This window comes from Paeniglutamicibacter sulfureus, assembly GCF_030512175.1.
In the GTDB taxonomy this organism is placed as follows: Bacteria; Actinomycetota; Actinomycetes; order Actinomycetales; family Micrococcaceae; genus Paeniglutamicibacter; species Paeniglutamicibacter sulfureus.
Map to the genome: position 1 here is coordinate 1032000 of NZ_JAULBL010000001.1, position 57058 is coordinate 1089057.

The window sequence follows — 57058 nt, forward strand, 5'->3', positions numbered from 1 at the left end:
GTTAAAGACATGCCAGATTCCCGCTTTTCACCCACGCAACTGCCCCGCCTGACCCACCCGGACGGTACCGCCATCCGGGTACTTGTTATCGACGACGAGCCCTCGCTGGCCGAGCTGGTCTCCATGGGCACCCGGATGCTGGGTTGGGAAGCCACCGTGGCCCACGACGGGCCCTCCGCGGTGGAGGCAGCCCGCAAATCGGTCCCGGATGTCCTGGTGCTGGACTGGATGCTGCCCGGATTCGAGGGCCCGGAGGTGCTGCGCAAGGTCCGTACCTTCCTGCCCGAGGTCCCTGTCCTCTTCCTGACCGCCAAGGACGCGGTCGAGGACAGGATCGAGGGCCTGGGCATTGGTGCCGACGACTATGTGGCCAAGCCCTTCAGCCTCGAAGAGGTGTTGCTGCGCCTGCACAAGCTTGTCGAGCGTTCGGGTGCCACCGCGGCTGACGGCGCGGAACTGGTCGTGGGAGACCTGGTGCTGAACTCCGACTCCCACGACGTCACGCGTGCCGGGGTCCCCATCAGCCTCACCGCGACCGAGTTCGACCTGCTCTCCTACCTGATGGTCAACGCCCGCAGGGTCGTCTCGAAGTCCCAGATCCTCGACAATGTCTGGCACTACGACTTCGGTGGCCAAGCCAACATTGTCGAACTCTACGTTTCCTACCTGCGCAAAAAGATCGAAGCCGATGGTCCGGCCATGATTCACACGGTGCGTGGAGCCGGATACATGCTCAAGCCGGCATCATGACCCAACCTGCACGGCCCTCCCCACCCTCCGGCTCACCGGAACCCCGGCCCACCGAGGCGCTCTCGATGCAGGCCGCGAACAACGATGGCAAGGAAGCCACCTTTCCCGGCGAGAACCCTCCCGAAAAGGACCCGCTGCATCTCGGGCTGCGACACCGCCTTGGCCACCTCCCCCTGCAGCGCAAATTGCTGCTCGCCCTAATTGGCTCCCTGGCATTGATCTGCACCGTCATTGGCCTGTTGCTCAATGCCGGAATGCGCCAGTCCCTTACGGCTCAACTGCACGAACAATTGGAGTTCGCCGCCGACCGCGCCGCCAGCTATTCAGCGCAAAATGGTCGCAAGCCATCCACCGAATCGCCCTTTGCCCCGGGGCAGGCATCCGGAACCCTCAATGCCAAGATCGTCTCCGGCTACTTGTTTTCCGGTGCCGTGCTCGATTCGAAGACCGGCGAGCGCAAGGACATCACCGACACCGATGTGCAGCCCCTGACCTCTGTTGAGATCGATGCACCCCCGGTCGTCCACCACCTGAGCATCGGCGACTACATGCTCTCGGCCCAGCACGATCCCGGTTCCGGCGGAGTCCTGATCACCGGCCTGCCCATGGCGCCCACCGAGCGGACCCTGGCTTCCCTGGGCATCCTGACCGTGACGATCTCCTTGGCCGGGCTGATTGCCATCGGGCTTATCGGCTCGATGATCATTCGCCGTTCCCTGGCTCCGCTGCAGCGAGTCTCGGCCGTGGCGTCATCCGTGGCCAACGCCGAACTCGAATCGGGCACCGCCGCCCTGGAGGCACGGGTGGCCCCGGAGGACTCCATTCCGGGCACCGAATCCGGGGAGGTTGGCAGGGCCCTCAATGCCCTGCTCGACAACGTGGGCGCCGCCTTCGCCGTGCGTGAGGCCTCGGAAGCACAGATGCGCCAGTTCGTGGCCGATGCCTCCCACGAGCTGCGCACCCCGCTGTCGGCCATCCGCGGGTACACCGAGTTGATCAGCGCCACCGAGCATTTCTCCGACGATGGGCAACGCTCGCTGAAGCGGGTGCTGGAACAGAGCACCCGGATGAGTTCCCTGGTGGAAAACCTGCTGTTGCTGGCCCGGCTCGATGAGAAGCACCAGGTCAAGAAGGCCCCGGTCGATCTGGGCAAGCTGGCCGCCGAAATCACCGAGGATTTTGCCATTACGGCTCCCGCCCATCATTGGACCCCCCGGATCCCCGCAACACCGCTGGTGGTTTCGGGCGATGCTTCGGCTCTGCGCCGGGTCATCACCAACCTGCTGGGCAACGCCCGAAAGCACACCTTGGAAGGCAACAACGTCACCGTCGAGGTCCGCCGCGACGCCGCCACGCACGAGGCGGTGCTGCGGGTCAGCGACACCGGAGAAGGCATTGCCCCGGATTTCCTGCCGCTGGTGTTCAAGCGCTTCACCCGCGCGGATGCCGCACGCTCCGGCGCGGACGGCACCACCGGGCTGGGCCTGCCCATCGCCAAGGCCATCGTGGAGTCCCACGACGGGACCATCACGGTCTCCTCCGTTCCCGGAAACACCGTCTTCGAGGTGCGCCTGCCGCTGCCGCCCGCTGTGCCGCCCAAGCCCTCCACCCCGCCGAAGGCGACCAAGGCCTGAGTCCGGGCACCGTCCCCACGGCATGAAAACGGCGTGGGGGGGGGGGGGGGGGGGCGGGGGGGGGCCCGCCCCCCCCCCCCGGGGGGGGGGGGGGGGGGGGGGGGGGGGGGGGGGGGGGGGGGGGGGGAGCCCCCCCCCCCCCCCCCCCCCCCCCCCCCACAAAAAAAAAAAAAAAAACAACAAAAAAAAAAGTGTGCCACGCCGTAGAGGCGGTCGCCGGCGTCGCCCAGGCCGGGAACGATGTAGGCGTTCTCATCGAGCTTCTCGTCCAGGGCGCCCAGCACCAGGTGGACCTTCTCGTTGTCGCCGTAGGCCTCCTCGAGGCGAGCCAGGCCCTCGGGGGCGGCGATCAGGCAGATGCAGGTGACGTCCGCGGCTCCGCGGTCAAAGAGGAACTTGATCGATTCGATCAGCGTGCCGCCGGTGGCCAGCATCGGATCGAGCACGAACACCTGGCGTCCGGTCAAATCGGAGGGAAGTCGCTCGGCGTAGGTGATGATGTCGAGGGTTTCCTCGTTGCGGGCCATGCCCAGGAAGCCGACCTCGGCGGTGGGAACCAAGCGGGTCATGCCCTCGAGCATGCCCAGGCCGGCGCGCAGGATCGGCACCACCAGCGGTGTCGGCTTGGCGAAGGCGATGCCGGTGGTCGTGGCCACCGGGGTCTGAACCTGGACCTCGACGGTCTTGACCTCGCGCGTTGCCTCGTAGGCCAGCAGGGTCACCAGCTCGTCGGTCAGCTGCCGGAAGACCGGCGACGGGGTGTTCTTGTCCCGAAGGACCGATACCTTGTGGGCCACCAATGGGTGGTCGATTACCTGTACGCGCATGCACCAAAATCTACCAGCCAAACGGGCACGTTCCCCGGCTTTCGCTTTCCGGCTTCGGGTGATTCCCGCCATTGACCGGCCTTTGGGCCGCGAGGAGAATGGGCCACAGACCGGGCCGGTCTCGACCTGGACACAACACGAAGCTGGCACCATGGACATCACCCACCCGCTTCCGGCATCCGCACTGCGGTCGCTGTCAGCGTCACTGCACGGGCTGCTCTTCACCGCCGCCGACCCCGAATACGGCGAGGTCCGCACCGTCTGGAACGCCATGATCGACAGGCACCCCATGCTGGTGGTCGGCGCCGCCGACGTCGCGGACGTGTCTCTCGCGCTGGCCTTCGCCCGTGAGCACGGGTTGCCGTTGGCGATTCGTTCCGGCGGGCACAACGTGGCGGGGTTCGCCACCGTCGAGCACGGCTTGGTGCTCGATATGCGTGCCCTGAACAGCGTGCACGTGGATGCCGCGGAGCAACGGGTGAGGGTCGGTGGAGGGGTACTGCTGGGTGAACTCGACCGCGCTACCAGCGCCCACGGGCTGGCGGTTCCCGTCGGGGTCGTCTCCAAGACCGGGGTCGCCGGGCTGTGTCTGGGCGGCGGCTTTGGCTGGCTCACCCGGCCCTTCGGACTGACCGTTGACAACCTTACGGCGGCGGACCTTGTCACCCCCGAGGGCGAGTTGGTCCACACCGACGACACCACCAATCCCGACCTGCTCTGGGGTCTCACCGGAGGCGGCGGAAACTTCGGGGTCGTCACCGAGTTCACGTTCAAGGCCCACCCGCTGCCGGAAACCCTCTATGCCGGGAACCTGATCTACCGTCCAAAACAGTGGAAGCAAGCCTTGCGCGCCCTGCGCGACTGGGCCGCCGGGCTCCCGGACCAGATGACGGTCATCGTCACTGCCATGGTGCCGCCGCCCGAGTGGGAGCTGGGCAACAGCAGCGTGCTCATCGTCGGATTCCTCTGGGCGGATCCGGATCATGCGGCCGGAGCCGCCTGCATCGAGGAATTCCTCGCGGCTGCGCCCACCGAGGAGCAGGATATCTCCCCCGTTTCATGGCCCGACTGGCAGTCCGTGGTGGACGAGATGTTCCCCAAAGGCGTGCGCGCCTACTGGAAGAACTCGGCACTGGATGACCTCTCGGACGAGGCCATCAACGTATTCACCGCCCGGGCGCGGCAACTCGACTGGCCGGGCATGGGCTTCGACATCCACGTCATGGGTGGCGCCATGGGACGGGTTCGCCCCGAAGCAACGGCATTCGAGGACCGGAGCTCCCCCTTCTGGCTCAACATCTACGGGTTCTGGAACGGGAAGGAACGCGACGACCACCATGTGGCTTTCATCCGCGGCTTCCACCATGAAATGCAACCCTTCACGCACGGCGGGGAGTACGTGAATTTTTCCAGCAGCGATGAGCACGTGCCAGGTGGCTTCGATGCCCTCGGCGTCTACGGGGCCGAAAAGCTCGCAAGGCTTACCGCGCTCAAACGCCGTTACGACCCGCACAACAGGCTTCGCCTCAACCACAACATCGTCCTGCCGAACGCTGGCTAGCCACGAGTTCGGGCAGCTGGTCGGCCGACTTCGGGCACAAGCAGGCAGCGGGGGTGCCTGCACCGGAACTAGACTTGGCCGGGTGAATCCTGAACAGCCCAGCCACCGCGACCTCATGGGCCTGGCCCTGGACGAGGCCCGTGCCGCCCTGGCCACCGGCGATGTTCCCATCGGCGCGGTGGTCATTGGCCCCGATTCAAAGGTGCTGGCCACCGGTCGCAACGAGCGCGAGGCGCATGGGGACCCCACGGCCCACGCAGAGCTCGTGGCCATCCGTGCCGCGGCCCAGGCGTTGCGCGACGCCGGGGCCGGGGATGGTTGGCGGCTGGAGGACTGCACCCTGGTGGTCACCCTCGAGCCCTGCGCCATGTGCGCCGGGGCCATAGTGCTCGCGCGCATCCCGAAGGTCGTCTTCGGTGCCTGGGACGAGAAGGCCGGCGCCGTCGGCTCGGTGTTCGACATCCTGCGCGAGCCGCGGCTGAACCACTGGGTCGAGGTCTACCCCGGGGTGCGGGAGGCCGAATGCGCAGCCCTGCTCACCGATTTCTTCCGCGCCCGGCGCCTGGACTAAGCCAGGGCCCGCTATTTCTTTCGCAACGCATCGAGCCTGGCGATGTTCTTCGCCCGCGACTTCGGCGAATCCAGGCTGAAGGACCTGAAGTCCCCCAGATCCTCGGTGATCCATGCCTCGACCTGCGAAATGCGCGAGCGCACGCCGGCGCTTGCGGGCTCGAACGTCCACCAGGCAATCCGGGTGCCTTCCGGGTCGTACTGCCACAATCCGATGATCCGGCCGCGGTCCACGATCGGGTGGTCCGAGAGATCGGCGGCCAGTGCCGACCCACTCATCCCCTGCACCGATTCGGTGCCTGCTTTGTCGAACAGGTCGGCCGCGTTCCGGCGCAGCAACACGAGCGAATCGGAGCCCGACAGCAGCTGGATGTCTTCGGCCGGCGGTACCTCGAATCCGGCGAGCCCGTCCACGTCTTCCGGCAGCATCCACAGCACGTCGCCGGCCGCGGTGGCGACTTCCACGGCCCCTGTTGCCTGCAGTGCCTTCTTGGCTTGGGCCACGGTGAAGGCGTTGAACCAGCGGATCTGTCCCAGCGTGGCCCCGCCCGTCCAACCCAGGAACCGCTCGAGCATCCGCGCCCTGACTGCTTCGTCGGATTCCCCGCTGGCAGGCAGTTCCCAAGCCACATAGGAGTAGCGCTGCTGGTCCAGCCGCCCGTTCACCGGCACGCGCCGGATCCGCCCGTCAGCCTGCAGGAGCCCGAGCGCTGCGGGCAGCGTGGTGCTGGCGCCCTTCTTCTTGCCTTCCTCGCCCATGCTTCGGACCTTGTCGCCCAGGATCTCCTTCAGCCCGCGGGGATCCAGTGCTTCCTCGGCGGTGCCCCGAGCCCGGAGCAGGACCCGCAGCACAGCTTCGGCCAGTTGCTCGATTTCTTCCCGCTCCACGCCCAGGCGCACCAACACCTTCACCGCGGCCTCCGCCGATGCATGCCCCATTTGCAGCCCCCAGGCATAGTCCTTGGCGGGCAGGACGTAGGTGCAGCCCCGTGCGGTGGGCAGTTCGTGGATGTCCTGCGCGGCGAGCGCGCCGTCGGCCTCGGGGCGGCGGATTCCTGCACGCGCGAAGAGCGTCAGGTAGGCGTTGGCGCCGCCGATCGACCGGGCCCAGCCCACGCGGTCCAGGACTGTTGCCGAATCACATCCCGCCAGCGAACCATCCAGTCCCTGGCGATGCCACGACCAGGCGCGCAGCACTTGCGGGGTCAACTTCTCCTGGGGAACTTGCGGCGTTTCGCTCTTCGTCGTCATGGCTACATTCTGCCCCGAAAGATGACTCGTTTTTGTTGTGGGCCATTTACCCGGTAGAGTGTTCTGGTCTGGTGACGTGTCCGAGCGGCCGAAGGTGCAACACTCGAAATGTTGTGTACGGTAACCCCGTACCGAGGGTTCAAATCCCTCCGTCACCGCCAGAAAAAGGCCCCGATTCCCCTCTAAACAAGGGATTCGGGGCCTTTTGCTTTGCCCGGAAATTGACCTCACAGCAACGCAACGCCAACAAAATTCTCGCAAGATTCCTCGTTTGGCGACGCCGGGCGGGCAACGCTCACTGGGGGCAACGCTCACAGTTCTTGTCGGCGGCGCCGACCCTTAAGGGCGAGGCCGCATGAGAGGCGGGTTGAGCACCGCCCGGACTGGTTCTCCCGCCGCGGAACGGGCCGCCGGCGCGAGCCGGAAAAGCGCCGCAGGGCGACCGGCTTCGCCCGCGGTCATTCGCTCGGTGTCCTCGAGGAAACCGGGGTTTCCCGTGGCCTTGCGGTGGAAGTTCCGAGGATCCAGGCGGGTGCCCCACACCGCCTCATACACGGCGCGGAGCTGCGCGATGGTGAATTCATCCCCGCAGAAAGCCGCCCCCAGCGGCGAGTACTCGAGCTTTGACCTGGCACGCTCCACGGCATCGGCCAGGATGCGCCCGTGGTCGAAGGCAAGTTCGGTTTCCCCCTCCAGAACGTGGCTGACCGGATACCAAGCGGCGTGCTCGGCGTCGCTTCCGGCGGACAATACGGGAAAGTTGGGCGCCAGCATCAGGTGGGCCACGGTGAGCACATCCCCGCGCGGGTCACGCCCCTTCGGCCCATAGCTCTGCAGCTGCTCCAGGTGCCCCGGGACCTGCTCGACCCCGGTCTCCTCCGCCAGCTCGCGGATCGCAGCCTCCCCGAGGCCCTCTCCGGCAAGCACGAACCCTCCCGGCAGCGCGAGTCTGCCGCGGAACGGCTCGATCAGGCGGGTGATCAGCAGGACGTTCAGGGCATCGTCGCGGACGGTGAGGGCGACGATGTCCACCGTCACCGGGAAGCGCGTGGGCTCCGGATGGGATTGAGGCATGCACCCATCATAAATACTTATCGTCATGTTGACAATAATTCAGTAAGCACTCTATGCTCGTCTTATCGTCAAAGTGACGACAAGTAGTGAAGTTTGAGGAGAACCCCCGCCATGGCCACCATCAAGCGCTACCCCTGGATCAGCCACTTCCTGGGCAGCCCCACCGGTTACGTTGTCCACCTGCAAAAGGGCGCCGTCAGGCACCAAGGTGTGGGCCAGGCGTTTTGGTTCCGGCCGGCGTCATCCGTACTCAGCGAGGTTCCCGTCGACGACCAGGAACTACCCACGCTCTTCCACGCCATCACCCGCGACCACCAGGACGTCAGCGTCCAGGCCAACGTCACCTACCGCTTCGTGGACCCGGTGTCCGTGGCCAGCAGGCTCGACTTCGGCCTCCAGCCGGCGGGCCCGGCAACCTCCGGCGGCAAGGAGCAGGTGGCCACCATCATCGGCCAGCTCTGCCAGAGCCACGCGATCGACCACATCGCCACCACCACGCTCGCCCAGTCGCTGGAACACGGCGTCAGCGAGCTTCGCAACCTCCTCACCGAGGCCCTGAGCGCGGACACCCGGCTGGTGTCCACCGGCATCGAGATCCTCGGCGTACAGGTCCTCGCCGTCCGGCCGGAGTCCGAGGTCGAACGGGCGCTTCAGACACCGGTCCGCGAACAACTGCAGGCCGAGGCCGACCGTGCCGTGTACGAACGCCGGGCAGTTGCGGTCGAACGCGAACGGACCATCTCGGAGAACGAGATGGCCAGCCAGATCGAACTGGCCTCCCGGCGCGAACACCTCGTGGCCCAAGAGGGTGCCAACGCCAGGCGCGAAGCCGAGGAACAGGCCGCCGCCGGCCTGGTCCAGGCCAATGCGGAAGCCGAACGCCGGGGCATCGGCGCCACCGCCGAGGCCAACCGGATCCGTTTGGTGGGCGAGGCGGAAGCAGCACGGGAAGCCGCCGCCATGGAGGTCTACCGGGGCATGGACCAGGCCACCCTGCTGGCTCTGGCGGTCCGCGAAGCCGCCGGCTCGCTGCCGAACATCGGTAACCTGACCGTCACCCCGGACCTGCTCAGCGGGGCACTGGCCGGGTTGATCCGGGAGCCGGGCGCCGCGGCCGCTGGCGGAAAGTAGGCCCGGCCATGGCAACACCTCGCCTCGTCATCGTCCATCGGCGCACCGAGTTGGCGGAATTGTTGGACCGGCACGCCACGCTCGGCCAGGCAGAGTTCTTTCTCCGCACCCGGGGCCGAACCCTTGTCGCCGTCCAGGCGCGCCACGAGCTGCTCGGCGCGGCGTTGGCAACCATCCGCGCCGCGGCGCCGCCCGACTGGCGCCGCGCCGCGGTGGAACGCGCAGACCTGGGCAGGTTTCTGTTCACCGCCGAGGACGTCATCGCCGTCGTGGGCCAAGACGGACTCGTGGCCAATGTGGCCAAGTACCTCACCGGACAGCCCGTCATCGGGATCGACCCGGAACCGGGAATGAATCCGGGCGTTCTGGTCCGGCACACCACCGCGGATGCCGCACGGCTGCTGCAGAACGCCGCCCCGGACGGGGACAGGATTGCGCTGCGCTGCCGGGAACTTGCCATGGTGACGGCGCGGCTCGACGACGGTCAGGAACTGTCGGGGCTCAACGAGATTTTCATCGGGCACCCTTCCCACCAGTCTGCCCGTTACCAGCTCACGACACCGGACGGACGGACCGAAAGGCACTCTTCGTCCGGGCTCATCGTTTCCACCGGAACGGGCGCCACCGGATGGTGCGCCTCCATAGCCCTCGAACGCGGAGGTCGGCCACTGCCGGACCCGACGGACCCCCGACTGGCCTGGTTTGTCCGCGAAGCGTGGCCCTCCCCCATCACGGGGACGTCCCTGACGGAAGGCGTGCTTGAAGCAAACGAACCGCTGCGCCTCACCGTGGCGTCGGACCAACTAGTGGTGTTTGGCGACGGCATGGAGCAGGACCGCCTCACCGCCTCGTGGGGACAGGAAGTCAGCATCCAGCTCGGCGTTCGGCCACTCCGGCTCGCATAGGAGCGGAGTGATTGGAAGGGGCAACCTAGGCTCTGCGGCCGTTGGCCAGCCACTGCTCAAAGGTCGTTGGATCAGTACGGACGGCGTTGGCGGGGAGCAGCCCGCCGTTCAACGCCTTCATTCCCGGCACCGGGACGCCAATGACGCGGGGATGCGGCCCACGGTGGTTCGCGGCGGCGTTGCTCCTGGCAACAAGGCGCGCCAGCCGGGCCATGTTGCGGGGTTCGGGACCTGCAAGTTCAACTCCAGCCGGAGCGTCCGACCCCGCCTCGGCCATGGAAACAACCAATTGCGCCACCGCATCGGCCGCGACCGGCTGGCAATGCATATGCGGCACCACCGCCACAGGCCCGAATTTCATCTGGTCCAGCAAGGTCTCGGCCAGCTCGAACCACTGGGTGGAACGAACAATGGTGGTGGGGATCTTGGCGTTTTGGTAGCGGGCCTCCTGCGCGGCCTTGCCCCGGTAGTAGCCCATGCGCCGGTTGACCTCCGGATTGCGGGCATTGATGATCGAGATGCACACCAGGTGCTTGACGCCTTCCTGCTCCGCGGAGCGAATGATGTTCTTGGCCGTGGTTTCATGGAAATCGATGCAAGCTCGCGCGTTGACCGATGTCATGTTGAGGCAGTCCACCACGGTATCGGCACCGCGCAGCGCCACCGCCAAGCCAAATCCCGTGTAGGCGTCAACGCCGGATGAACGGCTCGCAACCACCACTTCGTGGCCGGCCTCCTGCAACAGGCCGACGACCCGCTTGCCCATGTTTCCGCTGCCGCCGAGAACACTCACCCTCATGCATGTCAGCCTACGCCCGTTGGCGGCGTTGGTTCGAGGGAAGAGCGTGCCCCAAAAACCATCGGGTGCCGCAGGGGCAAGTCACTGGAACCTAGAGCTGCAGCCACCTGACCGTGCGCCGGTTCCTGAGCAGCACGAAGTGATGCAGGAGGATGACGACGGCAGCCCATGCGCCGCCGATGAGCAATCCACCCAGGACATCGGTCAGCCAGTGGTGCCCCAGGTAGATCCGGCTCCATCCCACGCCAAGCACAAAGCACGCCAAGGTGCACAGGACCAGGACTCGCGCCCAGAGGGTGCGCAAAATGAGGATCGACAGGTATCCGACGACCCCCAGGATCGCCATGGAATTCAGTGCGTGGCCGCTGGGGAAGGCAAAGGACGCGGGGAGCGGGGCAAGAACGCTGTCCAGTGAAGGCCGCGCCCGGCCCAGGGTGGCCTTGAGCACGACCGTCAATGCCACGGAACCCGCGGCCGTCACGGCGATGAGCACTCCCGGCCACACGCCACGGGTGCGCCATGAGAACAGGACTGCAATGCACAACGCCAGAATGGTCATGGCAGGGGTGTCCCCCAGGATGGTGAAGAACCAGGCCGCGTCCGTCGTGGCCGCATTCCGGTTCGACACCATCCATTCCAGGACCGGGATGTCCCAGACACTGGGAACCCCGCCGGCGCGCGCCGAAACCCAGATGCGGCGTGCCACGGCAAAAAGCCCCAGCAAAATGGCGAGGGAAAAAACCAGGATCGACCCGGCATGGCTGCGGTTCTTCCCGGTCCGGCGCGGCGAATTCATGAAATCCAGCCTAACGTCCGTGCCTTGGCACGGCCCGAAGCGGCAGCCCTCCTCCCCGCGTGCCGGAGGCTTGGACCGGCATACGGGAAGATGGAAGCATGACAATTCGCGTGCTGGCCATCGGCAAGAAACATGAATCCTGGGTGACCGAGGGCATCGAACGCTACGAAAAACGCATGAAAAAGCCCTTCGACCTCAAGTGGCAGCTGCTCCCCCACTCGGCACGCGAGGGGGATTCGGCCCGCGCCGAGGAATCCGAGCGAATCCTGGCGAAGGTCGATTCCCGGGATTTCCTGGTGCTGCTGGATGAGCGGGGCAAGAACATCGATTCCCCGACCCTGGCCAAGACCCTTCAGCGACCCTTCGACACTTCGCGGAACATCACCGTGGTGATCGGCGGCGCCTACGGGGTCGACGAATCGGTCCATTCCCGCGCCGACTTCGTCTGGAGCCTGTCAAAACTGGTCTTCCCGCACCAGCTGGTGCGGCTGATCCTCACCGAGCAGCTCTACCGAGCCCAGGAAATCTCCGGTGGCGGCAAGTACCACCACGTCTAGCCGGGCCCCTGCGGTAATCCGGCCCCTAATTGACCCTGCGAGCGCTTAGGCTGGGGTCGATGGCTAAGAATGTTGAAGCGGCGCACGTCCTTGAGCGGTTCACCCCCGCGACGCGGGCCTGGTTCGAGGGAGCCTTCGCCGCGCCGACGCCCGCCCAGATCGGAGCGTGGGACGCCATCTCCACGGGCCGACATGCCTTGGTCGTTGCCCCCACGGGATCGGGCAAGACCCTGTCGGCGTTCCTGTGGGCCCTGGATTCCTTCGCCCGCACCGCCACGGAGATCACGGCCCCCGCACTTCCGGGACTGGAATCGGGGGCGTCCAAGGACAAAAAGGCCGAGACCACATCCGGCGGCACCAAGGTGCTCTACATTTCGCCGTTGAAGGCACTTGGCGTGGACGTGGAGCGCAACCTGCGCGCCCCGCTGGTGGGCATCAAGGCCACCGCCGCGCACCTGGGACTCGCGGTGCCCCAGGTGTCGGTCGGCGTGCGCTCAGGCGACACCCCGGCCAACGAACGCCGCAAGCTGGTGACCAACCCGCCCGACATCCTCATCACCACCCCCGAGTCGCTCTACCTGATGCTCACTTCCAGGGCCCGCGAATCCCTGGTTGGCGTGCACACCGTGATCATCGATGAGGTCCATGCGGTGGCCGGCACCAAGCGCGGGGCCCACCTTGCGTTGTCCCTGGAGCGCCTCGATGCCCTGCTCCCTGCCCCCGCCCAACGCATCGGGCTCTCCGCCACCGTCGAACCGCGCGACGAGGTGGCCCGCTTCCTGGGCGGCACCGCCCCGGTGAGCATCATCGCCCCGCCGATCACCAAGACCTGGGAACTGAGCGTGCGGGTACCTGTCGAGGACATGACCGACCTGCCCGCCGCCGCGGCCGCCCACGACCTGGGACCCGGTTCCGGGCTGGCCCCGCAGGCCAGCATCTGGCCGCACGTCGAGGAACAGATCGTCGATTTGATCGAGGCGAACCGCTCCACCATCGTCTTTGCCAATTCGCGCAGGCTGGCCGAGCGGCTGACCGGGCGGCTGAACGAGATCCACGAATCCCGGGCGGCGGGGACGGACGCCGTCCCCGAAGCGACCTTCGCCTCCAACGGCATCGGTTCCACCGGAGCCGAGACGGGTGCAGGCACGCCCGCGGCGCGGGTCCAGCCGGGCACCGGAATGCCGGCTGCCACGATGGCCCAGGCCGGAACGACCGCCACCAGTGTCCCGGCGGGCGAGCGAGGGGCGGTGGCACCGTTGGCCCGCGCGCACCATGGCTCGGTGTCCAAGGAAACCCGTGCGAACATCGAGGACGATCTAAAGACCGGGGTGCTGCGGGCCGTGGTGGCCACCAGTTCCCTGGAACTGGGCATCGATATGGGCCTGGTTGACCTGGTGATCCAGGTCGAGTCCCCGCCTTCGGTGGCCTCGGGCCTGCAGCGCGTGGGCCGCGCCGGGCACCAGGTTGGCGAGACTTCCACCGGCACCTTCTTCCCGAAGCACCGGTCGGATTTGTTGAGCACCGCACTGACCGTCTCGCGCATGCGCGAGGGCAAGATCGAAAAGCTGCACATTCCCGCCAACCCGCTGGACGTGCTGGCGCAACAGACGCTGGCGGCGTGCGCGCTGGAGGACGTGGGTGTGGAGGCCTGGTTCGAGACGGTCCGCCGTTCGGCACCCTATGCCTCGCTGCCGCGCGCCGCGTTCACCGCGACACTGGAAATGCTGGCGGGCAAGTATCCCTCGGACGAGTTCGCGCAACTGCGACCGCGCATCGTCTGGGACCGCGACGCCGGGGTGCTCACGGGCCGGCCGGGCGCGCAGCGACTGGCCGTCGTCAGCGGCGGCACGATCCCGGACCGCGGACTTTTCGGCGTGTATCTTGTCGGTTCAGAGGATTCCTCCAGCAAGGACGGTGCCAAGGGCGGGCGCCGGGTGGGCGAGCTCGACGAGGAAATGGTCTACGAGTCCCGCGTCACCGACGTGTTCGCGCTGGGGGCCACCAGCTGGCGGATCGAGGACATCACCCACGACCGGGTGCTGGTCTCCCCGGCCTTCGGACAGCCGGGAAAACTGCCGTTCTGGAAGGGCGACACCCAGGGCCGGCCGGTGGAACTCGGCGAGGCGCTGGGCAAGTTCACCTCCGAACTGGTCAACCTGCCCGCCGAAGCCTCGCGGGAGAAGCTGGCCGGCATCGGGCTCGATGCCTTTGCCGCCGGGAATCTCTTGAACTACCTGGGAGCCCAGGCGGAAGCCACCACGGTGGTCCCCAGCGACAAGACGCTGGTGGTCGAGCGGTTCGTGGACGAGCTCGGTGACTGGCGGGTCATCCTGCATTCGCCCTTCGGGCTGCCCGTGCATTCTCCCTGGGCGCTGGCCGTCGGGGCGCGGCTGCACGAACGCTACGGGCTGGACGGCTCCGCGATGGCAGCCGACGACGGGATCGTGCTGCGCGTCCCGGCGATGGACGACGAACCGCCGGGTGCCGAACTCTTCTTCTTTGAGTCCGACGAAATCGAGGACGTGGTCACCGCGCAGGTGGGCAACTCGGCGCTTTTCGCCTCCCGCTTCCGCGAATGCGCCTCCCGCGCCTTGCTGTTGCCGCGTACCAGCCCCGGCAAGCGCACCCCGCTGTGGCAGCAGCGCCAACGCAGCGCCCAGCTGCTGGACGTGGCGCGGAAGTACCCGGATTTCCCGATCATCCTGGAAACGGTTCGCGAATGCCTCAATGACGTCTACGACCTTCCCGCACTGAAGAACCTGCTTGCCGCGGTGGGTTCGCGCGGCATCGCGGTGCGCGAGGTGCAGACCCGCACACCCTCTCCCTTCGCCCAGTCGCTGCTCTTCGGCTACGTCGCCCAGTTCCTCTACGAGGGCGATTCGCCGCTGGCCGAGCGCCGCGCCGCAGCCCTGTCCCTTGACCCGGCGCTGCTGGGCGAGTTGCTGGGCCGCACCGAGTTGCGCGAGCTGCTCGATGCCAAGGTCATCGCCCGCACCCAGGACGAGCTCCAGCGCACGGCAGAAAACCGCAAGTTGGCCGGGCTCGAGGGAGCGGCGGACCTGTTGCGGTTGCTCGGCCCGCTGGACGCCCAGGCCGTGGCGGACCGGCTGCGGCACGAGGACGAAGCCGCTTCCGCTGCCGACGCGGTGGAAGCCGCCGCCGGATACCTGGAGCAATTGGTCCGCTCCAACCGCGCCCTCGCGGTGCGTCTGGGCGGCAGGGAAGTGTTCGCCGCGATAGAGGATGCCCCGCGGCTGCGCGACGGGCTCGGGGTGCCGCTGCCGCATGGCGTGCCGCTGGCGTTCATCGACCCGGTGGCCGACCCGGTGGGCGACCTGGTCTCCCGCTTTGCCCGCACCCACGGGCCCTTCACCGCCGGGGACGTCGCGGCCGCACTGGGCCTGGGCGTCGCGGTGGTGGTTTCCGTGCTGGAGCGGCTGGTGGCGGATTCCCGGGTCATGGTAGGGGCCTTCCGACCCGCCGAAATGCTCCTCGAGGCCCCGGCAACCGGCGGCAGCACCACTGAGTACTGCGATGCCGGTGTGCTGCGGATGATCCGCACCCGCTCGCTGGCCGCCCTGCGCGCGGAGGTCGAGCCCGTGGACCAGGAGACCTTCGCCAGGTTCCTGCCGGGCTGGCAGGGCATCGGCGCGGGACTGCGCGGCATCGACGGGGTGCTGGCGGTCATCGAACAGCTGGCCGGGGTGCCGGTTCCGGCCTCCGCCCTGGAATCACACGTGCTGCCCGCCCGCGTCCGTGACTACCGGCCCGCAATGCTTGACGAACTCATGAGCGCCGGAGAGGTGCTGGTTTCCGGCGCCGGCGCGCTGGCCGGAACCGACGGCTGGATCGCCCTGCACACCGCCGAGAACGCGCCGCTGAGCCTGCCGTTGCCCGACACCTCGGCTCTGGGCCCGCTAGCCACCGAGCTGTTCTCGGTGCTGGGTTCCTCCGGCGCCTACTTCGTGCCGCAGCTGGCCCGGTTGCTGGCCGTCGCACCCCCGGACGGTTCCGGCACGGCGTCGGGAAGCGAACCGTCCTCCGCGGAAGTGCTCGAGGCCCTGTGGGAACTTTTCTGGGCCTCGGCCGTCGCTCCCGACACCCTGGCGCCGATCCGCCAGCTGGTCTCCGGTGGCAAGGCCGCGCACCGCGTGCCGGCACTGGCCCCGCGGGCGCGAACAGCCCGGCTGGGGCGCATGGCGATGCTGCGATCTTCCCGCACTGTTGGAGCTGTCGATGTGACCGGCCGCCGCCAGCTCCCCGATTCGGCTTCCGGCCGCTGGGGCGCCCTGCCCGCCCCGGAAAAGGACACCACCATCCGCGCCCACGCAGCCGCCGAGTTCTTGCTCGAACGCTACGGGGTGGTGACCCGCGGCTCGGTCGCCGCCGAATCGGTGCCCGGCGGATTCGGACAGCTCTACCGGGTGCTGGGCCGGCTCGAGGAGGCCGGGCACACTCGCCGCGGCTACTTCGTGGAGCGGCTTGGCGCCGCCCAGTTCTCCACCTCCGCGACCATCGACAGGCTCCGTGCGCTGGTCCGCGAACCCGGACACGGGGCGCCTCCGGTGGCGCTGGCCCTGGCGGCCACCGACCCGGCCAACCCGTACGGGGCGGCATTGGGCTGGCCGGAGGCCGCCGGCGGGCACCGCCCCGGGCGCAAGGCCGGCGCGCTGGTGGTGCTGCTGGACGGCGCGCTGGCCCTGTACGTGGAACGCGGAGGCAAGACGGTGCTGGGCTTCGGCGCCCTGTCCGGGGACCAGGATTCCGCCGCCGCGGATCCCGCGGTGCTTGATGCCATAGCGACCGAGTTGGTGGCTGTGCTGCGACGTGCAGCCATCGCCAAGCTGGGAATCGAGAAAATCAACGGGAAACCTGTTCTCGAAACGCCCGTCGGGACGGCCCTGCTGCGTGCCGGGTTCTATTCGAGTCCTAGTGGACTGCGTTTTAGGTCCTAGGTAATTTCGCGGTTTCCACCCGTGATTCACCGACACCGGCTAGGCTGGGTGGTCTAGGTCACTTGATACTTGAGGGCAAGTGCATCCTTTACTAGCAGGATTGGTGGTTTTAGCGATGCCCGAAGGGGATACAGTTTTTCGCACGGCCCGTCGATTGGAGGCCGCTCTGGGGGGCAGGGCCTTGAGCGTGAGCGATTTTCGCGTACCCGCCCATGCAACCTTGTCGTTGGTGGATTGGATGGTGGAGTCGGTCGTTTCACGCGGCAAGCATCTGCTCATCCGCACCCGCCCGCCCGTGAAGGTATCCGCCCCTCCGCTGAGCATCCACTCGCACCTGCTCATGGAGGGTCACTGGGACGTCTATGCCACCGGGGAACGCTGGCGGTCCCCGGCGTTCAAGGCACGCGCGGTGCTGGGCAACAAGGCCTTCACCGCGGTGGGCTTCGAGCTCGGGTTCCTGCACGTGTTGCGGACCACCGACGAGGTTGAAGTCATTGGCCACCTGGGCCCGGACCCGCTGGGGCATTCCTGGGATCCGGACGAAGCACTGCGCAGACTGCTCATCGACCCGGAGCGACCCATTGGATTGGCGTTGCTCGACCAGCGTCTGATTTCCGGACTGGGCAATGTGTATCGTTCCGAGCTGCTCTTTATCACCCGGGTGCACCCACGCACCCCGGCGGGCGAGGTGGAGGACCTGGGCCATATGGTCGACATTGCCCACCGCCTGCTGCATGCCAACAAGGACCGCGCCCGGCGCGTGACCACGGGCTCCGACGGGATGAACCCGTACTGGGTCTATGGCCGTGCCGGCCAGGCGTGCCTTCGCTGTGGTGGCACCTTGCAAAAGGAATCGCTGGCCGAATCCACGCGCAGCGCCGAACGAGATGTGTTCTTCTGTGCCTCCTGCCAGGGCTCCTACGTGCCCAGCGGCGGCCGTACGCGCTGACAGAGCCCCCCCCTGTCGCACCGGGGCAGGCCGTGCACACGTGGAAGACTGGTGTGCATGGCCATGACTTCTCCCCTTCCCGTGCGCAACGGTGTCAATGCAACCCGTCTGCGCGTGCCTTCCGGAGGCCAGTGGGCAACGGTGTGCGAATACATGCTGCATCGATTCGGGCACGTCGACGCCCAAGGCATCGCACGTCGCTTCCAACAGGGCGAGGTCGTGGGCCTTGACGGGGAGTCCCTGGATGAGCACACGCCGCTGGGCGCGCACGAATTTATCTGGTACTACCGAAACCTGCCGGCCGAGGAACCCATACCCTTCACCGAGACGATCCTGCACCACGACGAAAACCTGCTGGTCATCGACAAGCCGCACTTCCTGCCCACCACCCCCGGCGGTCGCTTCATCCAGCAGTCAGCCCTCGTGCGGCTGCGCAACCGCGTGGGCAACCCGGAGCTGATCCCCATGCACCGGCTGGATCGGGCGACGGCAGGAATCCTGCTCTTCTCCACCAACCCGGAGACCCGCGGCGCCTACCAGACGCTGTTCGAACGCCGCGAGATCTCCAAGACCTACGAGGCGGTTTCGGCGCTTGAGCCGGTCGCGGGGCGCCCGGCCGGCGAGGTCCTGGGCACAGGCGGGCTCGGTGGAAGCGCCGAGGAACGCAGCGGCAACGCGGTCGACGGAACGGCCGGACCGGGAAACGACCTGCTCACGGCCGCCGCACTGCACGACCGCCTCGACGCGCTGGCGCACGAACCGCTGGTGTATCGCAACCGCATGAGCAAGATCAAGGGGCAGTTGCGCTCGTTGGTAGAGCAGGGGGAACCGAACGCAGAGTCCCTCATTGAGCTGATGGGCACCGGGACCTCGAACGGGCACTTTGCCGGGCTCCGGGTCGCCAAATTCAGGCTGAGCCCGCACTCGGGCAAGACCCACCAGCTGCGCGTGCACCTGGCGGCCCTGGGACTCGGAATCCTCAACGACCCGTTCTACCCGACGCTGCTGGACTTGGCCGCGGATGACTACAAGCGCCCGCTGCAGCTGCTGGCCCGCAGCATTTCGTTCATTGACCCTCTCTCCGGGACACAGGTGCGTTACACCTCGGAACTGGAACTCTCCGAATCTCCCACCTGAGCAGGACCGGAAGGGATGGTCGCCGAGGCTCTGCCAACGGCCATGGCGTAGCTCACCTTTGCCGGTCGAGCGGCCGGGCGTGGGAAGTGGACATCACCTGCGGGTTGTTGGGTACGCTGGAAGCCATCCGATGAGCAGATGCGCCAAATGCATCGCGGCGATGAAGGAGCTGAACATGAACAATTCCGATACCAAGACCTCCGCCGCGTCAAGCAAATCGCAGAACCCGGGCTCGACTTCCGACAAGGGACATCCGGCCAAGACCGGACCGACGGAGTCCGAACAAGCCAAGACCCCCGAAGCCGGCGAAGCAGATCCGGCCAAGACCGAGCCGATGAAGCCCACGAAGCCGCCCAAGGCTGCAGGTCCGTCAAACTCGGGCCAAACGCCGAAGCCAGGTGCCAAAAGCAACATCGCACCCACGCCGCCTGGCCCCACCGATCTGGTCCGTGAGGCCGGGGAGACCGCCCCGGTTAAACCCGCAGAAGCCAAGGAACAACTCTCGAAACGCATTTCCAGGCCCGTGCCGCATCGCTCCGTCCCCGAACCCGACACCGTGGATGAAGTCCTCAAGAAGCCCGCGGACCAGGTACTCGGCGAGTCTCCGTTGCGCCACCTGACGGACGGGCAATCGTCGAAGGACAAGGACGCAACCATTGTTCCCGCCAAGACGATCGCCGGCGGCTTCAGCGGACTGAACAATTGGCTGGATTCCGTGCCCGCGCCAAATCTTGAACGCCTGGGCGACAAGATCTACGCAGCCCCTGCCACTTTCAAGAGGCGGTGGCACCGGTTGCGCGTCGAACGGGCCAAGGCCGCAGAGAACAAGGAACAAGAACGGTTGGTGGAGGTCGCCCGGGCCGAGGCGAAGACGGAAGCCGCCAAGCGTGACGCCGCGCGCCTTGCCCACCAGGCCAAGCTCGATGCCGCCGCCCGGCAGGCCGACGAGGCACGACTGGCCGCCCAGACACAGTCCGAGGACCGCGCCAGGGGTGCCGAAGCGGCGAGGTTCCATGCCTCGGACCCCCTCCAGCCCGATGATGCGCAAGCCGTCGAGTCCCCGGTGCACGACGAGCCGGAATTGCATGCCGGAAACCTGGTTCCAGGTCCTGCCACAGACTGGTATCCAGCGGAGCACGCCGCTCCCGGTGAAGACATTGTGGTTTCCGACTCCGGGACCTCGGTGGCAGCCACTCCGGCCCCGCCAATGGATCCGGAGCATCTTGCGGCCCTGGTTGCCAGCGCCAAGGCCGCAATAGACCAGCAACAGGCCACGGCCGAACCGGTCTACGAGGCACCTTACGTCCTGCCGGAGACCGGCCCCAACCCCGTCGAGGAACCATCGGACATGCGCCGTCGAATCCTTGGCAGCGCTGCCACCGTGGCGGCGGCAGCTGTGTCCCTGGCCAGCCTGGAGACGTTGTCCTCCGGCACCGTCGAATCCCTGGGTTCCAATTACTCCTTGTTGTCGCTGGCTCCCAGTGCGCACCTGATCTGGCCAGTCGTCCTTCTCTGGGCGGTGGCGGGTGCAGCCTACTCGTGGGCGCCCTCGCAGCGCTCCGCGATGCGCCAACGCGCCGTCGGCAATTGGTTTGCGCTTGCCTGCGTGGGCAATGTGCTGTGGATGCTCAGCGCCGTGAACGACTGGCTTTTCCCCGCCTTCGGTTTTGCCGCGGCAAGCTGTTGGTTCCTGTACACCTCAGTGCGCGAGCTGAACCTGAACACCGCCCGTACCACGCGCGAACGGATGTTCACCGATGCACCCGTCAGCCTGATGACCGGTTTCAGCATGGTCGTGTTGGCGTCCGCCTTCATGAACATGCTGCAGTCCTGGGGTGCCGGCGGAGCGGGCATCTGGATCGCAACCCTGTTGGTGCCTGCCCTGGGCTACGGTGCCACAAGCCTGTCCATGACCGAGCGCGGTCGCATCATCATGGCCATCGGATTTGGCTGGGGCATGTTCTGGCTGCTCGTGCCACGGGTATTGGGAACCAACAACTCCATCTGGATCGCCATCCTCGCGGGAATGGCCGGTTTCGTGGTGCTGTTGGCAACCGAGAACCGGCGCTACCAGATCCACCATGCCGAGCACCGCGCCGCCCGCGGCAAGCCGACTGACTTTTCCTAGGACGCGAGATCCTGCCGCACGCCTAGCGCCGCAGCGTCATCCAGCGTCCACGGGTGCGGCGCAGCACCACGAGCTTTTCGCTCACCGCCACCCTTTCCACCGCCGCGCGCATGGCAGCGGCCGATGCAACGGCGCGCATATCAGGGTTCCCGTCTTCCTCCACGGTGTAGCGCACGGTGATCCGCGGTACCCCGGCGACCACGTCGAGCTGGTTCGCATCCACATGGTGGCCGTCGGCCAGCGATGCCACGGCGGTGTCCATGACGGCTTCGGGCGCGTGCCCGGGACGAAGCCCCGTGATGTTCAGCTGGGCGCGATAGGAAGGCATGGAAACAAGCCTAATGCTTGTGGATTCGGCATGGCCACATCGCGATCCCCCCTGAGGCGACGGAGCGACCGGGCGCTGAAGTGGCACACTGGGTTCCATGAGTGCACCCACGAATTTCACACTGTGGCGCCGCATGCGCGACGAAGGCCTGGCGGTCCCGTTCGGGTGGCTTTCACTGAGCAGCTACCAGTGGCTGCCCGAGGATCCCTGCCTATTGGACCTGGTTCCGGGAAGCTGGAGCGCCGATGCCACCGGGGCGACCGCGGACTTCGAGGTGTCGGACTCCGTGACCACCCCGGATGGCGACCCGGTTCACGGTACGTTGGCCAAGTCCCTGCACGAGGGCGAGTCCATGCATTTCATCCGCCACGGTGACACCCTGGTGGAACTGGGCGTGCGCGGGGGCAGGTACATGATCCGCACCCGCGAGCGCACCCATCCCCGGCTGAAGGCCTTCACCGGCGTCCCGGTCTTCGACCACGACCCGACCTTCATCGTCCCCGGGCGCTACTCCGCATTCCACGCCCCGAAGGTGGTGCCGATCGACAGTTTCCGTTCCGACACCAGGCTCAGGGCAGAACTGGTCGGCGAGGTCGGATTCGAGCTGGCCGGACACCGCGCGTCCCTGGCTGCTTCCCGGAACGCCAATGGTTCGCTGACCCTGTCATTCCGGGACCAGACGAACGGGGTGCAGACGGCTTCCTGGCGCTTTGTCACGGTCAAGGACCCCGGCACGAACGGGGAAGTCGCCATTGATTTCAACCGCTCCTTGAACTACCCCATGGCATTCTCACCCCATGCGGTGTGCCCGGCACCGGTGCCGGGGAACCGGCTCGAAGTTCCGGTGCGCGCCGGGGAGCTCATGCCCCGCTGAGGGTTTTGCTCCGCGGTCCGGCTACTTCGGTCCCATGCGGATGGCCCCGTCCAGGCGGATGGTTTCACCGTTGAGCATCTGGTTGGCCACGATGTGCTCCACCAGGGCCGCGTATTCGGCGGGCTTGCCCAGACGTGCCGGGTGCGGCACCTGGGCACCGAGCGATGCCTGCGCTTCGTCGGAGAGCGAGGACATCATCGGGGTCTCGAAGATGCCCGGGGCAATGGTCATGACCCGGATGTAGTGACGGGCCAGTTCGCGGGCCAGCGGCAGCGTCATCGCGGCGACGGCGCCCTTGGAGGCGGAGTAGGCGGGCTGGCCGATCTGCCCGTCGAAGGCGGCGACAGAGGCGGTGTTGACGATGACCCCGCGCTCGGGGGTTCCGGTGGCCGGGTCGATGACCGGGTCGGTTGCAGCCATGGCCTCTGCCGCCAGCCGGACCACGTTGAAGGTGCCGGTGAGGTTGATGGCGATGACCTTTTCGAAGGTGGACAGCGGCAGCACGCCCTCGCGCCCCAGCACCTTGCCGGGGGTGGCAACCCCGGCGCAGTTGACCACGATGCGCAGGTTTCCCATGTCCGCGGCTGCGGCAATGGCGGCTTTGACCTGCGCTTCGTCGGTGACGTCGGCGGCCACAAACCTCGCCCGCGGCCCCAGTGCCGCCGCTGCCTCCTCGCCCTTCGCGGAGGGCAGGTCAACCAGCACCACCTGGGCGCCCGCGTCGTAGAGCACCCGTGCGGTGGCGGCCCCGAGTCCGGAGGCTCCCCCGGTGACCAAGGCGACTGAGTCGGTGATGAGCATGGTGCGGTTCCCTTCGTCTGCGCTGCTGTGGACCCGTCCCCTGCTGCCGGCCGGCGCTCGGCGCCGACCTAGCTGGGTTAGTGGCCATTAACTCACTTCAGACTAGACCGGGAAGCGCCGGGATAGAAGAGTGCCTCCGGCTCGTCGAGTCGAATGCGGCACGTAGACTGCAGCCATGGGCCGCTTTATCTTGATTTCGACGAGGGAACACGACCTTGCCGCATCCGACGAGGTGCGCGGCGTCTTGGATGCCAGCGGGCTCGATGCCGATGCGCTGCGCGTCATCCGCTTGGAGCGCGAACCACTGGGTTCCCTTGACGGGCTGGGATTGGAGGACTGTCCGGGCATCATCCTGGGCGGCAGCCCCTTCAATGCCTCGGACCATCCGTCAACGAAATCAGCGACGCAGCTGCGCTGCGAGGCGGACCTTTCCCGGCTGCTCGATGTGCTGGTGGCCGAGGACTTCCCCTTCCTGGGCGCCTGCTACGGCGTTGGCACCCTCGGCACCCACCAGGGAGGGAGAATCGATACGCACTTTGGCGAACCGGTGGGCACCTCGCGCATCAGGCTCACCGGCCAGGGACGCCGCGATCCGCTGCTGGCCGGGCTGCCGGAGGAATTCGATGCCTTCGTGGGGCACAAGGAGGCCGTCTCCGAGCTGCCGGAATCGGCGGTGTTGCTGGCCGATTCGGCTGCCTGTCCCGTGCAGATGTTCAGGGTCAAGAGCAATCTCTATGCCACCCAGTTCCATCCCGAGCTTGACCCCGCCGGACTGGCCCAGCGCATCATGATCTACCGCGATGCGGGCTATTTCCCCCCGCAGGATGCCCAGCGGCTGCACGACGAGGCGATGGCCGCACTCGTGGAGTGGCCGGCACTGATCCTGCGCAACTTCGTGCGGCGCTATGGGGCCGAAAGCTAGAAGATCCCTTGCCCGGCATCGAGCCGGGCCACGTAGTCGGCGATCTTCCTCCGCCGGGTCTCATCCCCCTTGACGGTGTGCAACCGGTAGTAGATGGCGAATCGCTCGCTGGCGCCGAGGGCTGCCAGCGTTTCCTGCGCCCGCGGAAATCCGGAAACCGCCTCGAGGAAATCGGCGGGAAGCTGCGCCGATGCCTGCCCCGCATAGGCTTCGTCCCACCTCCCGTCGGCTTTGGCCGCCTGGACCGCGGCGGCTCCCGCCGGCTGAATCAGGCCGACGGCCTCCAGCCGCTGGACGTGTTCCACGTTCCTGGCGGACCACTTGCTGCGCGCGGTGCGCGGGGTGAATCTGTTGGTGAAGCTGTGCTCGTCGCGCGCGTTGCGCTGGCCGTCGATCCAGCCGAAGCACAGGGCCTCGTCCAGCGCCTGCGCGTAGGTCAGGCTTGTGGTGGTTCCGCCTTTCTTGTGCAGCACCAGGTTCACGCCCGGATGGCTGGCGTGGTGCTCCTGCAGCCAGGCGCGCCACGCGGGGGCATCGGGCACCAACAGTTCTTCCAATGGGATCGCCATGGACCCATCATTCCACCGGCCACCGGGGGCGACCAGCGGTGGCCTTGTGGCAACGGCGGCTATATTGCTAGCATCCGTTACATGGCAGCGAACAGGGACGAACACAGCGACAAGATCCAATTCAATGTCTACCTCCCGGCGCCGCTGGTGCGCCGCGTGAAGCACGCCGCCGTCGATGACGGCAGCAGCCTTTCCGCCTTCGTGGAAAAGGCCCTCGCCGAGTACCTGGAGCGGCGCTGATGTTGCGCGTGCGGCCCGTGGTGAACACCGGGCACGCCGCTGCCTGGGCCGAGCTGTTGCTGGCCATTGGGCTTGCCGGTTTGCCGCACGGAACTTCCGGGGAACGGTGCTTTGCCGCGGGTTCCGGACGCGTTCTCCTCCGTACCGCGCCCTCCTTCGCCATCGAGCTGGGTTTCGAGGTGCGAGACCTGGACAAGTTTGCGCAATGGACCCGCAGCGACGGCACCGAGGTGCTTCTGCGCACCACGGACGCCGGACCCATCGGGCACATCACCGCCGATGACCGGCTGGAATTCACGGCCACCCCGGTGAACGCCGGTGTCACCGCCGGATCGGGACTCCAGTCCACGCCGGGTTCGCTCGGCGTGCTGGCTGTATGGAACACTTCCGACGTGCCGGGCTCCGCGCAGACGCTGCGAAACATCGGCGCGATCCAGTCCCCCGGTGGGCCAGGAGCATTGGATGCGCACTTCAGGGCCAAACATGGCGGGTACGTGGACCTGCGTCCCGCCGCAGCCACCCGGGTCGACCTGGAACTCGGCATCGACGGCGACGCCGGGCACCTGGCCGCGCGGTTGGAGGCCGCCGGGCTGTGGCCGCGCTTCGCCACGGGGACCCACGGCCGGACACTGCTGGTGGCGCACCCGGATGGCGGGGACCTGCGGGTCGCCGAACGCCACCACCATGCCCAAAGCCCGGCACCGCGGGAATAGCCCGGACGGCGCACCTGTTGCCACCGGGCATGAGCAAACTCTTTACTCCTGTCGACCTTGCCGCGCCCGAGGGCCCGGGCCTGACGCTTCGGAACCGCACCGTGCTGGCACCCATGTGCCAATACTCGGTCGACAATCGCGACGGCGTGCCGCACGCTTGGCACCTTGCCCATCTGGGCGCCCGCGCCGCCGGGGGCTTCGGCCTGGTGTTCACCGAGGCCGCCGCGGTCACCGCCCAGGGACGCATCAGCGACAGGGATGCCGGCATCTGGAACGATGACCAGTCCCGGGCGTGGGCCCCCATTGTCGACTTCATCCATTCCCAGGGCGCGGCAGCCGGCATCCAGCTGGCCCACGCCGGTGCCAAGGCCTCGACGCATGCCTGGCTGCCCCAGCCCGCTGCCGCCGGACAGGTCGGCAGCCTCGGCGAGGAGGACGGCGGGTGGGAAACCGCCGCTCCTTCGGAAACCGATGTCTTCGGGCTCGACTCCCCGCTCGCCATGAGCGGCGAGCAGATTGCCGCATCCATCCGGGACTGGGCCGAGGCGGCGCGCCGGGCCGACGAAGCGGGGTTCGATGTCGTCCAGATCCATGCGGCGCACGGCTACCTGATCCACCAGTTCCTTTCGCCGCTGACCAACACCCGCACGGATGAATACGGCGGAAGCTTCGGGAACCGCACCCGGTACGCGCGCGAGGTGATCACCGCGGTGCGTGCCGCCTGGCCGGCGCACAAGCCGCTGGCCATCCGCTTCTCCGGGGATGACTGGGTCGATGGAGGGTGGCGGATCCAGGACACCGCGCGTTTCGCCGCCGAGGCCTTTGAGCTGGGTGTCACGGCCTTCGACCTGTCCAGCGCGGGGATCGGCAAGTACCACGGGCCCAGCGGCCCGGGCTTCCAGGTGCCGCTGGCCACCGCCGTGAAGCAGGCGGTCCCGGCGGCCTTCGTGACGGCCGTGGGCATGATCAACGACCCCTCGCAGGCCGAACAGGTGCTGGTCACCGGTGCCGCCGACGGGGTGTCGATCGGCCGTGCTGCCCTGAAGAACCCGAACTGGCCGGCGGTGGCCGCCGCCGAGCTGGGTGCATCGCGCGAACAGGTGCCCTTCGCCGCCCAGTACTGGCGCGCCCACTGGTAGTCACACCGGTGCGGGGCATTCGGCCGGCCGCGCGGGCACGCGCGTCACCGGCAGGACCGCCAATGGCCGCCCACGCAGACGGTGCAGGCCATCCGGGAGGGGGATTCCCGGGTGGCCCGCACCTAGATGAGGGGGGTCCTTCAGCGTCGCGGCGCGGTTGCTAGCCGCGCAGGTCCTTGCCCGCGGACTCGGGCATCTTGTAGATGGTGAGCGCGCTGATGAGCAGCAGGACGATGGAGTAGATCGCGAAGACCGTTCCGCCGGTGGGGATACCGAACCAGGCGTTGAACCCGGCTTGCAGGAAGGCGGCGGTGCCGCCGAAGGCCGCCACGGCGATGGCGTAGGGGATGGCCACGCCGATGGTGCGGATCGCGGTGGGGAACAGCTCGGCGTAGACGGCCGGAACGATCGAGGCGGAGGCGGCGATGAAGATGAGCATCACCGACATGGCGATGAACAGCTGCCATGCCTCACCGCGCACCAGGGAGGACATCGGGAACTGCAGCACCGCGGCACCCAGTGCCGAGATGAGCAGAACCGGACGGCGGCCGATGCGGTCCGAAAGCTTGCCCCAGAACGGCAGGGCCGTCATGAACACCAGGTTGGCGGCGACGCCGGTCCACAGCGCGGTTGCCGGATCCATCTTCAGGTTGGCGATCGCGTAGGCAGGGGTCGAAACGGACCAGATGTAGTAGACGACGGTCAACCCAACGGTCAGGCCAATGACCCGCACCGCCTGGCGCCAGTTGGCCATGATCTGTGAGAAGACCGAGGGTCCCTTGGTGGCGGCCGCGGCCTTGGCCGACTTCTGCTCCTCGAACTGCTCGGTCTCCTTCAGGCGCGAGCGCATGACCAGGGTGTACAGACCCATCAGCGCACCGACGGCGAAGGGGATGCGCCAGCCGAAGGCTCCCATCTGTTCCTTGGTCAGCACGACGGTGAGGATGGCCCCGAGCAGCGTTCCGGCAACGATGCCGGCGGTCCCGGAGCAGTACATGAGCGTGGAGTAGAACCCGCGCTTCGGGGCAGGGGCCACCTCGGCGAGGTAGGTCTGCGCGCTGGGCATCTCGCCGCCGTGCGCCAGGCCCTGCAGCAGCCGGGCCACCAGCAGGATCAGCGAGGCGCCGGCCCCGATGCTCGCGTAGGTCGGGGTGATCGCGATGATCAGCGAACCGAGCGAGGCCAGGCCCACGGCCATGGTCATGGCGGACTTGCGGCCGACCTTGTCGCCGATCAGGCCGAAGAATGCGCCGCCGAAGGGGCGGGCGACGAAGCCGACGGCGAAGATCGCCATGGTGGCCAGGAACGCGGAGGTCGGGTCGGCCTTGGAGAAGAGCTGGCCGGAGATGAAGGAGGCGAACGTGGCGTAGATGGCCCAGTCGAACCATTCCACGGCGTTGCCGGCGCCAATGCCCAGCAGGGTCTTGAAGGTGGACTGCCCGGGTGCCCCGTGCGCGGCGGGCTCGGTGCGTTGGATGGTGCCGGCCGGGGCCAGCTGTTCCTTGATGCTCATGGCGGGTTGGATCCTGCTTCTGTGCGGGGAGAGGGAAATGGGAATTGGCGTTAGGCCAGGGAAGCGAGCTTGGCGTTGCCGGCTGCGTGTTGTGGTCGCCTTCGCGAGCCCGGTGACCCACCGGGTGGTGAGCCGTGTCACTATCGATCGTGGGGCCAGGGCAGGACAATGAACTAGAATTCACGAATAATTGCACAGGGGGCCATCCAAGCCGCGAATTCGTGCAGCGATGACGAGGAGGGATCTCATGGAACTGCCGGTGGAAGACCTGCAACTGGTGAATGCGCTGCAAATCGCGCCGCGGGCCAGCTGGGCCGAATTGGCGGCCGTGCTGGGGCGCCACCCGGCAACGCTTTCCGCCCGTTGGAACCGATTGCGCGAGGATCGCATGGCCTGGGTCCTCGGACATCTGGGCGGACACCCCGAGCAGCACTGCACCGCCTTCATCGATGTCGTGGCCGATCCGGAGCTCATCGACGAGGCGCGCGTCGACCTCTGCGCGATCTCCGAGGTGCTCACCGTCGACGACGCGACCAGCAGTGCCGACTTCCGCCTCACCTGCCTGGCCGCCGACTGGCTCACCATGGCCCGGGAGATCCTGCCGCGCATCCGCGGCGCCCGTGGCGTCCAACGCACCAAGGTCTCGCTGTGCACCAAGCTCTACGCCACCGGCAACGTGTGGCGACTGGACGTGCTCTCCCCCGCACAGCAGGCCCAGCTCCAACGCCTCAACCAGCCACCCCTGGCGCAGCCGACAATCATCCCCGACACGTTCTGGCCGATGCTCAGGGTGCTGATGCGCGACGGCCGTTCCACGGCCGCGGAAATCGCCCAGGCCACCGGCCAGCATCCCTCAACCACCGGCCGGGCGCTGCGCACGGCGCTGGAGACCGGCATGGTGACCCTGCGCTGCGATCTGGCGAGCCATTACACGGGGTACCCGCTGACGGTGCAATGGTTCGCGAAAGTTCCTGCAGGCACTGCGGACACCGTCGCAGCCTTCCTGATGGAGCATCGGACGCTGCGCCTTTGCGCCTCAACCACGGGTGCGGCGAACATGACGTTCATGATGCAGTTGCGCACCCCGGCCGACATCGCCGACATTGAGGCCAGGCTCGCCGCCAGGGTCCCCGGTGTCGACATCATCGAGGCCTGCGTGGGCGTGCATTCATTCAAGCGCATGGGCTGGATGCTGGATCCGGAGGGGCGTCCCACCGGTGAGGTCGTCACCTGATCCGGGCCGGGAGGGGTCGCCTTAAGCGACGATTCCCCGGCCACTGTCCGAAACGGACAATGGCCGGGGAATCGCTTCACGTCAACGAGGTGCCAGGTCCTAGTGCGCGTGCTCCGCTGCCGTGGCCGGGGCTGGTTCCCTGGCCTTGGTCAGGAAGAGCGCGATGACCACCATGCCCACGGCGCAGACCGAAGCCACCAGGAAACCGGCGGAGAACCCGTCGATCTGGGCCTGGATGGGATCGGCGCCGGCCGCGGCACCCGCGCCTATACGCGAGGCCAGGACGCCGACCAGCAATGCGGTGCCGGCCGCGCCGCCCAACTGCTGCAGGGTGGAAAGCACCGCGGAGCCGTGGGAATGCAGCGAATGCGGCAGCGGGTTCAATGCCGTGGTGAACGCCGGGGTGAAGATCAGCGACAGCGCCAGCGACATGGTCAGGTGCAGCGCGATAATCACGCCGAGGGCGGTCTCGGCGCCCAGCAGACGCGAATAGCCGAAGAGCACCAGCACCAGGATCACGGTTCCCGGGATCATCAGCGGGCGCGGGCCAACCCGGTCGAAGAGCCGTCCGACGAACGGGGCCAGCAGACCCATGAGCAGCCCGCCGGGCAACAGCATCAGGCCGGTGGCCAGGGTGTCCAGGCCGCGCACGTTTTGCAGGTACAGCGGCAGCAGGATGATCACGCCGAAGAGCGCCACCATGGCCAGCACCATCAGCGAGAGCGACAAGGTGAAGGGGCGGTAGGTGAAGGTGCGCAGGTCAAGCAGCGCATGGTTCTTCTTCTGCAGGCGCAGCTGCAGCATCGTGAAGGCCACCAGCGAGAGAACTGCAACCACCAAGATGGACAGCGTCTGCCCGTCCAGCCCGTTGGCCGAGAGCCGGCTGAGTCCGAAGACCAGTCCGCCAAAGGCCGGGATGGACAGCAACACCGAGGGGATTGACAGCGGCATGGTGGAGGCCTCGGCGACCTTGTTCAGCCGCGGTGAACCAATGAAGAGTGCCGCCAAGGCGATCGGCGCGACGATCAGGAACATGAAGCGCCACGACAGCGAATGCAGGATGAGACCCGAGATGGTCGGCCCGATGGCCGGGGCCACGGAAATCACGATCGACACATTGCCCATGATGACCCCGCGCCTGTGGGCGGGCACCAGGTCCAGGATCGTGGTCATCAGCAACGGCATCATGATCGCCGTGCCGGAAGCTTGGATGACACGGGCAACCAGGAGCAGGCCGAAGCCCGGGGCAGCGGCGGCCAGCAGCGTGCCCAGGGAGAACAATCCCATCGCCAGCATGAACACCCCGCGGGTGCTGAAACGCTGCAGCAGGAAGCCTGTGGCCGGGATGACCACGGCCATGGTGAGCATGAAGATCGTCGCAAGCCACTGGATGGCTTCCTCGCTGACCTGGAACTCGTGCATGAGCACCGGCAGCGCCACGTTCATGATGGTTTCGTTGAGGATCACCACGAACGCGGAAACGATCAGCACCGTGATGGTGGCCAGATCCTTGGGGTTGAGTTTGGTGCCGGTCTCGGTCACGGTCAGTGGCCTCTTCCATGAAAAGTGGGGGGTGGGCTTTTGCGGAACATTTCATTCTAGCGTCGGGGGCCGACGGTTGATTCCCGAAAGTGAAAAACATCCCCGGAATCACACAACACGGTCCGCGACGTGGCCCGCCGACCCCTTGGATGGGACAAGATGGAGACATGAACGTTCGCACTCCGGATCCCTATCCCGGCTGGCTGTCCGACGAAGACCTCTACGAGGCCCGCGCCCGATTGCCCATGCTCTACATCGAAGCCATCCCGGTGCGCCTGGATCCGCTCGGCTATGTCACCGAGATCGGCCTGCTGCTGACGGCCGATCCCGAAGGGCGGATGCTGCGCACCTTCGTTTCGGGCCGTGTGATGTACCGGGAGACCATCCGTGCGGCGCTGACCCGCCACATCGAGAAGGACCTGGGGCCCATGGCCATGCCGCAGTTGCCGCCGTCCCCGGCGCCCTTCACCGTGGCGGAGTATTTCCCGTCCCCCTCGGAAACCGGGTTGACCGACGAACGGCAGCACGCCGTCGCGCTGGCCTACATCGTGCCGGTGCGCGGCGAATGCTCCCCGCGCCAGGACGCGCTTGAATTAACCTGGCTGACGCCCGAGGAGGCGCTGAGCCCGAGCATCCAGGAGGAGTTCGCCGGCGGCCGGGAGAATTTGGTTCGCCAGGCACTCGCCCACGTCGGCTACGTCCGCTAACCTGCTGAACGGCGCCGCCTGCTAACCGATTTCGGGCAGCAGGCGGCGGCGGAACCAGGCTCCGTAAAGCGATCCGAGCAGCACCACCAGCACGCCCACGAGGGCTCCGATGATGGTTTCGAGCATCCGGTCGTAGAGCAACACGTTGTTCAGCCCCGTCCCGAAGGAGACGCCCACCAGGGCCAGCGGGGTGACGAAGATCTGGGCCAGGAAATAGTTGCGCGCTATGAACATCTCGGCAGCGAACTGCAGCAGCCCGATCATGGCCAGCAGCACCCAGACGGGCGGCGCGAAGGCGATGATGGCCGCCATCAACACCAACCCGGTGAGCGTGCCCAGAATACGGTGGACGCCGCGACGCACGCGGTGCCTGGTGGTGTGGCCCACCAGCGGCACGACAGCCGCCACCATGGCCCAGTAGCTGTGACCGGTAGACAGCGCCGGGGCCAGCAGGTTGGCGATGGATCCGGCCAGCCCCGCAGCTAGCAGGTACAGCAGCGCCTCGTTCCAGATCGCCAGGCGAACGGGCCGCGACAGCGGTGCCGGGGCGACGTAGGGGCCCCAGGATGTTCCCTTGGCGAAGAGCGTCCCGGAGAATCCCAGGACTATCGCGAACAGTACCGCGCCCAGCGCGGCGGCCATTGATTCGGCCAGCAGTGGCTGGTGCGGCATCGAGGCGATGGCCGCGAAGGCAAAGATATGGAAGAGCGACCCGCCGGGCCGCAATTGCAGGAATCCGGTGAGGACCGAACAGATCCCGGAAACCACTGTCGTAAGCCCGACGATCATCCAGGCACTTGCCGCAGGGTCCTCGTGGTTTACGAGGTAGTGCGAGGCCAGCGCGGCGGCAAGGATTACCGCCAGGAACAGGCCACCGGCCTTGGACTGGGCCACCAGCCGGTTCGCGTAGCCAGGTACCCGGCCGTAAACACCGGTGAAGGCGCCAAAGATCACGAAGACCATCAGGTCCAAACGGTCGATGGCCAGCAGGGCAAAGAGTGGAACAAAGATCCCCACGGCCGTGCGCAACGCGATCCAGTGGTCGTTGTGTGCAGGCCCCAGGGTCAGCAACCCGCCAAAGTTCTTGCCCATGCGTGTGGTTGGTCGCCGTTCTCTCGGTCCTGCATTCTCGTACACCTTCCTCCAACGCTACGCCGCGAATCCCTTCGAACGCGGCTCTTGTGAGGGAAGGAATAGCATTGGGTGAGCCACCGCACGCCCCGGTTTTTGCCGCCACGCCGGGGGCATGCGGCACACTAGGTAGGTGCCGAACGATTCTTTTGATGCCACTGCCCCCCATCCGCGCCAGGACGAGTTCTCCTTCGACGTCGGAACCCGGCTGACCCGCCCCGACGGGTCGGTGTCCAACGGACGCACGGGCGTGATCACCACCCCGCACGGGCAGATCAAGACACCGGCATTCATTGCCGTTGGCACCAAGGCTACGGTCAAGGCCCTGCTGCCTGAATCCGTGGCCGATCTTGGAGCGCAGGCGGTGCTGGCCAACGCCTACCACCTTTACCTTCAGCCCGGTGCCGACATCCTTGACACCGCGGGCGGGCTTGGCAAGTTCATGAACTGGTCCGGACCCACCTTCACCGATTCGGGCGGATTCCAGGTCATGAGCCTGGGCTCGGGATTCAAGAAGGTGATCGACATGAAATCGGTGGACCAGTCCGGTCCCGACGACGCGGTGGCCCCGGGCAAGGAACGCCTGGCCAACGTGGATGACGACGGCGTCTGGTTCAAGAGCCACATCGACGGCAACAAGCACCGCTTCAGCCCGGAGGTGTCGATGAACGTGCAGCACAAGATCGGCGCCGACATCATGTTCGCCTTCGATGAGCTGACCACGCTGCAGAATTCCCGCGGCTACCAAGTCGAGTCGCTCGAACGCACCCGCCTCTGGGCCGAGCGTTGCGTGGCAGAGCACTTCAACCTCACCGATGCCCGTGTGGGCAAGGACTACCAGGCGCTCTTTGGCGTGATCCAGGGCGCCCAGTACGAGGACCTGCGCCGTCAGGCCTGTCGGGACCTCGGCGCCATGGCCTTTGACGGTTTCGGGATCGGGGGCGCGCTGGAAAAGGAAAACCTCGGCACCATCGTGGGTTGGTGCGCGGAGGAACTTCCGGAGAACAAGCCGCGCCACCTGCTGGGGATCTCCGAGCCCGACGACCTCTTCACGGCCATCGAGAACGGCGCGGACACCTTTGACTGCGTTTCCCCCACCCGGGTGGCCCGCAACTCGGCGTTCTACACTCCCCACGGCCGGTTCAACCTTTCGGGCCAGCGTTACAAGACCGACTTCACTCCCCTGTCCGAGGAATGTGACTGCTACACCTGCCAGCACTACACACGCGCCTACATCCACCACCTTTTCAAGGCCAAGGAACTTCTCAGCCACACGCTGATTTCCATCCACAACGAGCGCTTCGTGGTGAAGATGGTCGACGACGCCCGCGCGGCCATCGAGGACGGCACCTTCCACGAGCTCAAGGAACGTGTCCACTCCCGCTACTACGCCGGCGCTCCGGACCCCCAGGGCCTAAAAACCGTCTCCGCCTAGGCCGTCAAAGCGAACCTAGCCCGCGGGGCTGCCCTTTTTTGGCCGCAGCCTGCGAACGCCGACAATCAACAGCACGGCCAGCCCCACGGCTACCAGCAGGACCAGCACGGGCAAGACGATGGCCAGCAGGCTCAGGCCCAGCGATGCCCCGTCCTCGGCGGTGCTCACCACCGGGGCGGCAACCCCGGCCGTGCCCAGGTTCAACAGCGGCCTCGACCCCGATTTAAGCAGGTGGAACGCCAGTGCGATCGCCGCGCCTATGAGCAGCGGCACCCACTGGGCCGAGCCAAAGGTGTCGCCGGGGTCGGCTACGGCAACGGTCTCGGATCCGACGCCGGAGGCAAAGACGAGTCCGCCGGAGGCCGGGCGCACCACCGTTTGCAGTGCGTCGTTGACCGAGTCAACCACCGGAATCTTGTCGGCCGCCACCTCGATGACCAGCAGCACCGCCAGTATTCCCAGCGCCCAGCCGTTGGAAAGCCAGCCCCATCCCTCGGGTAGCGCGACCCATGAGGTGAAGCGGTTCAGCAACCCCAGAACCAGCAGGGGAATGTACGCGTTCAGTCCCGCGGCCGAGCTCAGCCCGGCGGCCGTGAGTAGTTCCATGTGCCCAGAATAGGCGCAGCCGGGGCCGCAATCAGCGCAACGTGCCGGTGCCGCCAGTGGCCAACGGCCAAACACCGTCCTCATCCAATACCGGACGTGCCATGCCCCCCGGGGGCATGGAAAAGGCGATGGCTCCTTCGCCAAGTGAAAGCGAAGAGACCACCGCCTCCGTATTCGTGTTGCGGTTTGCCTACGCGGCGCCGCCCGCCACGGGGGCATGCAGCTCGTAGGTGGGTTCACGGCGCTTGAACCAACGGATCACCAGCGTGGTCACCGGGACAAAGAGGAACTCCACCGCAGTCTTGTAGATGAACCCGACCACCACGTAATTGATGAACGTGGGAATGTCGGTGATTCCAATGACGGTGGCGGCAATCGAGCAGAAGATCAGGGTGTCGGCGAATTCGCCCACCCCGGTGGAGCTCATCAGGCGGCCCACCAGCCCGCGTTCGCCGAAGCGTTCCTTCATCTTCACCAGCACCCAGGAGTTCAGGGTTTGCCCGACCAGGAAGCCGAGCAGCGAGGCCAGGACGATGAGCCAGACCGGGCCCAGCGTGCGTTCGAGGGCTGCCTGCCCGTCGTACCATTCGGCCGCGGGCAGCTGGATCATGATCCAGAAGCACAGGGTGGAGAAGGCCGCCAGCGCAAAGGTGGTGATGATGGCGCGGCGGGCGACCTTGAATCCGTAGACCTCCGAAATGACGTCACCGAGGATGTAGGCCAAGGGGAAGAGGAAGAATCCTCCGTCGGTGACGATGGGGCCGAAGGTGACGCCCTTGGCGGCACCGACGTTGGAAAGGATGACCACGACGGCCATTAGTGCAAGCACTGTCGAAAAGTAGGGGCTTCCCGCGGACGCAAAAATGGCACGCGGGGCCTTCGGACGTTGTGTTGTTGAGGCGGTGTTTTCGCCCATGGTGATTCCCAATCGAAGAAGTGGTTCGCCAAGCCGGTCCCGGCGCAACGACTCCCGCCGCGATCGACGCAGCCAAGGGAATCGGGGTCGTGGGGACCACTCGCTGTATTAGCACTTGAGCTTCAAGTATCCCATGCCTTCGCGGCCTCCGATTTGGCGCTTTCCCGTTCCCGGGACCCCATTTGGGCCATCGCATTGGGCCTTTCACGGCTTGCATACCGGAGATTCAAGTTTTGAACGCGTTCAAAAATGGATATGATTGAGACCAATGTCCAGCGTGGAAAGGAGCTCCGTGGGAAAGCCGACCGCCAAGAGCGCCCATACGCGCCAGCTGCTGCTGGACACGGCCATGGGGCTGTTCGCCACCAAGGGGTTCGCTGGGACCACAATGCGCTCGATTGCCCAGGAATCCGGGCTTTCCCTGGGCAATGCCTACTACTATTTCGATTCCAAGGACGCCATCGTCCATGAGTTGTTCCGCCAGCTGCTCGAGGAGCACCGGACGGCTACTTGGCCGTTGTTGGTGCCGGGGAACAACCTGGAGACGAATCTGCGCATTGCGTTGGGCAAAGGCCTGGACGTCTTGACGCCCTTCCGCGAGTTCGGACCCGCGTTTATTCGGACGGCCTTTTCCGGTTCCAACGCAGAGCTCGGCAATGTCCAGCGAGCCATGGAACTCGGATTGTGGCGCCAGGTGGTGACGGCCAGCAGGCCCCTGCCCCCGTTGGCCATCCGAACGGAACTGCCCCAGTTGCTGTGGCTGGTCCAACGGGGCATTCTCCTTTTCTGGGCCTACGATTCGTCCCCGGGTGCCGCACGCAGCCTGCGACTCATCAAGAACGTTGCCCCGGTTGTCGCGCGCTTGGTTGTGCTCTCGCGAATGCCCGTGGTCCGCAGCATCCTCGACGATGTGCTCTCTCTGGTGCGCACCGCAACCTAGGACTCTCCCACCTCCGATTCCCCGCCCTGCCGAACGGGCAATCCCGGATTCGACAGGTACAGGCGTAGAGTCGGAGGTGAAGCCTCGCACGGGGCGCGAAACGCAACGGTCGCCACAGATCAGCGCTCATTTTGTGTCCCGAGTCGCCATTCCGTTGCCCGTCTATGGAACAGGAGCCGCCAGATGCCATTCGAGTCCTCAAACCTTCCGCCCTGGGTCCACTCTTTTGCCTTGATTCGTGACCGCACGGTGGTCCGCGACGAAGACGGGCGACTGCACAGCATCGCCGAAGACGGAAGCGACTACGAAATCATCAGCACTTGGCCCCTTCCCGAGGAACTGCCCACCCTGCTGGGAGATCCAGGGCTGTCAGGGCATCAGGGGCAGACCAGGCTGACGTTCCTGGGTTCCCCGGACGGGGTCGCGAGCCGGGAACTTGCCGCACGGGGCTGGAGCCTGAGCGATCGGCGCGTCCTGCTGGTGGCGCTTGCCAACGACGTGGAGCAGGTGGCCGCGTTGCCGGAAACGGCAAGCCTATTCGAGGCCCCCATGAACGATTACGACGTGGTCGAAATCGCGGATTTCGACGCTCCTGTCGGCCGGGGCCGGGTCCGCTTCGCCGATGGGTTCGCGCTCCTGTGCGACCCAAGCATCACCGCCACTTCCAATGTCGAGCAGTTCCGCGCCGCGATCCTTGCGAACCTTGCCGCCACGGCGGCACGCCAGGGGCTGCCGGTGCTTTTCATGGTCACCACAGCCGACACCGCCGCCGGCACGCGTGCCGAACGAGGCGCCGGGTGGTCAAATGCGACCCAGCTGACCACCTTCACCAGGTCTTAGTTCCCGTTTTCCGTCCCTGGCGCGGCGCCGATGACCCCGTGCGTGTGGGCGCCCGCGGGAAACCGCCTAAAATGAATGCATGACTTCTGCCTCCACCGGGATCCGTCCCGCCGTTACCCTGACCATCGCCGGCTCCGAAGCAACCGGCGGTGCCGGCGCCCAGGCCGACCTGAAGACCTTCCAGGAGCTGGGCACCTACGGGATCATTGCCCTGACCTGCATTGTGTCCTTCAACCCGAAGGACAACTGGAACCACCGCTTCGTGCCGGTGGAGACGCAGGTGATCGCCGACCAGCTCGAGGCGATCCAGACTTGCTATGCCGGCGACCTGAAGACCGTCAAGCTGGGCATGATGGGTTCCCCCGCCACCATCGACACGGTTGCGGCCGCGCTCAAGGACCAGGCATGGGACAACGTCGTGCTGGACCCGGTGCTGATTTGCAAGGGCCAGGAACCGGGACACGCCCTGGACACCGACGAGGCGCTCAAGTCGACCCTGTTGCCGCTGGCAACGTTCGTCACGCCGAACCACTTCGAGGCCGAGTCCCTCTCCGGGATGAGCATCAACAACGTCGAGGACCTGACCGAGGCCGCCAAGAAGATCCATGCGCTCTCCGGTGCGGCGGTGCTGGCCAAGGGCGGCGTCCGACTCTCCGGCAGCGATGCCGTGGACGTGTTCTACGACGGCGAGACCCTCGAGGTGTTGTCCGCCCCGAAGGTCGGGGAAGTCGCCGTGTCGGGTGCCGGTTGCTCGCTGGCAGCGGCCATCACGGCCGAGCTGGCCAAGGGCGAGTCGCCATTGCAGGCAGCACGCAACGCCAAGGCCTTTGTCACCGAGGGCATTAAGAATCGCGTTTCCTCCGCGGCCCCCTTCGATGCCTTGTGGCAGGGCGGCTCGCGCTAGGAATTTCACACACCGCAGGTTGGTTGAAGTGCTGGTCCCGTGCATACACGGGACCAGCACTTTTGCGTTTCCCCAAAAAACGCCCGCGGAACACCGGCATCCGGCCCGAAAACCGTTTCGACGGCGTCCTTGCCCGATGCCATCTGTATGTTTCCGGGCGCAGTGCCGGCGCTCCGGGCGGCCAACCTCCCCAAGAGGTTCACCGACTGACCATAGGTTATCGATCCCCGCCGACACTTCGTCCGGACACATTCGGGAAAATCTCAAACAACCCCTTGATATGTGCCTCGGCTCACATAGGATATGCGTGGGAAGGACACCGATAAGCAGCCATGGGTTTCCTCCCGCGTCACTCCCCTCGGATACAAGGAGAACCATGTCCAACCCGCGTCGTCACAGACTTGCGCGGACGATCCTGGCTTCGGCCTCAGGGCTTGCCCTGGCCGTCACCATGTCCGTCCCTTCCCTTGCGGCACCACCCACGATCGACCCGGCGCCAGGGTCGGATTCGCCATCCCTGGGCGGACTCGCCCCCAAGGCATTGAAGGACCTGAAGGTCTCCGGCCCCCTGTCGGTGGCCAAGGGAGAAGTCTCGGTCTATGTGCAGTTCGAGGGCGAAGGCGCCTTCGAGGCCACCCAGCCGGAGAGCGCCAAGGCCCCGCGTGGCAAGTCGGTCAAAAACCCCTCCAAGGTCAAGGAAATCCGCGACGGCATCAAGGCCAAGGGCAAGTCGGCGGCCAAGGACGCCAAGGCCGATGTCATCTACACGACCACCAATTCGCTTCCGGGCGTGGCACTGCGCGGGGACGCCGAGGCATTGCGCGCCTTGGCCGCGCGTCCCGACGTCAAGAAGATCACCGCGATCGTGCCCAAGACGCAGGAGAACAAGAATGCCGACATCGACACCCGCGCCCTCGAGGCGTGGACAGCGCTAAAGGAAACTGGCGAAGGCATCAGGATCGCGGTGCTGGATACCGGCATCGACTACACGCATGCCGGCTTCGGCGGCCCGGGCACACTCCAGGCCTACTCCGAGGCGCAGTCCTCCGATGTCCTGCCGGCCACGGACTCCGGGCTGTATGACCCGGCCAAGTTCATCGGCGGCTGGGACCTGGTGGGCGATGACTACAACGCCGACCCAAGCGCACCGGACTACCAGCCGGTTCCGCGTCCCGATTCCAACCCGCTGGATTGCGCAGCCGCAGGGCACGGCACCCATGTCGCAGGGACTGCCGCCGGGAACGGCGTGAATGCCGACGGGACCACCTTCACCGGGGACTACACCAAGCTCACCGCCGACGAGGTGGCGGGCATGCGCATCGGCCCGGGCAGCGCACCGGAAGCCGCCTTGGTCGGTATCCGCGTCTTTGGCTGCGGCGGCTCCTCCGCCGTGGTCGGCCAGGCCCTTGACTACGTCCTGGATCCCAACAACGACGGCAACTTCGATGACCGCGCCCAGGTCGTCAACATGTCGCTCGGTTCGGACCATGCGCCCGCGGACGACCCGGAAAACGACATCGTCAACGCACTGACCGACTTGGGCATCCTCTCGGTCGTGGCCTCCGGAAACGCCGGGGACGTCACCGACGTCGGCGGCTCGCCGGGCAACGCCCGCTCCTCGCTCACCGTCGCCAACTCCGTGGCTTCCAGGGTCACCCTGGATGGCATCACCGTCAATGCCCCTGCCGACGTCGCCGGAACCGCGGCAGGGCAATACTCGGCCAACTTCAACTACACCGGTGCCGACCCGGACAGGCTCACCGGCGAGGTCATCATGGCCCCGGCCGCCAACGCCTTCGGCTGCACCGCCTTTGAGCCCGGTTCCCTGACCGGCAAGTGGGTCTGGCTGCAGTGGAGCGAAAACCTCGAGTTCCCCTGTGGCTCGGGTACCCGCTTCAACAACGCCGAGGCCGCTGGTGCCACCGGCGTCATCCTGGACGCCGAGGTCTCGGTCTTCGAGGCAGGCATCGCAGGCAATTCCAGGATCCCCGGAGCGCAGCTCACCAAGGCCTACTCCGACCAGCTGCGTCCCGCGGCCCAGGCCGGAACGCTGAACGTCACCCTTGACCCGGCTATGGTCGGAACCGCATCGAGCGAGTCCGGACTCGGGGACACCCTGAACTCGTCCTCCTCACGCGGAGTGCACGGCTCGGAGGGCGTGGTGAAGCCCGACGTCGCGGCCCCCGGCACGCTCATCGGCTCCGTCGGCGTCGGAACCGGCACCGGCCCGGCCGTCAAGTCCGGCACCTCCATGGCGACCCCGCACACCGCGGGCATTGCCGCCCTCGTGGCCGGCAGCGGCGACTACACCGCACTTGAGGTCAAGTCCATCGTGATGAACACCGCGACGGTGGACATCCTCGCCGCCAACGGCCAGGCCTACGGGCCCAACCGCGTGGGCTCCGGCCGCGTCGTGGCGGACGCCGCGATCAGCACCCCGGCCTATGCCTACGCCACTGCGGATCCGGACCTGACCACCGTGGTCTTCGGGGTCATCGAGGTGGACAAGAACAAGTACAAAGCCACCAAGTCCATCACCGTGGTCAACAAGTCCGATGAGACGCAGACGTACGACGTGAAGTACGTGCCGTCCACCGAGATCCCTGGCGCAAGCTACAGCCTGGACCGGAACACGGTCACGCTCGAGGCCGGCGCCAGCACCAAGGTCAACGTTGCCCTGAACGTCGACGCACGCAAGTACGCCAAGACCATCGATCCGACCATGGACAAGGCTCAGCTTGGCCTGCCGCGGGCCTGGGTCGCCGATGTCTCGGGCCGCGTGGAGCTTTCCAGCTCCACGGCCCCGACGCTGCGCGTCCCGGTGCATGCAGCACCGAAGCTGGTCTCCGACATGGCGGCCAAGAAGGTCAAGTTCGCCAAGGGCGCGACTTCCGGCACCATCGACATGGCCGGCGACGACATCCGCGCGGGTTCCGGAGACACCCAGGTGGTTTCGCTGGTCTCTGCCTTCGAGCACGGCGCCTCCTCGGACCGCCTGCCCGACAGCACCGACGATGTTCCCGGGGCCAGGGAGATGGACCTGCAGCACGTCGGAGCGGCGTCCACCGCCCCCACCACGGGAGCAACCGACGGCCTGCTGAACTTCGGCGTCAGCACCTGGGGCAATTGGGCCCACCTGGCCGGCGCCACCGAGGTCAACATCGAGATCGACACCAACGGCGACTCGGTGCCCGACTTCGTCACCTTCAACACCTACGCTGACGAACTGGATGCGGACCTGGTGGCGACCTACAGCCTGCAGTCCTTCCAGCAGGTCGACCTGCAGCTGCTCAACGGCCTGACCGGTGACGTCGATTCCAACACCTTCGACACCAACGTGGCTGGCTTCCCGGTGTCCCTGGCGGCCCTGGGCCTGGAGGGGTCAAGCGCCCCGATTTCCTACCGCGTGAGCACGTACTCCTTCTACAACTCCGATGAATCCGGTGCCTTGGCCCCGGTGGACGAGACCGATTGGATCGCCTTCAATGCGATCGCCCCGGCCTTGTCCTTCGCCGGTGCCGGAACCGTGTTTGCCGACTTGGACAAGAACAAGCTGACCGCCACCGTCGCCCCGGAAGCCACCAATGCCAAGGCCCTGTTCCTGCACCTGCACAACGCCTCGGGCAATCGCGCCCAGCTGGTGGATGTGGAGGTTCGCAAGTAGCACGGACCAACGGTGCCGAATGAACGATCGGCACCCAAGGGCGCGGCCCGGGGCCTGGACAGTGGAACTCCATTCGCTGTCCCGGCCCCGGGCCGCGCCTTTTGCGCTGTACCGGCGGCCTTCGGGACTAGGCTCGGAGCCATGGACGACACGTTGGCCTTCGAGGCACTTCTCCGGCAGCTTCCCACCGGTTCGGTGGCGGCCTATCGCGGCCCCCGGGACGGGGCCCGCATACACGTTTCCGGTCCCGCCGAGCCGTTGCCGGTCTTCAGCGTGACCAAGATGTTCGTTGCCGCCGGCGTCCTGCGTGCCGTCGATGCCGGGCTGCTCACGCTCGCCGATCCCCTGGCCTCGCGATTGCCCGGTGCCCCCACGGGCTGCACGATCGCCCAAGTGCTGACGCACACCGCGGGGCTGGGCAACTACACCGCCAACCCGGATTACCAGCACGCCATCAACGCGGATCCTGGCGAACCCTGGGAGCTGGAGAAAATTTCCGCAGCCAGCACCCCGGAGACACCTGGCACATTCTCCTATGGCAACACGGGATACTGGTACCTGGGAGCCATGCTGGAGGGAATCACGGGCATGTCGTTGGGCCAGTACCTGCATCGGGAGATCTTCGAGCCCGCGGACATGGCCTCGACCCGCTACCCGGAACCCGAAACCTCGCTGACCCCTTCCGGATATTCGACCCTGTGGGCGGGACCCGCCGGCGCCGCCTTCTCCACACCGGCGGACCTACTGGGGTTCGGGGATCTCTTCGCGGACTCCAACCCGCTCTTCCCGTCTGCACTGTCCAACGCCGCGCGCGGCGTTCACGGATTCGGTTCCGGTGCAGGCGCCGGCACCCTGGAAAGAACCGCGCTACGGCGCCGGGGTCATGATCGACGCCGGGCTGGGGCTCTGGGGGCATGGAGGATCCGGGCCCGGCTATAGGAGCGCCGTCTTCACGTCCCCGGCCACCGGTGCCGCGGCCGCACTCATTAGTCCCGGCCAGACGGACTTCAGGCCGGAGTCCGCCCTGATTTCGTTGCTCGGATCCCACGGTTGACGACACCCGTACGTGGGCGCAGGATCGGGTCCGGGAGTGCCGCCCCTAGCGGCGTTCCTTGACCTCGAGCACCCGCAGTGCCGCGGAGTCGATGATGCGGGCAAAAGCCGGATCCTTGCTTGCCTTGGCATGCAATGCCTTGGCTATGGCCGGCATGTCGCCGGCATTGACGCAGAGCATCATGGTTCCTCCTGCCTCGAAGAAGCGCAGGGCACGGGTACCGGGGGCCCAAGGATCCAGCTGCGCGGCCTCGCACATGTCGTCGGAAACGATGATTCCGTTGAACCCAAGGTCCTCGCGCAGCATCTCGCGCATGACGGTCGAGGAGAACGGAGCGATGTTCTTGGCGTCAATCTTGGCATAGTAGGCATTCGAGACCATTACCCAGTCGTTGCCGGCGGCGATGCCGTCCTTGAATGGCTTGAGGTAGGCGTCGTGCCGGGTGGTCCGGGTGTCGGTGACATTCCTTGTGGTGTCGGTGTTCTTGGTGACGCGGCCAAGGCCGGGGAAATGCTTGATCACCGGGTCCACACCAGCCGCCAGCATCCCGGCGGAAAATGCGCGGGAAGCCGCCGAGACGGTATCGGGGTCGTATCCGTATTCACGTTTCCAGTATCCGATGGGCGCATTGGAGGGGGCGAACGCGGCAGAAGTGACAGTGTCCGCGACCGGTGCCAGGTTGACGTTGATTCCCGCCTCGGCAAGTTCTTGGCCCCAGTCAGAGGCCCTCTCGCGTAGTGTTTGGGTGGCCCAGCCGCCTTGGGTCAGTGCGGCCGGCAAGGTTGAAAAGCCACTGCCCTTCAGGACCTGGACGGAGCCGCCTTCCTGGTCGGTTGCCACAAACGGGTCGATATCCTCCGACAGGGTTTTCGAGATGGTGGATTCGACCTTCTCGACCACGGCGGCCGTTGTCGTGTTCCCGGCGCCGCTTCTGCCCTTCAGGAAGAAATTCCCCAGGGCATGCTCCGCAATGACCGCCCGGTCGGCCGAGCTGCTGCCGGTGGCCGGGACGCCGACCATGAGAACCTGCCCGATTTTTTCTTTCAGGCCCATGGCATCGAGGGTCTTTTCGGCGGCGCTTTGCTGCGGGGCGGACGTGGGTCCGTTGCCGGGTGTTGTCTGGCTCTGGTTCGGGTCCGTCGATGGGGTCGGGCTGGAAGAAGGGGCGGTGTTCCCGGGCGCCGACGTACCGGCGCTGCCTGTCGGCGCCGGGGCAGGGGTGCAACCAGCCAACACCAGTGCTGTAAGGACCACCAGTGGCAATATCCTGCACCGCAGGGAAATTTTTGCTCGTAAAATGCTCATGGTGCGCAGCCTCTTTTCTCAACCACCTTCAGCGTGCCAGAAAAATGCGCGGACGGTGGCACCCAGACCCACCAATCGTGACGAGACACTCATTGTTCTCGATGCCTTCCCCGTCCGGGGATTGCCAGGGGGATTTCAACCGGGACGATTTCATGGAGAGTTCTTGTTGCCGCCTGACTCAGTTTCCTCGGCACCCGGCCAAGCTGTCGGAGGGCAAGCCTATGCTGGGCACAGGACATTTCAAGGAGGAACCAATTGGCATCGAGCGCATTCCTCAGAACGACGACCACCGAGGGCACGCTGCAGTCGGGTATTTCCCGCCGGCATGCCCCGGAAGAACCGTCCGACACCGAGCTGGTTCCAGATGTCTGGCAGATGCCGTCCCGCGGTATTGAATGGTGCGATTGCGGACAGCACCATGCCGTTGACCGGAAAATCGTGCTCGACTTTGCAGAAGCCGTAGTCGAAGACCGGGAATGGATGACTCACGACGAAGTCATTGATACAGCCATGGACCTGTGGAACTACGTGTCGGTGTGCGAGTTCTTCCTCATGGGTATCCGACGCTCGGCGAGCGCCGTGAACGGCGGACCGGCAGTGAAGTACCGCTTCGAACGCGGACTGGAAATCGTGGCGTTCTTTTCCAAGACCTGGCAGGGCTGCCCGGAGGAAATCTGTGCCTCCGTCCGAGACCGAGACAGCTAGGCCTTCACCACGGGGATTTGCGCCCAATCGGTAGTGAACTTGGGCGAGGAGAACTCCCGCTTCATCGACCAGCCCGGTTCCACTGCCAGTCCCCCGGAACCGAGTCCGATGGATTTGTTCCCGAATCTGGCCTTGACGGCACCCAGTACGTCGCCGACATGCTTTGTCGAAATGTCCTGTTCAAAGATTCCGAAGGCGGCCTGCCCGGGGTCGGGCTGCAACCCGGAAAGCACGACCCCTCCGCGCACGTATGCGGCGCCGGGCCGCATGATTTCGCGCATGGCTCCGACGGCCAGGCGGGTCAGCAGGATTGGGTCCTGGGTCGGTGAGGGAAGCTTGAGCGTCACCGACGGAAACGAGGCTTCCCCTCCGGCAAAGCGGCTGGTGCCTGCGGTGACGGTGAGTAGCGTGGCCCAAAGCCCATCAGACATCAGCCGGGCCGCACCCCGCTGGGCATAGATCGACATGACCTCGACCATGTCCTCGATGGTGCTCACCGGGCTGGAGAAGGACCGCGAGTACATGATCTGCTGCTTGTCGGCGCGTTCTTCGTTGTGGGGAATGCACGGGGTTCCGTTGAGTTCCAGGACCGTGCGTTGGAGGACCACGGAGAACTTCTTGCGGATCTCGGTGACATCCGCTGCCTTGAGGTCGGCGATGCTGGCGATGCCCATCCCGGCAAGCTTGGTACCGGTGCGGGCTCCGACTCCCCATAGGTCGGTGACGGGGACGCGGGACTGGATGTTCTCGATGAGGTCCGGATCCATGGAGTCCATGGAACACACACCGCCCAGATGCGCATTGTGCTTGGCCACGTGGTTGGCGAACTTCGCCAGGGTCTTGGTCGGGGCCACTCCCACGCAGACAGGAACCCCTACCCCTCGTCCCACGGCCGTCCGGATTCGCGTGGCAAGCTCACCAAGCTGGTCGGGATTGCCTTGGATGCCGAGGAAGGATTCATCGATGGAGTAGACCTCTTGCCAGGTGCCAAACCGCGAGAGGACTTCCATGACGCGGGCGCTCATGTCCCCATACAGTTCGTAGTTGCTCGAGCGCACGATCATGCCATGGCTTTGGATGAACTGTTTGACCTGGAAGAACGGTGCGCCCGTGGTGATGCCCAGGTCCTTGGCCTCCTGCGAGCGCGCGACAACGCAGCCGTCGTTGTTTGAAAGCACCACAACCGGTCGGCCGATGAGTTTGGGGTCGAAGGCCCGCTCGCAGGAAACATAGAAATTGTTGACGTCCACGAGCGCGATTCGGTCGGTCATCGGGCCTCCCCTGCCCAAGGTGCGCTCCGGGGCCAAAGCCGCTCACCCGGCACAGGACCTTTGGCACCGGTGTGGCTACGCACGTCGATGCGCTCCAGGTGACGTGGCGAGCGCCCATCTCGGTTCGGTCGCCGACGACTCAAACATGGTGAAGGCATCTGGTGACCACGCCCCAAATGGTGGTTTCCTCGGTCACGGCCTCGGCCCGCTCCTGCGGCTGTTCGTCGCTGCATAAGACCGTGGTGCCGCGGCTGGACACGAGGCGGCGGATGACCAGCTCGCCGTCCTGGACGGCGATGACCACCGATCCGTCGCGTGGGGCCAAGGCCCGGTCCACGATGACTTCGTCTCCGTGGCTGATTCCGGAAGAGGCCATGGCATTCCCGGAGACCCGCATCAGGAATGTCGACGTCCTATCCCGAATCAACAGGCGGTTCAGGTCGATTCCGCCGCTGTAGTAGTCCCTGGCCGGCGAGGGAAACCCCATGGCCTCGACGGCTCCAACGGGCCCCTGGGATTCCGGCTGCGGGGCCGGCGGCTGCGGCTGGTCCATTCCGAACATAGACCCCGCCCTTCCTAGAACATAGATTCGATACTTCAGCTTATCAGCGGAAATGCTCGCGGAGGGCATCGCTAGCGGATTTCCACGATGCCTCCATCGTGGTCGGACCTGCCTGCTGAGGGGTCTCTCGAGGCGTCGGCGCCACCCGTTCGGCTGGTCCTGCGGACGGCGGCACGAAGCCACCAGATCAGCAACATGCGCCGACCAGTGCCGTCCAGGCCCACGACGGAACGGCTGCGTCAACTTGCCTTCCCAGATTTTCAAATGCGGCGTTCCAGTTCGAGGGGAGCAGCTCGGGTACGGCGGCCATGCCATTGGTGAAGATGAGGATCCAGCCAACGCGCACGGTGACCGCGCCCATCGTCAACGAGGTCGCGTGCAGGCGCAACCTGCCCACACGGAATCGCCGTCCTCGCATCCATGAAACGGAACGGTGGCCGAGTTTGCGGACCAGTAGGGCAATGAACGTGATCGGCAGCACCATGCCCACGCCGTAAAGCCCCAACAGCGTTCCGCCGCGGGCCGGGGACGCGGAAGACAGTGCGAGGGTATGGATCGCGCCCACCACCGGGCCCGTGCAGAATCCAGCCACGCCGGAAACTGCACCCAGGGCAAATGTGCCGGCGAGCGATCCGGCGACGGGCCGGGGCCGGCCCGGAACCAGACGGAAAAAATCTATCCCTCCGCCAAACGCCGAGAGCAGCCCCAGGGCAACAAGCACCCATCCGGCTCCGCCGAGCAAGACGCCGCGGTCAATGGTGAAGGTTCCGCCCAGCCATCCCATACCCAGTCCGAGCGGGACCAGGGTGGCAAGCAGGCCACCAGGAACACGGAACCAAGGCTCAGGAGCCTGGCACGTGAGGTCGCGATGTTTGCGAAGAACGCCGGCAGCAACAATGCATTGCAGGGGCTGAATACGCCAAGCACTCCACCGATCAACGCATAGGCAAACCCGATTTTCGAGGCGCTCAGCCGCCCAGTTCTTCGTCGATGGCCTACACAACGGTGCCGAGCAGGGTTTTCATCGCCCGTGAAGCAGGCCTTGTCCCCTGCCCCGAGGCCAACCAGGGCTCCGACGAACTACTTGTTGGCCCGGGAGGCAGAAATCTCAGCGTGGATGTGGTCCATGTGCCGCGTGGTGTCGTTCCATCCGCGGGAGGATGCCAGGTGCTTGCCCCAGCCGCTGGTTGAATACGGTCCCCACTGGCCGTCCTCGGCCAGCCACAGCTTGTCCTGCCAGATCAGGTAGCTGATCCCCATCCGCTCGTGGTTTTCCACCAGGTACTGGGCCATCCGGTCGCCGGCCTTGATGCCTGCGGCCGAGGAATAATCCTTGATCATGAAGTCCGCGGCCAGTCCCGAGCTGTGCCCGACGGAGCCGGCGCGCGAACCGCCGACGCTGCTGATCCCGGCCCCGAAGAGGTCCTGGACTTCCCGGATCATGGCCCGGGTCATCGGCTGCAGCTCCTTCGGGGCTTGGTACTGGACGCTGGTCAGCAGCGTGTTCTTGATCCAGCCCGTTCCCTTGGAGGTCTTGACCTGCGACCAGCCACCGGAAGTTTTCAGGTAGGTCATTTTTTGGTTTGCCGGGATGACGCCCAAGGTGCTGAAAGCGGTTGAGGGACCGGTGCGGACGTTGGCTGCATAGGCGGTCCACCGGTACGAGGTGGAATTGTTGCCCGGTTCGCTGCTGGCCAAGGATGAACTGGGGAGCCAGCCCTGACCGGTCGGCGTTTCAATGAAAGACCAGTTGCCGGAACTCTTGATCAGCCGGACCTTTGTCCCGCCGGTTTGCACCGCGAGGCGCTTGGAGGATAGCGAGGCCTGGGCATACATCGGCTGGGTGCCGTCCACCCAGCGATTGGCGCCGGCGACCGGAGCGGGGCCGGGTGCCTGGCCCGTGCTCTTCTCCAAGTAATTGGAACTCACCCAACCGGTCCGCGAACCGGCCTTGACCTCCCACCAAACACCGCTGGCCTTGCCCGTCCGGGTAACCGCAGTGCCCTTGGCAAGAACGATCAACGACCTGGAATGCGTGCCCGGATCCTGCCGCAGGTTCAAATTCGCACTCGTCCGATGCGTCGCAGACGACGTGGGAGCCGGCGCCTGGCCCGCGCTCCTCGCCAAGTAATTGGAACTCACCCAACCGGTCCGCGAACCGGCCTTGACCTCCCACCAAACACCGCTGGCCTTGCCCGTCCGGGTAACCGCAGTGCCCTTGGCAAGAACAGCCAAGGACCTGGAATGCGTGCCCGGATCCTGCCGCAGGTTCAAATTCGCACTCGTCCGATGCGTCGCAGACGACGTGGGAGCCGGCGCCTGGCCCGCGCTCCTCGCCAAGTAATTGGAACTCACCCAACCGGTCCGCGAACCGGCCTTGACCTCCCACCAAACACCGCTGGCCTTGCCCGTCCGGGTAACCGCAGTGCCCTTGGCAAGAACAGCCAAGGACTCGTAATGGGCACCGGCATTCTGACGCAGGTTCAAGTTCGCGGTGGTTCGAATGACCGTGGTGGTTTGCGCACGCGGGGCGAGTGGCTTCTTCGCGACAGTGAGTTGCAGTGGAGCTGCGCCCGTGGGGACCGGTGCTGCCACCGCCGCGGGGGCCAGTGCCCCCACCGCCATTGACGCACCGAATGTCGCCGCTGCGATCCTTAGGGAGAGGAGGGGTTGGGGACTCATGGTGATTACTCCTTGAACAAAGGAATTGACCCTGAGACATCAATCCCCGTGGATAAGTGCTCGCTTGGGTACACACTATGTGTCTGGAGTTGCCAATGTCACGGGTGTTACAGGAGGGATTGAAGAGAATTGGCCCTCCCGGTGTTGTTTTTTCGGGAGGACCAATCGCTGAAACGCACCTGCGTGCGGACGCGCTAGGCGTTTTGCCGCAACACGTTCTTTTGCACCTTTCCGGTGGATGTGCGCGGCAGATCCTGCGGGAAGTGGATGGTCTTGGGAACCTTGAAACCGGCCAATTGTGTGCGGGCGTGGGCCTGGAGCGTCGCTGCGTCGACCTCCGATCCGCTGGCCCGGATGACAAAGGCAACCGGCGTTTCGCCCCATTTTTCGTCCGGCACGCCGATCACCGCGACGTCGAGGACTTCCGGATGGTTTGCGAATGCCTGCTCGACCTCGATGGTCGAGATGTTTTCCCCGCCGGAAATGATGATGTCCTTGGCGCGGTCCTTGAGCTGGATGTACCCGTCGGGGTGCATGACGCCTAGGTCCCCCGTGTGGAACCAGCCGCCGGAAAACGCCGCGGCGGTGGCTTCCTCGTCCCGGAAGTAGCCAATCATGACGTTGTTGCCGCGCAGCACGATTTCGCCCATCGTCTCCCCGTCGGCCGGCACATCCTTCATGTCAGCATCAACGATGCGCGCCGATTCGGCCTGGACCATGCCCACGCCCTGTCTGGCGACTTTCTGCGCCTTGGCCTCGTCGTCCAACCCGTCCCAGGCGTCCTGGTACTCACAGATCGTGTAGGGCCCGTAGACCTCGGTGAGGCCGTAGACGTGAACGACCTCGATGCCGAGCATCTGCAGCTTGCGGATGATCGCCGGCGAGGGCGGAGCCCCTGCAGTGGTGATCTTGATGCCGCGCTCCAGCTCGTGGGCGCGGGAGGAGTCGGCGATGATGGAGCAGACCGTGGGGGCGCCGCACAGGTGTGTGACGCCGAGGTCGTCGATGGCGTCCCATACCGGTTCCGCGCGCACGCCGCGCAGGCACAGGTGCGTGCCGCCGGCAGCGGTGACGGCCCAGGGAGTGCACCAGCCGTTGCAATGGAACATCGGCAAGGTCCAGAGGTAGCGGGTATGAGCGTCAAAGCCCTGGTGGAAAGCCTCCCCCATCGAGTTCAGGTAGCTGCCTCGGTGCGAGTACAGCACGCCCTTGGGCTTGCCGGTGGTCCCCGAGGTGTAGTTCAGCGTGATCGGGGCCCGCTCGTCCGCGATCGCGTAGTCCAAATCCGCCCCGGTGCCGGCGGCAACGAATTCGGCATAGGTTCCATCGACCTGGACCTCGGCCCTGGTGCCGGTGAATTCCGGGTCCTGGATCTCGATAAGCGCTTCAAGGGACGGGACCTCTGCGCGCAGCGTCGCCGCGGCGCCCAGGAGCTCCGAGTCGACAAAGAGCAGCTTCGTGGCCGAGTGTTCCATGATGTAGCCGAGCTCGCGGGCCGACAACCGGGTGTTCAGTGCCACGAGCACACCGCCGGCCAGTGGGACGGCATAGTGGGCGATCAGCATTTCGGGAATGTTGGGTGCCAACACCGCCACCCGGTCACCGGGAACGATGCGAGCGGCCAGCGCCTTGGCGAATTGCTGCACCTGCGCCCCGAACTGCGCGTAGCTGTAGGACCGTGACCCGTGCACGATGGCTTCCTTGGACGGATACACCTCCACCGAGCGCTGCAGGAATCGCAATGGTGTCAGTTCCGAGTGGTTGGCCAGTGGTTGCACACCCATGTGGTCCTCATTCCGGTCTTCGTCTGTTTTTCCGGTCCCCATCGCCTTTGGCACAGTGTGACGCCGACGACATTTTCCCTAGCCCAGAGTAAGGTTTCGGAACGCAGTTTCACAATTCGACACCGGGTTTCACTGTTTATGTCGCGCCACCGGACCCTTTGACGGCGGCGGGACGACGCAACGTCTCCTGGTGGGCCTGGAAGTGCAGGTAGCGGATCCGCGGCACCAGCTCCTCGGCGGGCCCGACCACTTCGATGCCCGGAACCACCAGGTTGATGGGCAACGCGGCCACCCGCCCGCGCCCGACACCCCAATCCCGGTGCCAGGAATCAAGCATCGCCGCCGAGGCAACAAAGGCAATGCGTCCCAGACCGGCCCAGCCGTGGGCCCCGGCGCACATCGGGCAATGCTCCCCGGAGGTGTATACCGTGGCGGCCGCCCTGCGCTCCGGATCAAGGTTTGCCAGCGCCCATTGCGCAATGGCCAGCTCCGGATGTGCGGTGGCATCCCCGCCGGCGACGCGGTTCCGGCCCTCGTAGAGCACGGACCCGTCGGCGTCGACAAGGATGGAGCCGAAGGGCTCGTCGTTTGCCTCCAGGCTCTCCTCGGCAAGTGCAACACAGCGGGTCAGATGGTCAATGTCCAAGCGCGTCAGTCCCATGTGCCCATCATGCGACATGGTCGTCGATTTGCCCACCGCGGCAGGCCGTTGAACGCTGGAATGCGCGCGACGGCTAATCGGCGTAGGCTCAGTGCGAGGGCGAAAGGTGAATAATGAGCCAATCCGAGTACTTTGAAGAACAGTTGAGCAAGGTGGAGGACGATTCCGTCGCCGAACTCACGGCACTATGTCGCAAGCTGCAGGACCAGCAGCCCGGTTCCCGGGTTCCGCTTATCGACCCGGTGCACGACGTGGACGAGGCTCGGGTTATCTCGCTCCAAATCGCGCCGGGCCCCGGAACGTCTTCGGGTTTCCTGTCCCTGCGCAACGACGATCCCACCGCGGCACGACTCGCTGCAGTCTATGAGACTGCCGGGTTGGAGCCGCGTTTTGCTATCCCGTGGAATGTCTACCCGTGGGAGCTGCCCGACGGCGGAACCAAGCTGACCCCGGACCAGGTGAAAGCCGGGATCCGCCCGCTCAAGGAGCTGATGCGCATCGCTTACCGCACCTCAGCGATCGTGGCCCACGGCACCGAGGCCAAGCGCCTGGTCCAGGCCTGGATCAAGGCAGGCGGCCAGCAGGTCATCAACCAGCGCGGCATCAAGATCTACGAAGTGCGTTCCACCGCTGACCGCGCCTTCCTGGGTTCGACCGAAAAGCAGCAAGCGTGGTTCGACGAAATGGTGGCCGCGTACGCCGACGCCATGGCTCGCGCCGGTTTGCGTCCACCGGCCAAGTGAAGGTCCTCGTTCTCGGTGCCGGGGATCTCGGCACCGAGGCGGGCCTGCGCTTCGCAGCCGCCGGGCACCACGTCACCGCGTGGCGCCGCCGGCCCGAAGTGCTGCCTGCCTCCTTCGGCACCCGGCGGGTCGATCTTGGCGATGCCGGCACCGAGCTGCCGGCCATCGATCCGGCCACGGATATCGTGGTCTTCACCCCCGCCGCACCCGAGCGCAGCGAAGAAGCCTACCGGCGCACCTACCTGGACGCCACGCATCGCGTGCTCGACGCACTTGAACGCGACGGCGTTGATCCGCAACGCTTCCTGCTGGTCTCCTCCACCGCGGTCTACGGCGATGCCGCCGGAGGCTGGGTCGACGAGGACACCCCGATTTCGCCGCGCACCGAAACCGCGCAGATCCTGGCAGAGACGGAGGCGGCAGTGCGGGAACGCGCAACGACGCCAATCATCCTGCGCCTGGCTGGCATCTACGGACCCGGCCGCAACCACCTGGTCTCCCAGGTGCGCAACGGCAAGGCACGCACCCCCGGAGAAACCGTGTGGACCAACCGGATCCACCGCGACGATGCCGCGGCTGCCATCGTGCAATTGTGCACCATGGACACCGCGCCCGCCCCGCTGTATCTGGGTGTCGACCACGAACCGGCGGATCTGGGCGAGGTCCAGGGGTTCCTGGCCTCGAGCCTCGGCGTTCCCCGTCCCGAGGTCGGAGAAGCCCCGGTGAACCGCGGCGGCGACAGACGCCTGTCCAATGCCCGGCTGCTCGCCAGCGGCTTTGAATTCACGTTCCCGACCTACCGCGAAGGCTATTCGAGCGTGCTTGCGGGCGAAGGCGTGCGGCACCCCTGAGCAGCCGGCAGGCTCCGCCCGCTGCCCGCCGGCGGGGTTCTTGGGGCCGGGGCCGCCACTACGGGCATCACGGTCGGATCGGTGGCCCCTCACGCAAGGAACCCCGGCGATCGGTGCGGGCTTCCTGATCCGCACCGATCGCCGGGGTTCGGCGGTTTTTCCTACAAGAGCCTAGAAGCCCTTGCGCAGCGGGTTGAAGTGGCGTGCAACGGCAGGCTTTTCCTTGCCCACGATGCCCGCGGCCAGCAATTTGCCGGTCAGCGGGCCCAGGGCCACGCCCCACATGCCGTGTCCGCCGCCGACGTGCACGCGGGGCGACTTCGTGGCCCCGACCAGCGGCAGGCCGTCGGCGGTGCAGGGCCGTCCGCCAACCCATTCCTCCTTGCGGTTCTCCCAGTTGATGCCCTTGTAGACCGGGGCGGCCGCGGCAACGATGGCCTCGATGCGCTTGGGCTCCAGCGGGTGGTTGGCGTCGCGGAACTCCATGGTGCCGGCAATGCGGAAGCGGTCACCCAACGGGGTGCAGGCAACGCGCTGGGACGGGAAGTAAATCGGGTGCGTCGGCATGACCTCGGGCTGGACTGTGAAGGAGTAGCCGCGTCCCGCCTGGACCACGACATTCACGCCGAACTTCTTGGTCAGGTCGTTCAACCAGGCGCCGGTGGCCATGACCGCGTGGTCGGCGGTGATCGAGCGCCCCTCGGAGCCGATGACCGTGACGGAGCCGCCGTTGTCGCGGATGTCGGTGACGTTGAAGGAGCCGACGATGTCGCCGCCGCGGGCGACCACCGACTCGGCGAGGGACTCCATGTACTTCGGCGGGTTCAGGAAGCGCTGGTTCTTGATCGCAACACCGGCCGCCACCTCGTCGGAGAGGGTTGGTTCGATGGCACGCAGTTCGTCGCCGGTGAGCAGGTCGAACTCGACCTTGCCGCCGGTCTTGCGGATCATGTCGAATTCGTGAAGAAGGCCGTCGCGGTCCTTCAGGGACTTGAAGCCGGTCAGGAAGGGGTTGGCCGGCTTGGTCTTCTCGACGACGCCCGGGCCGGCATTGGTATTCTCGGAGATCTCGTCGAAGGCATCCAGTCCGGTGGTTCCGATCTCCGAGTAGATGCGCATGGCTTCCTGCCATTTCTTCGGCGTGCTGTGCCAGGCAAAGCCCACCAGGAAGCGAAGCAGCTTGGCATCGGCCTTCAACGGAACGTACAGCGGGGACGCGGGATCCAGCAACATCTTCGGTCCGCTGGTGAAGATGGACGGCTCGGCAATCGGCAAGGTGAGTGCCGGGGTCAGCCAGCCGGCGTTGCCCCAAGAGGCGCCCGAGGCAACTCCCCCGCGATCCACGACCGTGACCTTGACGCCCTCTTCCTGCAGGTACCAGGCGGCGGACAGGCCGACGAACCCGGCACCGACGATTACAACATGTTCTGGCGTCGCTGCGCTGGCCATGGTTCACACTCCGTTCAAGAAATTCCAACTCTGGATCTCAACTTTGGCGCTGAAAGCCACTCGAAGCAACGGCATTTCACTTTTCATCGGTGACGCAGGCCACTGCATCGCCGAGTCTGCATTAAATACAGAAAATCGGATACTTTTTAGTTTTTCTTGCAACAGGGATCAATGACGACACATTTCTGACCCGTTAGCATGGGGTCTGACCTGCTCTCATCATCGATCGAATCATATATTCGCGCAAGCACCCGCGCCGACTAACTGTCCGATGGACTGAAACAACCCACCCGGGAACCACCCACCGCATTCAGCCGACAGTCGCACAACAGTTCTTTTGGATCCGGCGCATGGGCGGTCCCCTTTAGACTATTTCCATGCTTCCCGTTGCTCCCGTGCTTTCGTCGACCACTCTGATCCGGGAACTTGTCGGTCCGCTGAGCCTTGACCGCGGTGCGGCCTATGCCAGCCAGGGCAGGGTGCTGGACGTTAGCTGGGTTGCCCCGATGAGCATCGTGCGCGCCAGCGTCCTGGGCTCGGGCGGCATGGTCTACCGCACCGCAGTCCACTCCCAGGTCCGCCACGGCTTTTTGATGCCCCAGCACGGGATCTGCACCTGCCCGGTGGGTGCCAATTGCAAGCATGCAGCAGCGGCACTCCTGGCCTACATGTGGGATGAGACGAACTTCGAGGAACCCGATCCCAGGGCACCTTGGGAGCGCATGTTGGACTCCCTGATTGGCGACGGCGGCGCCCAACCCATGGCAACCGAGGAACGCACCCTGGGTGTCCAGTTCGAGCTCCGTCCCCGGACCCTGCAGCGGTACCAGGCCGCTGCGATGCAGAAGATCAAAAACGGGGACATCCCGCACACCTCCAAGCTTGAACTGGTCCTGCGTCCCGTCCAGCTCAACGACAAGGGCCGCTGGGTCTCAGGCAACCTCGCCTGGCAGCACTTCCGCTACACCCGCACCGGCGGCGTTCCGGTGCTGCCCTTCGACTACACCTACGACCCTGACCAGGTGGAGTGGTTCTGCACCCTGCTGCAGCTAAACTCGTTTGCCGCCTGGAACGGGACGCATCTGTCGGCCAGCGACTTCCTCAGCCCCATGGTCTGGAACCATTTGGAACGTGCCACGGCGCTGGGAATCGAGTTGCGCGGGCCGTCGGCAAAATCCTCTGTGAAGGTGCACGAGCCCGTCACCATCAGAACCGACGTCGCATCGGAGGGCCGGAAATTGCGGATCCGACCCGCCCTCGACGTCCTGCCCGCGGAGTTCGACACGGACTTCATCGGTACCGTCTCCGACCACGGCGTCTTCTGGTGGAACGCCAGCGACGGCATGAAGCACCTCGACCTGCGCTTGGCTCCAACCCGCGCCAAGATCCCCCCTTTGATCACGGGCCTGCTTGCCACGGACAAAAAGGTGGTCGTCCCGGCCAATGGACGGGAAAGCTTCGAACGCGAATATCTGCCCAAGCTCGCCAAGGCCACGGAACTATCCTCCCTCGACTGCTCCGTCGAGGTGCCGGCCTCCCTTGCCCCGAAGATGCTGCTGCGCGTCAAGCACATCCTCGTCAAGCCGGACACCGCTCGAAGGCGCAAGGACGAGAAAGCGGGCGTTCCCGGCGTTGAACTCCAGTGGGGCTTTGCCTACGGCGAGATCCGGGTTCCCCTGGACAACGCACCGGTCCCCGGCGTCGACCGCGATCCGAAGGCCGAGCTCGCCCTGCAGCGTGAGGCGGGCGCGGCCATGGCCGATTTCCCTGGAGCCCTCGGAAACATCCAGCAGCAGGAACGGACCACCGACAGCACCATAGTCATCTCAGGCGTGGAAGCCGCCCGCTTCACCGCCGCCCTGCCGACACTGCAGGCGATCGAAAACCTGGAGGTGACCATCGAGGGCGAAACCATTGGCTTCGAGGAGCTGACCGCCGACCCGCTGATC

At 66.0% G+C, this 57058-nt stretch carries 48 protein-coding genes, 1 tRNA gene and 1 pseudogene (1 of these 50 running past the window's edge); 29 read left to right on the forward strand and 21 right to left on the reverse strand.

Annotated features, from left to right (window positions below; genetic code table 11):
- Window positions 1-9 precede the first annotated feature (9 nt).
- Both Q2T94_RS04565 and Q2T94_RS04570 read left to right on the forward strand, forming a co-directional pair.
- Window positions 10-750 carry a response regulator transcription factor gene (locus tag Q2T94_RS04565; protein WP_302263037.1) on the forward strand — a complete coding sequence of 247 codons (741 nt, stop codon included), beginning with the start codon at window positions 10-12 and terminating at the stop codon, window positions 748-750.
- The gene (locus Q2T94_RS04570) at window positions 747-2384 is read left to right on the forward strand and encodes a sensor histidine kinase (RefSeq protein WP_302263038.1); all 1638 of its coding nucleotides are present in this window, start codon (window positions 747-749) and stop codon (window positions 2382-2384) included. The genes Q2T94_RS04565 and Q2T94_RS04570 overlap by 4 nt, the downstream gene beginning before the upstream one ends.
- Window positions 2385-2578: 194 nt before the next feature.
- Here the strand turns inward: Q2T94_RS04570 and upp are convergent.
- Window positions 2579-3211 (reverse strand): annotated as a pseudogene (gene upp, locus Q2T94_RS04575) (uracil phosphoribosyltransferase); the annotation flags it as partial.
- A 151-nt stretch (window positions 3212-3362) separates the two neighbouring features.
- Here upp and Q2T94_RS04580 point away from each other — a divergent pair.
- Together Q2T94_RS04580 and tadA are read left to right on the forward strand one after the other, a co-directional pair.
- Window positions 3363-4772 carry an FAD-binding oxidoreductase gene (locus Q2T94_RS04580; RefSeq protein WP_302263039.1) on the forward strand — a complete coding sequence of 470 codons (1410 nt, stop codon included), beginning with the start codon at window positions 3363-3365 and terminating at the stop codon, window positions 4770-4772.
- 82 nt (window positions 4773-4854) lie between these two features.
- Window positions 4855-5343 (forward strand): tRNA adenosine(34) deaminase TadA, encoded by a 489-nt coding sequence (gene tadA / locus Q2T94_RS04585; RefSeq protein ID WP_302263040.1) that lies wholly within the window; start codon window positions 4855-4857, stop codon window positions 5341-5343.
- An 11-nt stretch (window positions 5344-5354) separates the two neighbouring features.
- On the opposite strand, the gene Q2T94_RS04590 is transcribed toward tadA, so the two are convergent.
- The gene (locus Q2T94_RS04590; protein ID WP_302263041.1) at window positions 5355-6593 is read right to left on the reverse strand and encodes a DNA glycosylase AlkZ-like family protein; all 1239 of its coding nucleotides are present in this window, start codon (window positions 6591-6593) and stop codon (window positions 5355-5357) included.
- Between the two features lie 70 nt (window positions 6594-6663).
- On the opposite strand from Q2T94_RS04590, the gene Q2T94_RS04595 reads away from it, so the two are divergent.
- Window positions 6664-6754, forward strand: a tRNA-Ser gene (locus Q2T94_RS04595).
- Between the two features lie 178 nt (window positions 6755-6932).
- Here the strand turns inward: Q2T94_RS04595 and Q2T94_RS04600 are convergent.
- Window positions 6933-7667, reverse strand: coding sequence for an NUDIX hydrolase (locus Q2T94_RS04600; protein WP_302263042.1), 735 nt, complete (start codon window positions 7665-7667; stop codon window positions 6933-6935).
- 111 nt (window positions 7668-7778) lie between these two features.
- On the opposite strand from Q2T94_RS04600, the gene Q2T94_RS04605 reads away from it, so the two are divergent.
- Window positions 7779-8798, forward strand: a complete 1020-nt coding sequence (locus tag Q2T94_RS04605) for an SPFH domain-containing protein (RefSeq protein ID WP_302263043.1) — start codon at window positions 7779-7781, stop codon at window positions 8796-8798.
- A gap of 8 nt (window positions 8799-8806) precedes the next feature.
- Entirely contained in the window at window positions 8807-9703 is an 897-nt protein-coding gene (locus Q2T94_RS04610; protein WP_302263044.1) for a diacylglycerol kinase catalytic domain-containing protein, read from the forward strand.
- A 25-nt stretch (window positions 9704-9728) separates the two neighbouring features.
- Here Q2T94_RS04610 and Q2T94_RS04615 read toward each other — a convergent pair whose 3' ends face one another.
- Window positions 9729-10502 (reverse strand): SDR family oxidoreductase, encoded by a 774-nt coding sequence (locus Q2T94_RS04615; RefSeq protein ID WP_302263045.1) that lies wholly within the window; start codon window positions 10500-10502, stop codon window positions 9729-9731.
- Between the two features lie 91 nt (window positions 10503-10593).
- Window positions 10594-11298 (reverse strand): phosphatase PAP2 family protein, encoded by a 705-nt coding sequence (locus Q2T94_RS04620; RefSeq protein ID WP_302263046.1) that lies wholly within the window; start codon window positions 11296-11298, stop codon window positions 10594-10596.
- Between the two features lie 98 nt (window positions 11299-11396).
- Here Q2T94_RS04620 and Q2T94_RS04625 point away from each other — a divergent pair, with 98 nt between their 5' ends.
- The 5 genes from Q2T94_RS04625 (at window position 11397) to Q2T94_RS04645 (ending at window position 21024) form a co-directional block, all read left to right on the forward strand.
- Window positions 11397-11855 (forward strand): 23S rRNA (pseudouridine(1915)-N(3))-methyltransferase RlmH, encoded by a 459-nt coding sequence (locus Q2T94_RS04625; protein ID WP_264271157.1) that lies wholly within the window; start codon window positions 11397-11399, stop codon window positions 11853-11855.
- 59 nt (window positions 11856-11914) lie between these two features.
- The gene (locus tag Q2T94_RS04630) at window positions 11915-16810 is read left to right on the forward strand and encodes an ATP-dependent helicase (RefSeq protein WP_302263047.1); all 4896 of its coding nucleotides are present in this window, start codon (window positions 11915-11917) and stop codon (window positions 16808-16810) included.
- 115 nt (window positions 16811-16925) lie between these two features.
- Window positions 16926-17759, forward strand: coding sequence for a DNA-formamidopyrimidine glycosylase family protein (locus Q2T94_RS04635; protein WP_264271155.1), 834 nt, complete (start codon window positions 16926-16928; stop codon window positions 17757-17759).
- 63 nt (window positions 17760-17822) lie between these two features.
- Entirely contained in the window at window positions 17823-18896 is a 1074-nt protein-coding gene (locus tag Q2T94_RS04640) for a pseudouridine synthase (protein ID WP_302263363.1), read from the forward strand.
- Between the two features lie 175 nt (window positions 18897-19071).
- Window positions 19072-21024: a TspO-related membrane protein gene (locus tag Q2T94_RS04645; RefSeq protein WP_302263048.1), complete on the forward strand. Its 1953-nt coding sequence runs from the start codon at window positions 19072-19074 to the stop codon at window positions 21022-21024.
- Window positions 21025-21046: 22 nt separating this feature from the next.
- Here the strand turns inward: Q2T94_RS04645 and Q2T94_RS04650 are convergent, their stop codons facing one another.
- Window positions 21047-21352: a hypothetical protein gene (locus tag Q2T94_RS04650; protein ID WP_302263049.1), complete on the reverse strand. Its 306-nt coding sequence runs from the start codon at window positions 21350-21352 to the stop codon at window positions 21047-21049.
- Between the two features lie 97 nt (window positions 21353-21449).
- On the opposite strand from Q2T94_RS04650, the gene Q2T94_RS04655 reads away from it, so the two are divergent.
- On the forward strand, window positions 21450-22226 hold the full coding sequence (locus Q2T94_RS04655; RefSeq protein WP_302263050.1) for a DUF1684 domain-containing protein: 777 nt from the start codon (window positions 21450-21452) through the stop codon (window positions 22224-22226).
- 21 nt (window positions 22227-22247) lie between these two features.
- Here the strand turns inward: Q2T94_RS04655 and Q2T94_RS04660 are convergent, their stop codons facing one another.
- A complete protein-coding gene (locus Q2T94_RS04660) occupies window positions 22248-23027 on the reverse strand; it encodes an SDR family NAD(P)-dependent oxidoreductase (RefSeq protein WP_302263051.1) in 780 nt (259 codons plus the stop codon).
- A gap of 175 nt (window positions 23028-23202) precedes the next feature.
- Between Q2T94_RS04660 and Q2T94_RS04665 the strand changes: the two genes are divergently transcribed.
- On the forward strand, window positions 23203-23949 hold the full coding sequence (locus tag Q2T94_RS04665) for a glutamine amidotransferase (protein ID WP_302263052.1): 747 nt from the start codon (window positions 23203-23205) through the stop codon (window positions 23947-23949).
- On the opposite strand, the gene Q2T94_RS04670 is transcribed toward Q2T94_RS04665, so the two are convergent.
- Window positions 23946-24518: a YdeI/OmpD-associated family protein gene (locus Q2T94_RS04670; RefSeq protein WP_302263053.1), complete on the reverse strand. Its 573-nt coding sequence runs from the start codon at window positions 24516-24518 to the stop codon at window positions 23946-23948. The genes Q2T94_RS04665 and Q2T94_RS04670 overlap by 4 nt on opposite strands.
- Window positions 24519-24599: 81 nt before the next feature.
- Here Q2T94_RS04670 and Q2T94_RS04675 point away from each other — a divergent pair, with 81 nt between their 5' ends.
- The 3 genes from Q2T94_RS04675 to Q2T94_RS04685 are packed head-to-tail and all read left to right on the forward strand — an operon-like array spanning window position 24600 to window position 26610.
- The gene (locus Q2T94_RS04675; RefSeq protein WP_264271147.1) at window positions 24600-24758 is read left to right on the forward strand and encodes a ribbon-helix-helix domain-containing protein; all 159 of its coding nucleotides are present in this window, start codon (window positions 24600-24602) and stop codon (window positions 24756-24758) included.
- Window positions 24758-25471, forward strand: a complete 714-nt coding sequence (locus Q2T94_RS04680) for a hypothetical protein (RefSeq protein WP_302263054.1) — start codon at window positions 24758-24760, stop codon at window positions 25469-25471. The genes Q2T94_RS04675 and Q2T94_RS04680 overlap by 1 nt, the downstream gene beginning before the upstream one ends.
- 29 nt (window positions 25472-25500) lie before the next feature.
- On the forward strand, window positions 25501-26610 hold the full coding sequence (locus Q2T94_RS04685) for an oxidoreductase (protein WP_302263055.1): 1110 nt from the start codon (window positions 25501-25503) through the stop codon (window positions 26608-26610).
- 160 nt (window positions 26611-26770) lie between these two features.
- Here the strand turns inward: Q2T94_RS04685 and Q2T94_RS04690 are convergent, their stop codons facing one another.
- The gene (locus tag Q2T94_RS04690) at window positions 26771-28123 is read right to left on the reverse strand and encodes an MFS transporter (RefSeq protein WP_302263056.1); all 1353 of its coding nucleotides are present in this window, start codon (window positions 28121-28123) and stop codon (window positions 26771-26773) included.
- 247 nt (window positions 28124-28370) lie between these two features.
- Between Q2T94_RS04690 and Q2T94_RS04695 the strand changes: the two genes are divergently transcribed.
- A complete protein-coding gene (locus Q2T94_RS04695) occupies window positions 28371-29357 on the forward strand; it encodes an Lrp/AsnC family transcriptional regulator (RefSeq protein WP_302263057.1) in 987 nt (328 codons plus the stop codon).
- A 99-nt stretch (window positions 29358-29456) separates the two neighbouring features.
- Here Q2T94_RS04695 and Q2T94_RS04700 read toward each other — a convergent pair whose 3' ends face one another.
- Window positions 29457-30899, reverse strand: a complete 1443-nt coding sequence (locus Q2T94_RS04700) for a DHA2 family efflux MFS transporter permease subunit (RefSeq protein WP_302263058.1) — start codon at window positions 30897-30899, stop codon at window positions 29457-29459.
- Window positions 30900-31066: 167 nt separating this feature from the next.
- On the opposite strand from Q2T94_RS04700, the gene Q2T94_RS04705 reads away from it, so the two are divergent.
- Entirely contained in the window at window positions 31067-31606 is a 540-nt protein-coding gene (locus Q2T94_RS04705) for an NUDIX hydrolase family protein (RefSeq protein WP_264269946.1), read from the forward strand.
- Window positions 31607-31627: 21 nt separating this feature from the next.
- On the opposite strand, the gene Q2T94_RS04710 is transcribed toward Q2T94_RS04705, so the two are convergent.
- The gene (locus Q2T94_RS04710) at window positions 31628-32698 is read right to left on the reverse strand and encodes an FUSC family protein (protein ID WP_302263059.1); all 1071 of its coding nucleotides are present in this window, start codon (window positions 32696-32698) and stop codon (window positions 31628-31630) included.
- Window positions 32699-32870: 172 nt separating this feature from the next.
- Here Q2T94_RS04710 and tgt point away from each other — a divergent pair, with 172 nt between their 5' ends.
- Window positions 32871-34172: a tRNA guanosine(34) transglycosylase Tgt gene (gene tgt, locus Q2T94_RS04715; RefSeq protein ID WP_302263060.1), complete on the forward strand. Its 1302-nt coding sequence runs from the start codon at window positions 32871-32873 to the stop codon at window positions 34170-34172.
- Between the two features lie 15 nt (window positions 34173-34187).
- Here the strand turns inward: tgt and Q2T94_RS04720 are convergent, their stop codons facing one another.
- Together Q2T94_RS04720 and Q2T94_RS04725 are read right to left on the reverse strand one after the other, a co-directional pair.
- Window positions 34188-34778 carry a DUF4126 domain-containing protein gene (locus Q2T94_RS04720; protein WP_302263061.1) on the reverse strand — a complete coding sequence of 197 codons (591 nt, stop codon included), beginning with the start codon at window positions 34776-34778 and terminating at the stop codon, window positions 34188-34190.
- 190 nt (window positions 34779-34968) lie between these two features.
- On the reverse strand, window positions 34969-35694 hold the full coding sequence (locus Q2T94_RS04725; protein ID WP_264269942.1) for a queuosine precursor transporter: 726 nt from the start codon (window positions 35692-35694) through the stop codon (window positions 34969-34971).
- 292 nt (window positions 35695-35986) lie between these two features.
- Here Q2T94_RS04725 and Q2T94_RS04730 point away from each other — a divergent pair, with 292 nt between their 5' ends.
- The 5 genes from Q2T94_RS04730 to Q2T94_RS04750 all read left to right on the forward strand — a co-directional run bounded on the left by Q2T94_RS04730 (window position 35987) and on the right by Q2T94_RS04750 (window position 42981).
- Window positions 35987-36634 carry a TetR/AcrR family transcriptional regulator gene (locus Q2T94_RS04730; RefSeq protein WP_302263062.1) on the forward strand — a complete coding sequence of 216 codons (648 nt, stop codon included), beginning with the start codon at window positions 35987-35989 and terminating at the stop codon, window positions 36632-36634.
- Window positions 36635-36817: 183 nt separating this feature from the next.
- Complete coding sequence (locus Q2T94_RS04735; RefSeq protein WP_302263063.1) at window positions 36818-37474, forward strand: hypothetical protein; 657 nt, start codon at window positions 36818-36820, stop codon at window positions 37472-37474.
- A gap of 79 nt (window positions 37475-37553) precedes the next feature.
- The gene (gene thiD, locus Q2T94_RS04740) at window positions 37554-38378 is read left to right on the forward strand and encodes a bifunctional hydroxymethylpyrimidine kinase/phosphomethylpyrimidine kinase (protein ID WP_264269939.1); all 825 of its coding nucleotides are present in this window, start codon (window positions 37554-37556) and stop codon (window positions 38376-38378) included.
- A gap of 376 nt (window positions 38379-38754) precedes the next feature.
- Window positions 38755-42042, forward strand: a complete 3288-nt coding sequence (locus tag Q2T94_RS04745) for a S8 family serine peptidase (protein ID WP_302263064.1) — start codon at window positions 38755-38757, stop codon at window positions 42040-42042.
- Between the two features lie 141 nt (window positions 42043-42183).
- A complete protein-coding gene (locus Q2T94_RS04750; protein WP_302263065.1) occupies window positions 42184-42981 on the forward strand; it encodes a serine hydrolase domain-containing protein in 798 nt (265 codons plus the stop codon).
- Window positions 42982-43141: 160 nt separating this feature from the next.
- Here the strand turns inward: Q2T94_RS04750 and Q2T94_RS04755 are convergent, their stop codons facing one another.
- Window positions 43142-44401, reverse strand: a complete 1260-nt coding sequence (locus Q2T94_RS04755; protein WP_302263066.1) for a glycoside hydrolase family 3 N-terminal domain-containing protein — start codon at window positions 44399-44401, stop codon at window positions 43142-43144.
- A gap of 255 nt (window positions 44402-44656) precedes the next feature.
- Between Q2T94_RS04755 and Q2T94_RS04760 the strand changes: the two genes are divergently transcribed.
- On the forward strand, window positions 44657-45106 hold the full coding sequence (locus tag Q2T94_RS04760; RefSeq protein WP_302263067.1) for a hypothetical protein: 450 nt from the start codon (window positions 44657-44659) through the stop codon (window positions 45104-45106).
- On the opposite strand, the gene Q2T94_RS04765 is transcribed toward Q2T94_RS04760, so the two are convergent.
- The 6 genes from Q2T94_RS04765 to Q2T94_RS04790 all read right to left on the reverse strand — a co-directional run bounded on the left by Q2T94_RS04765 (window position 45103) and on the right by Q2T94_RS04790 (window position 52066).
- Window positions 45103-46377, reverse strand: coding sequence for a Y-family DNA polymerase (locus Q2T94_RS04765; RefSeq protein WP_302263068.1), 1275 nt, complete (start codon window positions 46375-46377; stop codon window positions 45103-45105). The genes Q2T94_RS04760 and Q2T94_RS04765 overlap by 4 nt on opposite strands.
- A 139-nt stretch (window positions 46378-46516) precedes the next feature.
- Entirely contained in the window at window positions 46517-46939 is a 423-nt protein-coding gene (locus Q2T94_RS04770) for a LexA family protein (protein ID WP_302263069.1), read from the reverse strand.
- A 187-nt stretch (window positions 46940-47126) separates the two neighbouring features.
- On the reverse strand, window positions 47127-47723 hold the full coding sequence (locus tag Q2T94_RS04775; RefSeq protein WP_302263070.1) for a cytochrome c biogenesis CcdA family protein: 597 nt from the start codon (window positions 47721-47723) through the stop codon (window positions 47127-47129).
- Between the two features lie 296 nt (window positions 47724-48019).
- Window positions 48020-49621 carry an SH3 domain-containing protein gene (locus Q2T94_RS04780; RefSeq protein ID WP_367281519.1) on the reverse strand — a complete coding sequence of 534 codons (1602 nt, stop codon included), beginning with the start codon at window positions 49619-49621 and terminating at the stop codon, window positions 48020-48022.
- 194 nt (window positions 49622-49815) lie between these two features.
- Window positions 49816-51405 (reverse strand): long-chain-fatty-acid--CoA ligase, encoded by a 1590-nt coding sequence (locus Q2T94_RS04785; protein WP_302263071.1) that lies wholly within the window; start codon window positions 51403-51405, stop codon window positions 49816-49818.
- A 136-nt stretch (window positions 51406-51541) separates the two neighbouring features.
- Window positions 51542-52066, reverse strand: coding sequence for a nucleoside deaminase (locus Q2T94_RS04790; RefSeq protein ID WP_264269930.1), 525 nt, complete (start codon window positions 52064-52066; stop codon window positions 51542-51544).
- A gap of 113 nt (window positions 52067-52179) precedes the next feature.
- Between Q2T94_RS04790 and Q2T94_RS04795 the strand changes: the two genes are divergently transcribed.
- Complete coding sequence (locus Q2T94_RS04795) at window positions 52180-52809, forward strand: uracil-DNA glycosylase family protein (RefSeq protein WP_264269929.1); 630 nt, start codon at window positions 52180-52182, stop codon at window positions 52807-52809.
- Complete coding sequence (locus Q2T94_RS04800; RefSeq protein WP_302263072.1) at window positions 52806-53660, forward strand: SDR family oxidoreductase; 855 nt, start codon at window positions 52806-52808, stop codon at window positions 53658-53660. The genes Q2T94_RS04795 and Q2T94_RS04800 overlap by 4 nt, the downstream gene beginning before the upstream one ends.
- 171 nt (window positions 53661-53831) lie before the next feature.
- Here Q2T94_RS04800 and Q2T94_RS04805 read toward each other — a convergent pair whose 3' ends face one another.
- Window positions 53832-55109, reverse strand: coding sequence for an NAD(P)/FAD-dependent oxidoreductase (locus tag Q2T94_RS04805; protein ID WP_302263073.1), 1278 nt, complete (start codon window positions 55107-55109; stop codon window positions 53832-53834).
- Window positions 55110-55486: 377 nt separating this feature from the next.
- Between Q2T94_RS04805 and Q2T94_RS04810 the strand changes: the two genes are divergently transcribed.
- Window positions 55487-57058 carry the 5' end (the start) of a DEAD/DEAH box helicase gene (locus Q2T94_RS04810; RefSeq protein WP_302263074.1) on the forward strand. Its footprint extends 1791 nt past the window's final position, so the window shows 1572 of its 3363 coding nt (coding positions 1-1572); it begins with the start codon at window positions 55487-55489; the stop codon falls past the right edge of the window.

Excerpts from the sequence above, each read along its gene's own strand:
- Q2T94_RS04565 (WP_302263037.1), top strand. The coding sequence starts at position 10 with ATGCCAGATTCCCGCTTTTCACCCACGCAACTGCCCCGCCTGACCCAC.
- Q2T94_RS04570 (WP_302263038.1), top strand. The coding sequence starts at position 747 with ATGACCCAACCTGCACGGCCCTCCCCACCCTCCGGCTCACCGGAACCC.
- Q2T94_RS04580 (WP_302263039.1), top strand. The coding sequence starts at position 3,363 with ATGGACATCACCCACCCGCTTCCGGCATCCGCACTGCGGTCGCTGTCA.
- Q2T94_RS04590 (WP_302263041.1), bottom strand. The coding sequence starts at position 6,593 with ATGACGACGAAGAGCGAAACGCCGCAAGTTCCCCAGGAGAAGTTGACC.
- Q2T94_RS04600 (WP_302263042.1), bottom strand. The coding sequence starts at position 7,667 with ATGCCTCAATCCCATCCGGAGCCCACGCGCTTCCCGGTGACGGTGGAC.
- Q2T94_RS04605 (WP_302263043.1), top strand. The coding sequence starts at position 7,779 with ATGGCCACCATCAAGCGCTACCCCTGGATCAGCCACTTCCTGGGCAGC.
- Q2T94_RS04610 (WP_302263044.1), top strand. The coding sequence starts at position 8,807 with ATGGCAACACCTCGCCTCGTCATCGTCCATCGGCGCACCGAGTTGGCG.
- Q2T94_RS04615 (WP_302263045.1), bottom strand. The coding sequence starts at position 10,502 with ATGAGGGTGAGTGTTCTCGGCGGCAGCGGAAACATGGGCAAGCGGGTC.
- Q2T94_RS04620 (WP_302263046.1), bottom strand. The coding sequence starts at position 11,298 with ATGAATTCGCCGCGCCGGACCGGGAAGAACCGCAGCCATGCCGGGTCG.
- Q2T94_RS04625 (WP_264271157.1), top strand. The coding sequence starts at position 11,397 with ATGACAATTCGCGTGCTGGCCATCGGCAAGAAACATGAATCCTGGGTG.
- Q2T94_RS04630 (WP_302263047.1), top strand. The coding sequence starts at position 11,915 with ATGGCTAAGAATGTTGAAGCGGCGCACGTCCTTGAGCGGTTCACCCCC.
- Q2T94_RS04635 (WP_264271155.1), top strand. The coding sequence starts at position 16,926 with ATGCCCGAAGGGGATACAGTTTTTCGCACGGCCCGTCGATTGGAGGCC.
- Q2T94_RS04640 (WP_302263363.1), top strand. The coding sequence starts at position 17,823 with ATGACTTCTCCCCTTCCCGTGCGCAACGGTGTCAATGCAACCCGTCTG.
- Q2T94_RS04645 (WP_302263048.1), top strand. The coding sequence starts at position 19,072 with ATGAACAATTCCGATACCAAGACCTCCGCCGCGTCAAGCAAATCGCAG.
- Q2T94_RS04650 (WP_302263049.1), bottom strand. The coding sequence starts at position 21,352 with ATGCCTTCCTATCGCGCCCAGCTGAACATCACGGGGCTTCGTCCCGGG.
- Q2T94_RS04655 (WP_302263050.1), top strand. The coding sequence starts at position 21,450 with ATGAGTGCACCCACGAATTTCACACTGTGGCGCCGCATGCGCGACGAA.
- Q2T94_RS04660 (WP_302263051.1), bottom strand. The coding sequence starts at position 23,027 with ATGCTCATCACCGACTCAGTCGCCTTGGTCACCGGGGGAGCCTCCGGA.
- Q2T94_RS04665 (WP_302263052.1), top strand. The coding sequence starts at position 23,203 with ATGGGCCGCTTTATCTTGATTTCGACGAGGGAACACGACCTTGCCGCA.
- Q2T94_RS04670 (WP_302263053.1), bottom strand. The coding sequence starts at position 24,518 with ATGGCGATCCCATTGGAAGAACTGTTGGTGCCCGATGCCCCCGCGTGG.
- Q2T94_RS04675 (WP_264271147.1), top strand. The coding sequence starts at position 24,600 with ATGGCAGCGAACAGGGACGAACACAGCGACAAGATCCAATTCAATGTC.
- Q2T94_RS04680 (WP_302263054.1), top strand. The coding sequence starts at position 24,758 with ATGTTGCGCGTGCGGCCCGTGGTGAACACCGGGCACGCCGCTGCCTGG.
- Q2T94_RS04685 (WP_302263055.1), top strand. The coding sequence starts at position 25,501 with ATGAGCAAACTCTTTACTCCTGTCGACCTTGCCGCGCCCGAGGGCCCG.
- Q2T94_RS04690 (WP_302263056.1), bottom strand. The coding sequence starts at position 28,123 with ATGAGCATCAAGGAACAGCTGGCCCCGGCCGGCACCATCCAACGCACC.
- Q2T94_RS04695 (WP_302263057.1), top strand. The coding sequence starts at position 28,371 with ATGGAACTGCCGGTGGAAGACCTGCAACTGGTGAATGCGCTGCAAATC.
- Q2T94_RS04705 (WP_264269946.1), top strand. The coding sequence starts at position 31,067 with ATGAACGTTCGCACTCCGGATCCCTATCCCGGCTGGCTGTCCGACGAA.
- Q2T94_RS04710 (WP_302263059.1), bottom strand. The coding sequence starts at position 32,698 with ATGGGCAAGAACTTTGGCGGGTTGCTGACCCTGGGGCCTGCACACAAC.
- Q2T94_RS04720 (WP_302263061.1), bottom strand. The coding sequence starts at position 34,778 with ATGGAACTACTCACGGCCGCCGGGCTGAGCTCGGCCGCGGGACTGAAC.
- Q2T94_RS04725 (WP_264269942.1), bottom strand. The coding sequence starts at position 35,694 with ATGGGCGAAAACACCGCCTCAACAACACAACGTCCGAAGGCCCCGCGT.
- Q2T94_RS04735 (WP_302263063.1), top strand. The coding sequence starts at position 36,818 with ATGCCATTCGAGTCCTCAAACCTTCCGCCCTGGGTCCACTCTTTTGCC.
- thiD (WP_264269939.1), top strand. The coding sequence starts at position 37,554 with ATGACTTCTGCCTCCACCGGGATCCGTCCCGCCGTTACCCTGACCATC.
- Q2T94_RS04745 (WP_302263064.1), top strand. The coding sequence starts at position 38,755 with ATGTCCAACCCGCGTCGTCACAGACTTGCGCGGACGATCCTGGCTTCG.
- Q2T94_RS04750 (WP_302263065.1), top strand. The coding sequence starts at position 42,184 with ATGGACGACACGTTGGCCTTCGAGGCACTTCTCCGGCAGCTTCCCACC.
- Q2T94_RS04755 (WP_302263066.1), bottom strand. The coding sequence starts at position 44,401 with ATGAGCATTTTACGAGCAAAAATTTCCCTGCGGTGCAGGATATTGCCA.
- Q2T94_RS04765 (WP_302263068.1), bottom strand. The coding sequence starts at position 46,377 with ATGACCGACCGAATCGCGCTCGTGGACGTCAACAATTTCTATGTTTCC.
- Q2T94_RS04770 (WP_302263069.1), bottom strand. The coding sequence starts at position 46,939 with ATGTTCGGAATGGACCAGCCGCAGCCGCCGGCCCCGCAGCCGGAATCC.
- Q2T94_RS04775 (WP_302263070.1), bottom strand. The coding sequence starts at position 47,723 with ATGGGATGGCTGGGCGGAACCTTCACCATTGACCGCGGCGTCTTGCTC.
- Q2T94_RS04780 (WP_367281519.1), bottom strand. The coding sequence starts at position 49,621 with ATGAGTCCCCAACCCCTCCTCTCCCTAAGGATCGCAGCGGCGACATTC.
- Q2T94_RS04785 (WP_302263071.1), bottom strand. The coding sequence starts at position 51,405 with ATGGGTGTGCAACCACTGGCCAACCACTCGGAACTGACACCATTGCGA.
- Q2T94_RS04790 (WP_264269930.1), bottom strand. The coding sequence starts at position 52,066 with ATGGGACTGACGCGCTTGGACATTGACCATCTGACCCGCTGTGTTGCA.
- Q2T94_RS04795 (WP_264269929.1), top strand. The coding sequence starts at position 52,180 with ATGAGCCAATCCGAGTACTTTGAAGAACAGTTGAGCAAGGTGGAGGAC.
- Q2T94_RS04805 (WP_302263073.1), bottom strand. The coding sequence starts at position 55,109 with ATGGCCAGCGCAGCGACGCCAGAACATGTTGTAATCGTCGGTGCCGGG.